A 46650-nucleotide genomic window follows, 5' to 3' on the forward strand; every position below is an offset into this window, starting at 1 on the left:
TCCAACTTTGCCGTCGAAGGCGCTGGCTGCACGGTCCAGCCAGAGCTCCTGGCACTGACCGAGGCCTTTGCCGAGGCCGGCAAACCGGTCGGGCTGATCTGCATCTCCCCGGCCCTGGCGGCGAAAATCTACGGCCCGGGTGTGGTCTGCACCATCGGCAACGATGTCGACACGGCCGCCGCCGTGACCAAAATGGGGGGTACTCACGAGGACTGCGCCGTCACCGACATCGTCGAAGACCGCGCGCGCAAACTGGTCAGTACCCCGGCCTACATGCTGGCGCAGAACATCAGCGAAGCAGCTGCGGGTATCAACAAGCTGGTGGACCGGGTGTTGGAGCTAACTCACGAGAACGACGCCTGACCCCACCACCACTACCCCTGTGGGAGCGAGCTTGCTCGCGATAGCGGTGTATCAGCCACTCGATGGGCCAACTGAACCGACGCCTTCGCGAGCAAGCCCGCTCCCACGAGGGGATTGAGGCAAGACTCAGGAAATCCGGGCCAGGCGCGTCAGGATCCGATCCAGCGCATTGGCAAACCCCTGCTTGTCCCGCTCGCTGTACGCCGCCGGGCCGCCGCCCATATGGCCCTGTTCGCGCAAATCGGTGAACAGGTTGCGCACCGCCAGCCGATCGCCCATGTTCTGCGCATCGAATTCCTTGCCCCGCGGATCCAGCGCGGCAACGCCTTTCTTCACCAACCTGTCGGCCAAGGGCACGTCGCTGCAGATCACCAGTTCACCCGGTTCGGCGTGCTCCACCAGGTAGTCGTCCGCCGCGTCAGGGCCACTGGGCACCACGATCAGCTTCACACAGGCCAGTCCAGGCTTGATCTGCGGTTGACCGGCCACCAGCACCACCTCGAACCGGCGCTTCAAGGCGAACTTGACCACCAGTTCCTTCGCCGCCTTGGGGCAGGCATCGGCGTCGATCCATACGCGCATTGAATGGTTTCCTCTAGATTAAAAGCATCGCGGGCAAGCCTTGCTCCCACACAAGCCTTGCTCCCACAAGTCTTGCTCCCATAGCCTGTGGGAGAAAAGCTTGTGTGGGAGCAAGGCTTGCCCGCGATTATGAGCGCAGCGAATGCTTTTCAGGAAACCTGGACACGACGCTTATCCGCCACCCAACTGCGCCCATACAGCACCACAATCGCCAGGATCGCCACCACTTGAGCGGCCAGCGAATAGGCATCGGCATGAATGCCCAGCCAGTCGAAGTCGAAGAACGCCACCGGATGGGTGCCGAAAATCCCGGCTTCCTGCAACGCCTTCACGCCATGACCGGCGAATACCACCGACAGCGCGCACAGCAACGCGGCATTGATGCTGAAGAACAGCGCCAGCGGCAGTTTCGCCGAGCCGCGCAGGATCACCCAGGCCAGCCCCACCAGCAACACCAGCGCCGTCGCGCCACCGGCCAGTACCGCGTTGTGCCCGGCGGGCCCCGCTTGCAGCCACAGGGTTTCGTAGAACAGGATCACTTCGAACAGTTCGCGATAGACCGAGAAGAACGCCAGGATCGCAAAACCAAAACGCCCACCGCCGCCCACCAGGCTGCTCTTGATGTAGTCCTGCCAGGCCGCTGCGTGGCGACGGTCGTGCATCCACACACCCAGCCACAGCACCATCACACTGGCGAACAACGCCGTCGCGCCTTCAAGCAGCTCGCGCTGGGCGCCGCTGACGTCGATCACATACGCCGCCAGCCCCCAGGTCGCCAGGCCAGCCAACAGCGCCAGGCCCCAACCGACGTTAACGCTGCGCACCGCCGACTGCTGGCCGGTGTTACGCAGGAACGCCAGGATCGCCGCCAGCACCAGGATCGCTTCCAGCCCTTCGCGAAGCAGAATCAGCAACCCGGAGATGTAGCTCAGCGACCAGCTCAAGCCATCACCGCCCAGCAGGCCGGCTGACTCCTTCAACTTGGCCTTGGCCGCGTCCAGGCGCTGTACCGCCTGTTCCACCGGCAAACCATCCTGCAACGACTGACGATAGGCCATCAGGGCCTTTTCGGTGTCCTTGCGCACGCTGGCGTCGACGTTATCCAGCGAGCTTTCCACCAGCTCGAAACCTTCCAGGTAAGCGGCTACCGACAGATCGTAGGCCTGGTCGTGGTCACCGGCACGGTACGCCGCGATGCTTTTATCCAGGGTGGCCGCCGTGTAGTCGAGCAACTGCGCCGGGCCACGTTGCACCTGCGGCGGCTGGGCACGCTGGGCACGGAATGTCGCCGCCGCTGCGGGGCCTTGCGCGGCGAGGACTTCGGCCGGGGTCTGGCGCGCCAGGTCAGCGAGGTTGAAGACCTGTTCACTTTTGGCGGCGGCCGGGTCGGCGCTGAAACTGGCGATATAGGTCGCCAGGTCCCAGCGTTGACGGTCGTCGAGCTGATCGGCGAAGGCCGGCATGTCGGTGCCTTCAATGCCCATACCGAGGGTGTTGTAGATCGCATAGAGACTCAGGCGATCCAGGCGCTGGGCGTCTCGCAAGTTGGACGGCGGCGGTTCCAGGCCAACACCGGCAGGACCGTCGCCGGCACCGCTGGCACCGTGACACACCGAGCAATTCTGTGCATACAGCGGCGCGCCACGGGTGGGATCAGGGGTGATAACCGGCGCCTGGCTGACTTCATACGCCACCGCCAGCTTGGCCCCCAGTTGCCGCGTCAGACGCGCGACGTCGCCGCCCTCCTGGCGCTGGGTGATCGCACTGCGCAAGGTGCCGATGCCTTGGACCAGCTCAGTCTTTTCCGGCTTGGCCGGTAGCCCGGCGACCAACCCCTCCAGCACCTGGGTAAATTCCAGCTGCTCGCGATATTCCCCGTCGTCGATGACCTTGCCCGCCTCGACCGTTGCCGGATAATCCGCCCCGATGTAATCCAGCAAATGCAGCGCCTGGGGGGCACTCTCGACGGTATCGGCCAGCAGCGACGTGCTGCATAGCGCAAGCAATGGCAGCACAAGCCAGGCCAGGAAACGGAACGGCACAGTCATGAATGACTCTCGGTTGGTAATAAGAAGTAACACATTGTTCACTTCCAATGGCTTTGGCTCAAGGGCCGATGTGTTTCGGGGGCCGATTTTCATCGGATTTTCATGCTTTGGAGGTGATGTCACAAAAAAGGCATTTCGAGATTGAAAAGCCATTACATAGCCAAGCGCCATGTTTATAATCCCGCCGCCTTCTTATTATTAGACGGCATAAAAGCTCCTCTTTTTATGAGGAACCGGCAGCGTCCCGACGCTTGTCCGTGGGATCGCTCCAGCCCGACCCGCACACCCCGGCTGTTACTCAGGGAAGAAATGTTCATGGCATCCCGTGCCGTTTTTTCGGTCGCCCTCGGCGCGATCACCTTGTTGTCCGGCTGCTCGGCCTTTCGCAACTACGACAGCGAATTGGCCCAGACCAACCAGCAGCTGGCTTCCGGCAACGTCGACGGCGCATTGACCCTGCTGGAAAAGAACAACACCAGCCAGGACAAGGACCTGCTGTATTACTTCGAGAAAGGTGAGTTGCTGCGCGCCAAGGGTGACTTGTCTGGCAGCCAGACGGCCTGGACCAGCGCCGATCAGCAGGTTGGTCAGTGGGAAGACGCGGTCAAGCTCGACACGGCCAAGTACCTGGCCCAGTTCGGCAGCTTCCTGGTCAACGATAAAGTCCGCCGCTACGAAGGCTACGATTACGAAAAGGTCATGCTGACCACGCAGATGGCCCTGAACCTGTTGGCAGTGAATGACTTCGACGGGGCGCGGACCCAGATCAAGAAGACCCACGAACGCGAAGCGGTGATCGCCGACCTGCGGGACAAGGAATACCTCAAGCGCGAGGAAGACGCCGAGAAGCAAGGGGTCAAGACCGAATACAAGGATCTCCAGGGTTACCCGGTGGCCAGCCTCGACGCCCCGGAAGTGGTCGGCCTCAAGAACAGTTACCAGAGCGCGTTCAGCCACTACCTGGCCGGCTTCGTCTATGAAGCCCTGGGTGAAAAAGACCTCGCCGCACCGGGTTACCGCAAGGCCGCCGAACTGCGCCCCAACACGCCGCTGCTGGAGCAGGCCCTGCTCAACCTCGACAAGCCTGCCGCCAAAAACGATGACAGCGACATCCTGATCGTGGTGCAGAGTGGCCTGGCACCATCCCGGGATTCGATCCGCATTCCCCTGCCTTTGCCGATCAGCGGCAACCTGGTCATCACGCCATTGTCGTTCCCGCTGATCAAGCCTGATACCTCCACGGCCACTTTCGGCCAGATCGGTGTGGACGGTCGTCAGTTGGACCTGACCCAGCTCAACAGCACCACCGCCATGTCCCGCCGGGCCCTGCGCGACGACATGCCGGGCATCATCCTGCGCACCACCGTGCGCGCCGTCAGCCGTGGCGTGGCGCAAAAGCAGATCAACGAAACCAACCCCCTGGCCGGCCTGGCCGTGGGTCTTACCTCGGCGGTACTCGAAGGAGCCGACACCCGGACCTGGCGCACCCTGCCCGACTACACCCAGGTGGTGCGCCTGCGCCTGAAGAAAGGAGAGCATCAGGTCACCTTGCCAAGCTCGGTGGGCGGCTCGGTGGTCAAGGTCACCGTCGACCAGCGCTACCAGGTCATCACCCTGCGGGCGGTGGGTAACCAAGTGTTCGCCGGTGGCCTGGCTGCCCAGGTGATGCCAAGCGCCAACCCGACCGCCATTGCCCTCAAGCAACCTTAAGAACGGAGTCTTGTTCACATGCGTTTAAAACTGATCGCCGTCGGCGCCCTGGCCTTGCTGGCCGGTTGCGCCACCCCGCCGCCACCGCAGCCGGGCAGCGCCGCCAGCAAGGTCGTGGCGATGGGCAAGACCAAGAACATCGTGGTCGGCGCCATGCGCGTGGCCAGGGAAAACGGCTACATGACCGTCAACGTGCAGCTGAGCAACACCAGCTACAACAACAAGACGATGTATTACCGCTTTGCCTGGCTGGGGCCGGAAGGCTTTCCGATCGCCGAGGAAGAAACCTGGAAAAGCCTGACGCTGTACGGCGAACAGACCAGCTTCCTGCCGGCCATCGCACCGACCCCCAAGGCGGTGGATTTCCGTTTGGAAATCAATACCCCTTGAGCCTGATCCCGGTCGGTCAAGCCAACACCAGACCTGTGGCGAGGGGATTTATCCCCGCTGGGCTGCGCAGCAGCCCTCAAACCGACGGACTCGGTATGTCAGGTAGATTTCATTCAGTTTTTTGGGGCTGCTACGCAGCCCAACGGGGATAAATCCCCTCGCCACAAAAACCCTTTATGCAGCAATTTGAGAGCACCCACATGTTCGTACGCATTTCATCCCTCGCCCTCGCCGCCCTGCTGGTCAGCGGCTGTGCCAACAACTCGCCGGTCCTGGGCAACAAGAACATCAGCTACGGCGACACCAAGGCCGTGGAAACCGTGACCAACGAGTTCGGCTCCACCGACCTGCAAATGATCGCCGAGTCCATGACTCGCTCCCTGGCCCAGTCCGGCATCCTGCAGGGTCGCCCGGTGGTCCAGGTCTATGACGTGAAGAACAAGACCAGCGAATACATCGACACCCGCGAAATCACCACCAGCATCAAGACCCAGCTGATGAAGACCGGGGCTGCCCGTTTTGCCAGCGACAACACCGCCATGGACAGCCAGGTCGACCAGCTCAAGCTGCAGAACCAGAGCGGCCTGTACAAGAAAAGCACCGTGGCCAAGACCGGCAACATGATCGCTGCCAAGTACCGTCTCGAAGGCTCCATCAGCTCGATCGTCAAGCGCAGCAGCGACTACAAGGACGTCTTCTACAAATTCAGCCTGCAATTGATCGACGTCGAAAGCGGTCTGGCCGAGTGGATGGACGAAAAAGAAATCCGCAAGACCACGGAGCGTTAAGCCATGCGCACATGGATAGGCATCATGGCCCTGGCCTGCGCATTTGGCGCGCAGGCGGCCCCGAAAGTCGCAGTCACCGACCTTGCGTACCAGGAGCGGGTGGAGGAGTACATCCACACCGTTTCAGCGCAGAGCAACTTCCAGGCGAACCCTTACAGCGCCAGCGCCTCCTCGAGCTACGACGAGATGGAAGCCACCAGCAGCTACATCGAGCAGGGCGAACTGCGCAAGTTCACCGGCGACATCAAGGGCGAGATCCTGCGCAGCGGGATGTTCCAGCTGACCCAGGGCACGCCCTACACGGCGGCGTCCAAGGGCGACGTCTATGACGTGATCAAGCGCATCAAGGCCGGTAACTTCAAGGGTGCCGACTACGTGCTGTTCGGCACGGTCTCGGACATCGACTTCACCCGCGACATCAACGAGCTGGCCAATACCGACAGCTACTCGGCTGTGTTGGCGTTGACCCTGGTGGCGGACTTCAGCCTGATCAACACCAAGACCTACGAAATCACCTCGGCCTTTACGGCCATGGGCGAAGGCCAGGACACCAAGTTGTTGAACCACCGGGACGCGCGCATCAGCCTCAATCGTCCACGGGTGGTGCGCGAAGTGTCCAAGGCTTTAGGTGAAGACGTGGCGCGGCAACTGAGCGAACAGCTCGGCGGCCCGAGCTACCAACAACCCAGCGAACCGGTACAGCGCAATAACCTGCCTCGGGATACGGCGCCGGTGATTTTGCGTTGAGTCATACCGTCGGGTAGATGTTCAGCTGCTTCTGTGGCGAGTTGGATACTTTTGCTTTTGTAATGAGCTGAGTGCTTTTGCTTTTGTGATGAGCTGGATGCTTTTGCTTTTGTGGCGAGGGAGCTTGCTCCCGCTGGGCTGCGAAGCGGCCCTAAGATCTTGCGGTCGCTGCGCAACCGAGCGGGAGCAAGCTCCCTCGCCACAAAAGCCACCTACAAAAGCTACCTCGCCGCAGGCCGTGCTTTATGCAGCGGCCTTTCTGATCGTCGCGAGCAAACCCGCCGCGCCAATGAACATACCCGCGAAGGCACGGTTCATTCGCCGTTGCTGTTTCGGGGTGCGCAACAGCCGCAGGACTTTGGACGCCAGCCCGGTGTACCCGGCCATGACGATGAGATCGACGACGATCATGGTCACGCCCAGGATCAGGTATTGCTGGATCAACGGCGCATGGGGATTGATGAACTGCGGCAACACCGCCAGCATGAACACCAGCGCCTTGGGGTTGCTGACATTGACCAGAAAGCCGCGAAACACCAGCGCCAAGGGCTTGCCGATGGGCCGCGGGCCCGCATCGTCGGTCATGTCAGCGGGAATGGCTCGCCACTGTTTGACACCCAGGTAGACCAGGTAGGCCACGCCGAACCATTTGATCGCATAGAACGCGGTGGCCGAGGCCGTGAGAATCGCGCCAACCCCGGCGGCGACAATCACGATTTGCAACGCCAGGCCCAATTGCAAGCCCAAGGCGTTCCAGTAACCGCGCCAGAAGCCGTAGCGCAGCCCGCTGGACATCGATGCAATAGCGCCGGCGCCCGGCGAAAGACTGATCACCCAGCACGCAGCGAAAAACGCCAGCCATGTTTCCAGCACCATTGCACTCCCCGGCTCGAATTCGTCTAAACGACTAAGCTAATGCGCCGCCAGGCCGTTGACCACCGTTTTTTTGCACAAGCACATAAGCCGGTATGAACACCGTGGCGAGGGAGCTTGCTCCCGCTGGGCCGCGCAGCGGCCCTTGGCGTTACTCGACGAAACCACCCACCGGAAACGCCTCGCTGCCGCGCCAGCGCCGCACCGAACGCTGGAAGAACAGGCTGTTGGGCACCTGCACCATGGCGCTGCCGGTGCCGAGTTCCTCGGGTTCGATCAGGGTGGTGTACAGCAGGTTGATCGCTACCACGCGTCCCTTGATGCCGGGCTTGTCGGTGGTGTCCACCAACTCGACCACATCACCCAGGCGAAACGGTCCGACGGTGTAGATCAAAACGGCGCAGAGCAGGTTCGACAGCACGCTCCAGATGGCAAAGAACGCCACCGCTGCCACCGCGACGAAACCCGACAATGCCGTCCACAGCACCGTGGCCGAAACGCCCAGGCGTTCGAGCACCACCAGCACGGCGCTGCCCATGATCAGCCAGCGCAGAACGCCCCGCAGGATAATGATCAACTGGGGTGGGAACGGGTAACGCTCACCCAGGCCGGTAAGGGTCCGCGCCACGACACGTTGCGCGACATAACCGGCCAGCAGGATCAGCAGGATTTGCACGCCCAGCCAGATCGGCTCGATCCACATGACGGGTATAGGCAACGCCAACGCTTCCATCAGGACAACGCCTCCAGCTCCGCTTGCAGGTTTTCCAGCAGTTCCAGCGCTTGCATCCACGCCTCCTCGAGTTCCGCTTCCCGAACCTTCAGCTTGGCCTGCTCGGCCAGCAGGTCGCGCAACTCATCCTTGCGCGCTGCCTCGTAGAGACCACTGTCGCCAAGGCTGGTTTCGATCTTTCGCAGTTTTTCATGCAGCTTGCCCAGCTCGGCTTCGAGCTTGTCGGCCTCACGCTTGTGCGGCGCCAGTTGCTGGCGCAATGCGGCGGCGGCCTGGCGCTGGGCTTTCTTGTCGGTCTTGTCCGGGTTGACCGGCGTGCTGCTGACCGGCGCGTTGCGCTGACGGTATTCCACCAGCCAACGGGCGTAGTCTTCCAGGTCGCCGTCGAATTCCTCGACCTTGCCGTCAGCCACCAGGAAGAAATTATCCGTGGTGCTCTTGAGCAAATGCCGATCGTGGGACACCACCAGCACCGCACCGCTGAATTCCTGCAAGGCCATGGTCAGGGCCAGGCGCATCTCCAGGTCCAGGTGGTTGGTCGGTTCGTCGAGCAGCAACAGGTTCGGCCGGCCCCAAGCGATCAACGCCAGCGCCAGGCGCGCCTTTTCGCCACCGGAGAAATTCAACACCGGCTCGTCGATGCGCGCCCCGCGGAAATCGAAACCGCCGAGGAAATCGCGCAGGACCTGCTCACGCTCGGTCGGTGCCAGGCGCTGCAGGTGCAACAGCGGGCTGGCCTTGGAATCCAGGGAGTCGAGCTGATGCTGGGCGAAATAGCCGACGACAGTGTTCTCGCCTCGGGTCAGGCGCCCGGCCAGAGGCTCGAGTTCGCCGGAAAGGTTCTTGATCAGGGTCGACTTGCCGGCACCGTTGGGGCCCAGCAGACCGATCCGCGCACCCGGGGTCAGTTGCAGCTTGACCTTCTCCAGCACGGTCTTGTCGCCGTAGCCCAGGCGCGCGTCGGACAGGTCGATCAACGGGCTGGAAATCTTGGTCGATTCACGGAAAACAAAATCGAACGGCGAATCGACGTGGGCCGCCGACAACTCTTCCATCCGCTCCAGCGCCTTGATCCGGCTCTGAGCCTGGCGGGCCTTGGTGGCCTGGGCCTTGAAGCGGGCGATGTAGCTTTCCATGTGCGCACGTTGCGCCTGTTGCTTCTCGTAGGCCTGCTGTTGCTGGGCCAGGCGTTCGGCACGCGCGCGCTCGAAGGCGCTGTAGCCGCCGCGATACAAGGTGAGCTTGCGCTGATCGACATGGGCCACGTGATCCACCACCGCGTCGAGGAAATCACGGTCGTGGGAAATCAGCAGCAGCGTGCCCGGGTAGCTCTTGAGCCAGTCTTCGAGCCAGATGATGGCGTCGAGGTCCAAGTGGTTGGTCGGCTCATCGAGCAACAGCAGATCCGAAGGACACATCAAGGCCTGGGCCAAGTTCAGGCGCATCCGCCAGCCACCGGAGAAGTCCCCGACCTGGCGATCCATCTGCTCATTGGTAAAGCCCAGGCCGGCGAGCAATTTGCGCGCACGGGCATCGGCGGTGTAGCCATCGGCACTGTCGAGTTCCGCATGCAGGCGGGCCTGTGCGGCACCGTCATGGGCCGCTTCGGCCGCAGCCAGGTCACGTTGCACCTGGCGCAGGCGCAGGTCGCCATCGAGCACGTAGTCCACCGCCAGGCGCTCGAGGGTGTCGACCTCCTGGCGCATGTGGGCGATGCGCCAATCAGCCGGCAACAGGCAATCACCCGAGTCCGGGTGCAGCTCGCCTCGCAGCAAGGCGAACAGGCTCGATTTGCCGGCGCCGTTGGCACCGATGAGGCCGGCTTTGTGGCCGGCGTGCAGGGTCAGCTCGGCGTCTTCTAGCAGACGTTGCGGGCCACGCTGTAAAGTCAGGTTCTGAAGTCGGATCATAATGGCGGCGGAGTCTACCAGCTTCGCTCGCAACTGGCGCGAGTAGCACGATGTCCCCAGACCTGTGGAGCTTTTCCCTCGACCTCTATGCCAAGCCTGGCGTAGAGCCTGCCTGCCTGGCGTCACAAGACGCCGGCGCCAATGTCTGCCTGCTGCTTTGTGGCCTGTGGCTGGCGCAGCGCGGCGTGGCCTGCAATGAACACAGGCTGCAGCAGCTTCGACGATTGGCCGAGCCTTGGGATGCCGAGGTGGTGCGACCACTGCGCACGCTACGCAGCCAATGGAAAACCAGCGCCCTCCAGGACACGGCACTCGATAGCCTGCGCGAGCAGGTCAAGCAACTGGAGTTGGCAGCCGAACGGCAATTGCTGGAGCGCTTGGAAGCGCTGGCCAAGGATTGGCCCGGGGCACAACAGAACGATTCAGCGCAATGGCTGCAAGGGCTGGCGGCGAATGCCGGACCAGCGAGCCGCGACGCGCTGCATCAGCTGCGCGTCGCGGTGTCCGGCACTTAGGAAGCGCTGGTTGGGGTGCTGCTGGTGCTCGGCGCAACGGCGGCGGATGGGCTGGTCGCCGCGGCCGGAGTGCTGGCGGTTGGAGCCGGTGCCGCAGTCGGAGCCGGTGTCGCTGGCTTGGCAGCTGGTGCAGTCGCAGGTTTTGCGGCGGCTGGCTTTTTCACGGCCGGTTTCGCTGCGGGCTTGGCGGCTGGTTTGGCGGCAGCGGGCTTCGCGGCGGCTGGTTTGGCAGCCGTTGGTTTGGCAGCCGTTGGCTTCGCAGCAGCAGGCTTGGCCACAGCCGGTTTGGCAGCGGGTTTAGCCGCCGCTTTGGCGGGGGCTTTGGCAGCCACTGGCTTGGCAGCCGTTTTCGCAGCGGGCTTGGCCGCAGCCGTTTTGGTTGCCGCAGGCTTCGCTGCTGGTTTGGCGGCAGCAGGTTTTGCAGTGGCTTTTACCGTCGCTTTGGCAGCCGGTTTAGCGGCAGCGGTTTTCGTCGCGGCAGGTTTTGCAGCGGCGGTTTTAGCGGCAGGTTTGGCGACAGCTTTTGCCGCAGGTTTAGCGGCTGGTTTAGCAGCAGCTTTTACAGCGGGCTTGGCGGCAGCAGGTTTAGCGGCCGCCGTTTTTGCGGCAGGCTTGGCCGCCGCTTTGACGACTGGTTTTTTTGCCGCAGGTTTTGCAGCACTGGCAGCGACCGGTTTGGCAGCAGGCTTGGCAGCGACTTTGGCCGGAGCTTTTGCCGCTACGGGTTTAGCCGCCGGCTTCTTGGCCGATACAGCGGCAGGCTTGGCAGCACGAAGCGTCAGCGCCTTGCCAGCAGCTTCTTGCACGCGACCGACACCCTGGGCCAGTTTCAGGCTTTCCTGGGCATCACGCTTGAGTTGCAGAATGTAGGTGCGGGTCTCGGACTGACGATCCTTCAAGGCGTCGAGCAGGTCTTCGAGTTCTTTCACGACCTCTTTGGCCTTGGCTTGTGCCTTGGCCTTGCCAGCGGTGGCTGCGTCTTGCAATTTGGTGCGCGACTTGTGCAGTTTTTCCTGCGCTTTGCCGCGTTGCTTTTCCAGTTTGGCGAGCAGTTTTTCAGCATCAGCCAGGGCTTGGGAGCAGGCATTTTCCAGATGTTCGAGCAGGCTGCCCGAGAGTTGTTGGAGCAAGTGCAACGGAGTGTTTACAGGCTTCTTGGTGGCCGACATGGTTTACCTCCTGACTGACGTGAGTGCGGCTCATACTAGACCTCTGCTTCAACCGCCGCTAGGGCATGTTGACAGTACACAAGACGTTGCGTTGCAAGGGACGAAAAATCTTCTGCGCCAGTGCCTTGGCAATCCACCTCTACAGATATCGGCACTGGCATAATTCCTCGATTCGAGGCCGGAGAGCACACATGTCGCGTCACCTGTTTTTATTCCTGTGCCTGGCTTGCTCCACGGTCCAGGCCGCTGAAAAAACCAGCGCAAACGAGGCCCACGATTTGGCGTATAGCCTGGGCGCCAGCCTCGGCGAACGCCTGCGCCAGGACGTGCCGGACCTGCAGATCAAAGCCTTGGTCGAAGGCTTGCAACAGGCCTATCTGGGCAAGCCGCTGGCCCTCAAGGATGAACGCATCGAACAGATCCTCGCCGAGCACCAGGCGCAACTGAACTCGCCATCGACAACGCCGCAGATCGAAGCCGCGTTGAAAACGGAGCAGACATTTCTCAACGAAGAAAAGAACCGGCCCGGTGTCCAGCAACTCGCAGACGGCATCCTGCTGACCGAAATCAAGCCAGGCCACGGCGCGAAGGCCGGTCCTCACGGCAAGGTCCAGGTGCTGTACATCGGTCGCTTGCCGGACGGCACCGTATTCGATTCCAACCGTCAGGCGCAGTGGTTCAACCTCGACAGCGTGATTGACGGCTGGCGCAGTGCATTGCCGCAAATGCCGGTAGGCGCAAAATGGCGGCTGGTGATTCCATCGACCCTGGCCTATGGCGCCGAAGGGGCGGGAGATGTGATCCCGCCGTTCACGCCACTGGTGTTTGAAATCGAGTTGCTGGGCGCGACGACCTGACGCTGGCCCAATAAAAAACGGTGCGCAATGCGCACCGTTTTTTCATGACCGCGAAACCCTCAGGCCTGGACCGCGGCTTCTTCCTTGTGAGCGTTGTGCAGCACTTCGATCAGGCAGTCTTCCAGTTCGAAACGTTCGTGCAGCAAGCCGCCCAGTTCCTTGAATTTTTCCGCTACGCACTTGCCTTCATCGCACAGGTCGTTGAACGCCAGCAGCTTTTCGGTGATGACATCGATGCGTGGGTAGATCTGCTCGGCGAGTTCCAGGCCGCGCTTGTCGTTGAAGGCCTTGGCCTCGCCCGTCAGTTGTTCGTAGATCTCGAAATGACCGGCAGACACATAGTCGACCAGCACACCGCAGAACTCCTGCAGGGGTTTGCGGCTTTCGCTCAGAGCTTCAGGCTTATCGCCGAGGGCATCATAGGCCCGAACCAGTTCGTGACGCTCCTGCAACCAGCGATCGATCAGCAGATGCACCCCACCCCAGCGTTCCTGAGCATTCTGACAACTTTCGAGCATGGTGATTTCTTCCCTTGTGAGTCATGCCACTCGCAGCCTGTGCACGCCTGATGACCAGGGACAAGCCAGACACAACATGATCGAGCGGCACAATTCCAATAACACGTGCGGGCCAGATTATGCCCGCACGACAATGGCTTCAAGGTACGCAGGAGATAAAGTTCATACAAGTGTTTAATCCACGGCCCGGACCATCTGCGACGTATCGCCGCTGAGCGGTCGTACCAGAGCACTCCAGGCAAGGCGCAGTAGCAGATAGGTCATCGCGCTGGACACCGCGAGAAAAAACAACAGGCTCCATTCGGGGATACTCAGGTCGAACAGTGTCCAGGTGATATTCGCGCAATCGATGGCGCCGTCGAGGACACGATGCAACGCGCACCACCACGAATCCATCAGCTTGGGCTGGGCAATACAATCAGGAAACGGCTCGAACGAATGGCTTTGCATCAAGACCTGACGCCATGCCAGGGTCATTCCCCCCGCCGCAAAAACCAACCCTGTCGCACCATAGAAGAGACTGCCTCTTTGGCCTGGACCGTGTACGCATGCCACAAGGCTGTTCGCCAGGAACAGCATCAGGCACAACCGCTGCAAGACACACAGGCTGCAAGGTGTCAGGCCGACCGAATATTCCAGATAAGTGCTGATGCCCAAAGCCAGGGCTGCGGCGATGGAAGCCATGAGAAACAAGAAGCGTGAGCTGGCCAAAGACATGGCGGTTCCGTAACAGAAGAGACAAGCAGTTACGGTAGAGGAAAGCCCTCGGGCCTTTCAAGGCGGGCCAGCGCAGACACTTCACCAGGGATGTAGGGAATTCCCGACAGGCCAAAGAGGATTCAGCGCGATGGGCTGTAGGACTTTACTGAAGCCATGACCAAAGCCCCAAAACCGGAGCTGTATTTCCCCCCTTATTCAAGGACAGCACTTAACTGTGGCGAGGGGATTTATCCCCTCGCCACAGCAAGCTCCCTCGCCACAATGATTCATACCATTTTCAAGAATGAGTCATGCCCCTCTCAAGTGGACAACACCTGAGCCGGAACCGGCAACGGCGCGGCCAGCAAACGCTCATCCAACAGCCCCAGCCCCTCCTGGAACAACTGGTTGCTGCGCTCGGCATCTCCCAGTTGCGCCAGCAATCGCGCCAGTTCAGCACAGGCTTCGGGGTTGCGTTGGACGCGCAAGCTGCTTTCCAGATAGTCCCGCGCCTTGCCCCACAAACTGTTCTGCAGGCATAGGCGCCCCAGGGTCAGCAGCAGGCTTGGATCGGCCGGGTGGTCCTTGAGCCAACCTTCGGCCGCTTGCAACTGGCGGATCGGATCATTGCCACGCACCAACCCGTACAGGCGCGCCAGATGGCTGTCATAGTGACGCTTGAGCGCACTTCGCAGTACCTCTTCGGCTTCGACCTGGGCCCCCAACTGACGCAATTGCTCGGCATAGGCCAGCACCAGCGCCGGTTCCTGGCGTTGCGCGGAGGTTAGTTGTTGCCAGGCGCGATTGAGCGACTGCAACCCGACGCTGCCGTCCTCCTCACGGTGGGCTGCCAGGCTGAGGTTTTCGCCCCAGGCGCGACGTTCCAGTTCAGCCAGCTCAGCCGGCGGCAGGACCTTGTCCTTGCGCAGCTCCGGCAACAGCCGGATCACCGCCGACCAGTCGCCACGCTGCTGATGCAGTCGTTGCAGTTGGCGCAGGACCTGGACGTTATGGGGATGACGCTCATGCATGGCCTGCAGCGTGGTCAATGCGCCGTCGGTGTCACCGCGATCGGTCTGCAGTTGCGCGTGCGTCAGGGCAATGGCCAGTTCCGCCTGGGGCTGACGCTCCAGGGCGCGCTCGAGCAAACTGTCGCTCTGTTCGTAGAGACCTTGTTCGTTGGCCGCACGGGCGGCACCGAGGTAATACAGCAGCGGCTGGCGCTCGGCTTCGGCGGCACGATGCAGGTGTCGTTGGGCACTGGCCCAGCGACCTTCGGCCAGGTCCAACTGGCCGTGCTCGATCGCCACTTGCACCCGCCGGCTGCGGTTGCGCCGCGACCACGGGTTGACCACGCCGCTGGACGTGGTCACCAGCCCGATCAGCGCTCGCAGGCCTCGCCACACCAGCCAGAGCACCGCCACCAGGGCCAGGGTGACCCACAGGCCCGCTTCATAACGGAAGTTCTTGTACGCCACCAGCACGTAACCCGAATGCTCGGCAATCGCCACGCCCAGCAAGGCAGCGGCAGCGATGACCACGAACAGAATCACGTAGAGACGCTTCATGGCGTGGCCTCCTGTGCGCCAGGCGCGGGCAGCGGCTTGACCGATTCCTGGGCATTGAGGTTGCGGCGCTCAAGGTAAGCCTGGACGCTGTTCAGCGTGCCCGTCAGGTCCGGGGTGACCACCGTCACCGGCTGCTTGGACAGCTCACCCACGCGTTCGAGCATGATCTTGCTTTGCGGGTTGTCCTGGTTGAAGTTGTTCTTCAACACGTCCCGGGCTTCAGTCAGCGCCTGGGTGTACACCGGCGCCTGGCCATTGAGGGCGGCCCATTGCGCCTGCTCCAGCGCCAGGCTCAAGGCCAGGCGCACTTGCACAAGGCTTTGCCCGGCCAGCAGCGGACGAACATTCTCATCGGCGTTGAAGTCGATACGGATATAGCGCGAGATCTGGTCCCACCACTGTGCCCAACGACTGGCACCATCGCCATCGGCGGTCAGGCCCAAAAGCGACTCACCACGGTCCTTGTACTCGGGCGCCAGCTCGGTCAGGTCCAGGACCTGGTCACGCAAGGCGCCCAGTTGCAGGAACAGCCCGGTGCGATCCGGTTGTTCGGTGCTGCGCAATGCGGCGAGGGTCTTGGCCAGTTGCTCGCGGGCGGCGAACGAACCGGGGTCGTTCTGCTCGCGCAGGATTTCGTCAGCGCCCTGCACCAGCGCCTGGGCACTGTTGATGTCTTGCAGGGCGGAAAGACGCAGGCTGGCCAGGCGCAACAAGTGCTCGGCCTCCGCCAGGCGCCAATCCTTGCGGCTGGCACCGAGCACGGTCTCCAGGCGCTGGTTCAGGTGCTGCTGGTCACTTTGCAACTGGGCTACCAGGCGCCGCCGCTCCTCCAGCTCTCCGGCCGGGGGCAATTGCGCCAGGCGCTCGCTCAGGCGTTGCTCGTTGAGCTTGAGGCTCTGGGCCTGATCATTCAGCGCCTGGACCTGGGCGGATTGCTGCTGGTTATTGGTTTGCAGGTGACGCACCTGCCACACGCCCCAACCGCCCACGGCCACGCCAGCGGCGCCGAGCAGCAAGGCAACAACGGCCAGCCCGTTGCCGCGGCGCGGCGCCACTGGGGGCGGGGTTTCAACCGGCGCATCGATCGCTGGCTGGTCTAGATCTTCTTTTGGCAAGGCTGTTTCGCTCACGTATCCATCCTTTGCATTAGAAAACGGCACGGAGTGTTCCCGTAACGCCGCCAGCAAAGCCGCAGCATTGGCACCACGGCAATCCACAACTGTTCGGGCCCCGGCGGCACGCGCCATCTCGGCAACCCTTGGGCTTGGAACAAACAACGGTAACCGCGCCAGGGCCGGCCACGAATCGCCGGCCAGCCGTTGCAGATGCTCGAAGCCCTGCCCACTGCTGACCACCAGTGCGTTCAAGCGTTCCGCTTCGACTTTCGCCGGCAACGCCCCTTCGCCGTAATCAGGCAAGTGGCGGCGGTACAATTCCAGATAATCGACACTAGCACCTTGCTCGCGCAAACGCTCTGCCAGCAAGCCACGCCCGCCTTCACCCCGAACGATCAACACCTTGGGGTCGGGCCGCGCAACAGCCTGGCGCAAGACCAAGTGCTCCAGCAAGGCTTCGCTGTCATCGCCGTTATCGGGATAAAACACCGTGAGGCCGGCATCGCTGAGAATCTGTCCGGTGGCCGCACCCACGCTGAACCAGGGTTGGTCTGGAGGCTGGGGCCAGTATTGGCGCAACAACTCGACGCACAGGCGTGCGGCAGGTTTGCTGACGACGATCACGGCAGAGTATTGGTCCAGCGCCTGGAATATCGCCCGCCCGGCATCGGACAGCGGGATCGGCTCGATATCCAGCAAGGGCAGGCTGCTGCTGTAGACCCCCGCTTCTGCCAGGACAGCCGCCAGCGCCGAGGACTCGTCCGCCGGCCGGGTGAGCAGCAGCCGCCAGCCCGTCACGCGTGGCCGGCCTCGCCGTAGACGGCCTTGAGGATGTCGGCAGCGCCCTGGCTCAGCAGGTCCTCGGCCACCCGCACGCCCAACGCCTCGGCATCGTGGCGCGGTGCCCGGGCTTCGGCGCTGAGCAGCCGGCCACCGTTGGGATCCCCCACCAGGCCGCGCAACCAGACCTGTTCGCCTTCCAGCACGGCGTAACAGGCGATCGGCACTTGGCAACCGCCATTGAGATGTTTGTTGAGGGCACGTTCGGCGAACACCCGCGTGGCGGTGTCTTCATGATGCAGCGGCGCCAGCAGGGCGTGGATGTCGCTGTCGGCGCTGCGGCACTCGATGCCCACCGCCCCTTGCCCACCGGCCGGCAGGCTGTCGTCGACGCTGATGGCCGAGGTGATGCGATCTTCGAAGCCCAGGCGGATCAGGCCGGCGGCGGCGAGGATGATCGCGTCGTACTCACCGGCATCGAGCTTGGCCAGGCGCGTATTGACGTTACCGCGCAGGAAACGGATTTGCAGGTCCGGGCGGCGAGTCAGCAACTGTGCCTGGCGACGCAGGCTGGAAGTGCCGACCACGCTCCCGGCAGGCAGTGCTTCAAGACTGGAAAACGTGTTGGAGACGAACGCATCGCGTGGGTCTTCCCGCTCGCAGATGCAAAACAGGCCCAGGCCTTCGGGGAAGTCCATGGGCACGTCTTTCATCGAATGCACGGCGATGTCGGCTTCGTTGTCCAGCAACGCGGTTTCCAGTTCCTTGACGAACAGGCCCTTGCCGCCGATCTTCGACAGCGGCGAGTCCAGCAGCTTGTCCCCACGACTGACCATGGGCACCAGGGTCACGATCAGGCCGGGATGGGCCGCTTCCAGGCGGGCTTTGACGTATTCGGCCTGCCAGAGGGCCAGGGCACTTTTACGGGTGGCGATGCGGATCTCGCGAGGGGACATGGATCAATCCGTACTTAAAAGATACGGCAGATAATAACAGCTCAGCCAAAACCGCTTTGATTTGAATCACGACCCCAAGGCCTCCCTGGCCGCCAACTCCTCGAAATGAAACGTATGGAACGCCTTGGACCCGCCGCGCTAAAGCTGCTGCATCATCTTGCGCACGCCGGCCACGTGCCGCCGGCTGACAATCAGCGCATCGCCATTGAGGCCCTTGAGGAACAGTTGGAAATGCCCAAGGGGCGTACGCTGCAAACGCTCGATGCGCTCGCGAGCCACGAGGGCGTTGCGGTGGATGCGTACGAAACGCTCGCCGAACTCGTCTTCGAGAGCCTTGAGTGGCTCATCCAACAACACCTCGCCACTCTCATGGCGCAGGGTCACGTATTTATGGTCGGCTATAAAGTAGACCACCTGGTTCAACGGGATCAGCTCGATGCCTTTGCGGGTACGCGCACTGATATGGCTGCGCGGGCCGCTACCGCTTTCGGCGGCCGGACGGGTCAACGCCGCCAGTTGCACACGGTTGGGCCGCTCAGCCTTGCGCAAGGCTTCGAGCAACGCCTCGGCCGCCACTGGCTTGACCAGGTAGCCCACGTCACCGGCCTGCAACACCTCGGGTGGGAAGTCGTCCCGGGTGGTACAGAACACCACGGCGGGTGGCGACTCTCGTTCGCACAACTTCGCCGCCACTTGCAGGCCGTCCAGCCCTGGCATGCGAATGTCGAGCAGCACGATATCCGGCTTGTGGCTGTCAATAAGGGCCAATGCCTCTTCGCCATTGGTGGCGCTCGGCTCCAGGACACTGTAACCCTCGAGCTCGCCAACCATTCGGCTCAGGCGCTCGCGGGCCAGTGGTTCGTCATCAACGATCAGGACATTCATATTGCGCTGGATTCCTGCGTGAGTCTCGCACAAGGATAGCGTAGACAGGGGAAGTGACATCCGTCACCGCGATCCACGCTAAGACTCGTTCGAGGGCCAAAAAGTGCCGCGAGGCGGTTGCCTATCTTTACCAGCGCTTGCCGACCGATGCCCGAGGCCCGTTGTCGCACGGCGTCGCCGTAGGGATTGTTAACTGTCGATCTGACCAATATGAGCACCCCCTTCTTATCTGTATCCGCTGCGCCATGGGTGGAAAAAGCAAAAGTCCTACAGTCCACTGTAGACGGTTGCCACGACGATATTGCTCAATCGAAAAATATCGTTGCGGGAAAACCCGGTTGGATCCCAGGGTTCTATCGAAAAAACCTGCCGACCAGTGCCAGCGCCAGTCCCGGCAACCCTGCTATCATCCGCCGCAGCCTTTAACCGCTACTTTTTCCACAGCCGATCACGAGCGAATTCATGAGCACTGACAAGACCAATCAGTCCTGGGGCGGCCGCTTCAGTGAACCCGTCGACGCCTTCGTCGCCCGCTTCACCGCCTCCGTCAACTTTGACCAGCGCCTGTATCGCCACGACATCATGGGCTCGATCGCCCACGCCACCATGCTGGCCAAGGTCGGCGTGCTGACCGATGCCGAGCGCGACAGCATCATCGACGGCCTGAAGACCATCGAGACTGAAATCGAGGCCGGCCAGTTCGACTGGCGCGTCGACCTTGAAGACGTGCACATGAACATCGAAGCGCGCCTGACCGACCGCATCGGCGTGACGGGCAAGAAACTGCACACCGGCCGCAGCCGCAACGACCAGGTCGCCACCGACATCCGCCTGTGGTTGCGCGATGAGATCGACCTGATCCTGGCCGAAATCACTCGCCTGCAAAAAGGCCTGCTGGAGCAAGCCGAGCGCGAAGCCGAGAGCATCATGCCGGGCTTCACGCACCTGCAAACCGCCCAACCTGTAACGTTTGGGCATCACATGCTGGCCTGGTTCGAAATGCTCAGCCGCGACTACGAGCGCCTGGTGGACTGCCGCAAGCGCACCAACCGCATGCCCCTGGGCAGCGCCGCGCTGGCCGGCACCACGTACCCGATCGACCGTGAATACACCGCGCAGTTGCTGGGTTTCGACGCCGTGGGCGGCAACTCGCTGGATAACGTCTCGGACCGCGATTTCGCCATCGAATTCTGCGCCGCCGCGAGCATCGCGATGATGCACCTGTCGCGCTTTTCCGAAGAGCTGGTGCTGTGGACCAGTGCGCAATTCCAGTTCATTGACCTGCCGGACCGCTTCTGCACCGGCAGTTCGATCATGCCGCAAAAGAAAAACCCCGACGTGCCGGAACTGGTGCGGGGCAAGAGTGGCCGGGTGTTCGGCGCACTGATGGGCCTGCTGACCCTGATGAAAGGCCAGCCGCTGGCCTACAACAAGGACAACCAGGAAGACAAGGAACCGCTGTTCGACGCCGCCGACACCTTGCGCGACTCGCTGCGAGCCTTTGCCGACATGATCCCGGCCATCAAGCCCAAGCACGCAGTGATGCGCGAAGCGGCCCTGCGCGGTTTTTCCACCGCCACGGACCTGGCCGATTACCTGGTGCGCCGTGGCCTGCCGTTCCGCGACTGCCATGAGATCGTCGGCCATGCCGTGAAGTACGGCGTGGACAGTGGCAAGGACCTGGCGGAAATGAGCCTGGACGAACTGCGCCAGTTCAGCGACCAGATCGAGCAGGACGTGTTTGCCGTGCTGACCCTCGAAGGCTCGGTCAATGCCCGTAACCACATCGGCGGCACCGCGCCGGCGCAGGTCAAGGCAGCCGTAGTGCGCGGCCAGGCGTTGCTCGCCAGCCGCTAAAAGCATCGCGAGCAAGCTCGCTCCCACACTGGATCTCCATGTTCACAGAATATGTGCTCACTGAAGATCCACTGTGGGAGTGAGCCTGCTCGCGATGACTCACTTTAAAACACCACAAAACTCACTTCTTGGCAGCGATCATCGCCAAAAACGCCGGCATCGCTGCATCCCTATCCGCCGCAATCCGCTGCACATTTGGATTCTGCTCCAAGCGCTCCATCAGCGCCTTGGCTGCCGGCATGCCTTCCAACAGGTCGATATCGAACAACTTCCTGCCCACTTGGCAGGCCGGCGAGACGCTGTAGAAGAAATACAGATCGGCAATGGTCAGGCTATCGCCCGCCACGTAGGGCGCGAATTTGCCGTGCCGACCGAGCGAGGCGAACCCCAGCCGCAATTCGTCTTTGCTCTTTTCCTTGATGACATCGGGCACCGTCATGCCGAAAAAAGCCTCGGCAAAGCAAGCCCGCGCCGGCAGTTCGATGTACAACTCGATCTCCCTGCACAAGGCCAATACCTGGGCCCGCTCGAACGGGTCACTAGGCAGCAGGGCCTTGCCTGGCTGGGTTTGCTCGATGTACTCGAGGATCACGCTGGTTTCGTTGATGAACCCCTGCTCGGTTTTCAACACCGGCACCTTCCCGCGCGGGCTGATGGCCCACGCTTCGGGAGTCTTGTTGGGGTAGAACGGCACTTCTTCGAAGGGCAGGCCCTTCTCCAACAGCGCCAGTTTGACCATGTTGTAATAGTTACTGACAGAGAAACCATAAAGCTCGAGCATTACAAAGCCTCCAGGCCGTGCGGGGTTGGCAGCCTTGGGTTATAGACCGTCGGGGCATTTCGTGCCAGGCGCATCACGCCGCTGAATGCAGGTAAACTGGCGACCTTTCTCCCAGGAGCCTGCCATGAGCGAGCCAACCGACATCGACAACGACGAAGAAGAATTCGTCGAGAACACGCTGATCCAGGCCATCGAAAACCAGATCGAAAGTGACAATCCGCCTGCGGCCAAGGCCACTTTCAACAAGTTGACCCTGGTCGGTTATGAGCGCGAAGAAATCCTCAACCTGATGGCCCACGTGCTGGCGGTGGAGATCGATGCGATCCTGGAAGAAGATCGCCCGTTCAATACCCAGTGGTACGAAGCCGCCTTGCGCGCCTTGCCCGAGTTGCCGCCGGAAAAGAACTGAACCGACACGCAAAGTTGCTTCTGTGGCGAGGGAGCTTGCTCCCGCTGGGGCGCGAAGCGGCCCTAAAAAAGTGGACTCATTACGATTTTGGGCCTGCTGCGCAGTCCAGCGGGGATAAATCCCCTCGCCACAAGGGACCTGCCTGGACTCGCTACAAAAAAACAAAAAAAGCATGACACTGAGACTGGACAGCTCGGCCGAGTGCGCTCACCTTAGTGACGCTGTCGACCAATTCCTAGAAAGTCTGGAGTCCTTATGTCGCTTACCCCTGAGCTGGTTGCCGAACTGGAAATCCTTGCACTCTTCAACCTGGACAGTTCCCAGGAAGGCCTGAAAATTCATCAGACCGCTGCCCCTAAAGCGATTGCCGCTGCCCAACGCCTGTTCGAAAAAGAACTGATCACCCAGCCCGACGGTGGTTACCTGACAAGCCTGGGCCGAGATGCCGCCCAAAACGTACAAACCGTCCTGACGATACTCAGCGTGCAAGAAGCCGCCTGATCCCCCCTGTCGCCCACGGAAATCTCCTTTACGGGATTTCCGCAGGCGCACGGGTGCCTTGCGTAAAAAACCGGCATCCGGATTCTGTTTTCAGCTTAAGAATTCCCAAGATCGGGCGCTAACCTGCCATCACCCCCCACGTTCGACGCCGCGAGCCGGTTTGAGCTGACATGACCCGCAATCACGAAATACGCCCCGATCTGGACGAGGGAATCGACCGCAAGGTCCTGAGCCAGTTGCGCGCACGTTTTCTCAAGCTCAACACCGTGCGGATGGAGCGCGCCCTCGAAGGCCTGTCGCCCCGCCAGCAAGGCGTGCTGACGTTGCTGCCGCTGTTCTTCCACGTCAACCATCCGCTGCTGCCCGGCTACGTTTCCGGCAGCACGCCTGCCGGGCTGTCGAACTACGAGCCTGACGCCAATATCCTTGCCGAAGCCCAGCGGCTGACCCGTTCGTTTTCCTACAAGCCCCGGCACGGCAGCAACCCGCCACGGCCGATCCTTGGCCTGTTCCTGATGGGCAGCCTCGGCACCCTGGCCCAAGCCGACCAGAGCGACATGGACGTGTGGGTGTGCCACGGGCCGGACCTGAGCGACGATGAACTGGCCGAGCTGCGCAAGAAATGCCAGTTGCTGGAGATCTGGGCCGCGACCCAGGGCGCCGAAGCCCACTTTTTCCTGATCGACCCGGCGCGCTTCATAAGGGGTGACCGTGACAACCAGCTCAGTTCCGACGATTGCGGCACGACCCAGCATTACCTGCTGCTGGACGAGTTCTACCGCACCGCGATCTGGCTGGCCGGACGCACGCCGATCTGGTGGCTGGTGCCGGTCTATGAAGAAGAGAACTATGAGCAGTACACCCATACACTGATGTCCAAGCGTTTCATTCGCGCCGATGAAACCCTGGACCTGGGGCACCTGGCCTACATTCCGCCAGGCGAATTCGTCGGTGCCGGGCTCTGGCAGTTGTTCAAAGGTATCGAGTCGCCCTACAAGTCCGTGCTCAAGCTGCTGCTGACCGAGGTCTATGCCAGCGAACACCCGAATGTCCGCTGCCTGAGCCTACGCTTCAAACAGGCCGTGTTTGCCAATCGCCTGGACCTCGAAGAGCTGGACCCGTACATGCTGGTCTACCGCCGCATCGAGGAATACCTCAATGCCCGCGGCGAATCCGAACGCCTGGAGTTGATCCGCCGCGCGCTGTACCTGAAGGTCAATCGCAAGCTCACCGGCCAGACGCGCAGCAGCGGCTGGCAACGGGTACTGCTCGAGCGACTGGCTCGGGAATGGGGCTGGGACCAGCGCCAACTGGCGCTGCTGGACAGCCGCAGCCAATGGAAAGTCCGCCAGGTCAGCCACGAGCGACGGGCCCTGGTCAACGAGCTCACCCACAGCTACCGCTTCCTGACCCAGTTCGCCCGCACCGAGAAAACCGTCAGCCTGATCAACAAGCGCGATCTCAACGTGCTTGGCCGGCGGTTGTATGCAGCCTTCGAGCGCAAGGCCGACAAGGTCGAGTTCATCAACCCTGGCATCGCGCCGGACCTGGCCGAAGACACCCTGACGCTGGTCCAGTCACCCAACAAGAAAGAACCGGGGCAGAACCAGTGGGCGCTGTACAACGGCAGCCTCAACGCCCTGGAGTGGGAGAACTTCGCGCCGATCAAGCGCTGCCGCGAACTGCTGGAACTGCTGACCTGGTGCCATCGCAACGGCGTGATCGACAGCAGCACGCGCCTGGCGCTGCACCCAGGCGACAGCGACCTGAGCGAGTTCGAACTGTTCAACCTGCTGGGCAGCCTGCAGCAGTCCATTGCCCTGCCCTTGACCACGGTGGATGAAGCACAGTTGCTGCGCGCCAGCGTGCCCAGCGAAGTGCTGATTCTGGTGAACGTCGGCGTCGACCCGCTCAAGCACCACCGCGACCTGAATATCCTGATGACCACCGAGCGCACCGACTCCCTGAGTTATGCCGGGGTCCGGGAGAACCTGGTGCTGACCCTCGACCAGGTCATGCTCAACAGTTGGAATGAGGTGCTGGTCAACCGTTTTGACGGCGAACACGCCCTGCTCGACTGCCTGCGCGATTACCTCAACGACCTGCCCGTCATCCAGCACCAGCCACGCTTGCAGGTGCGCTGCTTCTGCCACAACCGCGCCCAATTCATTGCGCGGCGCGTCGAAGAAGTCATCGAAACGGCGCAGACCCTGCTGCTGAGCAGGCTCAATCACCGCTATCTGCTTCAGGTCCAGCAGCACTATCACGTGTTGGAGCTGGTGCCCGGCCAGGTCAATCACGTGGCGCTGGGCAGCCTGTCGGCGCTGATGGATTACCTGGGCGAGGAACTGACGGCCTACAGCCCCTTGCACTTGGACCCCATGGCCCTGGAAGACCACGACCTGGCGCTGATCCTGCCCATGGGCCAGCCCGAGTGCATCCAGGTGTTCTATCGCGTCGACGAAGACGAGGCCGATCTTTACGTGCTCGATGAGTTCGACGCACTGTGGCAACAACACGTGCCTTATCACGACGAACAAAGCCTGCTGGTGCCGCTGCAGCGCTTCTTGCAATCGGTGCTGTACCGTCGCGACGCCCTGCTGCCGCTGGATGCCGCCCAGCCGCTGACCCTGGAAACCCTGTACTACCAGTTATTGCCCTCAGGCAGCGGTCGGGCGCGCCGGATCGAAGCGCGGCAAGCCCCGCAGATGCTGGTCAACAAGCCGTTCTATGACGTGCAGGCGATCATCGGCAAAGCGACGCACGGACAGGTGCATGTCACCCTGTACTGCGATCAGCAGGAGTTTTCCGAACTGGAGCATGGCGACCAACTGTTCCGCGTGGTCGCCAGGGAGATCGTCGAACAGCGCCGCGAAGCCCAGCGCTATCGCTGCTACATCACCGACCTGGACCTCTCGGGCCTGGTGGGCGACGGCGCCTGTTCAAGCAATTTGTACCTGCGCTACAAGGCCGATCTGGAACGCGCCCTGAACGAGGCACTGAACCAGGTCTGAGACGGGTTCAGAACGCGCAGTCGCCGCCATTGATCGGCTGCGACTCGACCTCCAGCAACGTCAGCTTCAGCGTCTTGCCACCCGGGGCCGGCCAGTCGATGTGCTGGCCGACCTTCAGGCCCAGCAACGCACTGCCCACTGGCGCCAGGATCGAGATCCGGCCTTCGTCGGCATTTGCGTCCTGTGGATAAACCAGCGTCAGGTGATAGTCCTTGCCGCTGCTTTCTTCGCGGCAGTGCACGCGCGAGTTCATGGTCACGACATCGGCAGGCACTTCTTCGTGGCCCACCACGTTCTCGGCGCGATCCAGTTCGGTTTGCAGCGCAATCACGCCCGGCAGCGTTTCATCAAGGCTGTCGATCAGGCGTTCCAGACGCTGTACGTCCAGACGGGTAAGGGTGATGGAAGGTGCGGTCATGATCCTGGCAGACTCCTTTCTTCTGCACAAAAAAAGCAAAACCCCGCCACAAAAAGGCGGGGTTTTCACGGGCCTCGATGGATTGAGGCGTAACCGGACACTATCACAGCTCAATAAATAAACAAGTCAGGCAGGACCTGCCCTATCTATGGACAGTGAATCCCTGTGGCGAGGGAGCTTGCTCCCGTTGGGTCGCGAAGCGACCCCAAAAAATGCGACTGCTGCGCAGCCGAGCGGGAGCAAGCTCCCTCGCCACAAAAAGCCTGGCCATCAGGTGTTGGCTACTTCAGGAGCCTGCGCTTAAGCGCCTCGGCACAGATGACCCGCCGACGTTCGTCATCGGCCGAGCGCCATTCGCGGATATGTTCCACGTGGCGCAAACAACCGAGGCAGACCTTCTGTTCATCCAGCTTGCACACGCCGGTGCAGGGCGACGGCACGGCGGGGCTGACGTTGCTGTAGAGCGGCTTGGGAGGCCGTGTCGCGGCTGTCTGGCTCACGCCGTCACAGGCCTTCGAAATCGAGTTCCACGCCAGCCTGCTGCTTGACGATGCGCTCGAGCATCTCGCCCAGCTGCTCTTCGCTCTTGTCGCACATCCAGCGTTCGCTTTCTTCGTCGTAGTCGAAATGAAAGCCACCGGAGACCGCCGCCAGCCACAATTGCCGCAACGGCTCCTGGCGACTGAAAATCAATTGGCTGCCGTTTTCGAACTTGACGGTGAGCACACCGGCGGAGACTTCCAGGTCAATGTCCAGGCCACTGTCATCGAACACATCCTCCAGCGTTTGCTGGGTCGCATCGACCAGATCGTGGAAACGGGCTTCAGTCAAACTCATTGCGGCAACCTCGAAAATGTCTGCTCATGCTCAAGCGCCGCAAGATACGGACGCTTCCCGGCGATTGCAAAGGATATACCCACTGACGACAACCAGCGCCGCCGGACGGGCGCCCCGTTGCATAGGCAAGCTGCCGGGTGGCCGGTATACTCCGGCGCAATTAAAGCATTTTCAAGGATTTCGCCATGAAGCGCCTGATCTCTTCCCTTGCTGCGCTCGTCGCGGTTGCCTGCCTCGTGACAGCCTGTGGTCAAAAAGGTCCGCTGTACCTGCCTGATGACAGCAAGTCTCCCGAAGAACAAGCAGAACAGGCCAAGTCGTCGCAAGCCAAATCGCACTCGCACGACACTCACACCACTTACTAAGGGAACGCCATGGACGCTTTTAACTACCGTGGCGGGGAGCTGTTCGCGGAAGGGGTTGCCCTGTCCGCGATCGCCGAACGTTTCGGCACGCCGACCTATGTCTACTCCCGAGCCCACATCGAAGCCCAGTACCGGACGTTCGCCGATGCCCTCGAGGGCATGCCGCACCTGGTATGTTTCGCTGTAAAAGCCAACTCCAACCTGGGTGTGCTCAATGTCCTGGCGCGCCTGGGTGCCGGTTTCGACATCGTCTCCGGTGGCGAGCTGGAGCGTGTGCTGGCCGCCGGCGGCAGCGCCGACAAGATCGTGTTCTCCGGCGTCGGCAAGACCCGTGAAGACATGCGTCGCGCCCTGGAAGTTGGCGTGCACTGCTTCAACATCGAGTCCACCGACGAGCTGGAGCGCCTGCAAATCGTCGCTGCCGAGCTGGGCGTCCGCGCGCCGATTTCGCTGCGCGTGAACCCGGACGTCGATGCAGGCACCCACCCGTACATTTCCACCGGTCTCAAGGAAAACAAGTTCGGCATTGCCATTGCCGACGCCGAAGACGTGTACGTGCGCGCCGCCCAACTGCCGAACCTGGAAGTGCTGGGCGTCGATTGCCACATCGGCTCGCAACTGACCACCCTGGAACCCTTCATCGATGCCCTCGACCGCCTGCTCGCGCTGGTCGATCGCCTCGGCGATTGCGGCATCTACCTGCGCCACATCGACCTCGGTGGCGGTGTCGGCGTGCGCTACCGCGACGAAGAGCCGCCGCTGGTGGCCGACTACATCAAGGCCGTGCGTGAGCGCCTCGACGGGCGTGACCTGGCGCTGATGTTCGAACCGGGCCGCTACATCGTCGCCAACGCCGGCGTGCTGCTGACCCAGGTCGAGTACCTCAAGCACACCGAGCACAAGGATTTCGCCATCGTCGACGCGGCGATGAACGACCTGATCCGCCCGGCGCTGTACCAGGCGTGGATGGACGTCACCGCCGTGCGCCCTCGCGACACCACGGCCCGCAACTACGACATCGTCGGGCCGATCTGCGAAACCGGGGACTTCCTGGCCAAGGGTCGGGAGCTGGCGCTGGAAGAAGGCGACCTGCTGGCCGTGCATTCGGCCGGTGCCTACGGGTTTGTCATGAGTTCCAACTACAACACCCGCGGCCGCTGCGCCGAGGTGCTGGTGGACGGTGATCAGGCATTTGAAGTGCGTCGCCGCGAGACGGTAGCCGAGTTGTTTGCCGGCGAAAGCCTGCTGCCGGAGTAAAACCATGCTGCTGCGTTTTACCAAGATGCACGGCCTGGGCAATGACTTCATGGTCCTCGACCTGGTCAGCCAGCACGCGCACATCCTGCCCAAGCACGCCAAGCAATGGGGGGACCGGCACACCGGTATCGGTTTCGACCAATTATTGATCGTCGAGGCACCCAATAACCCGGACGTGGATTTCCGTTATCGGATCTTCAACGCCGACGGTTCGGAAGTGGAGCAATGCGGCAACGGCGCGCGCTGCTTCGCCCGCTTCGTGCTGGACAAGCGCCTGACCGCCAAGCGGCAGATTCGCGTCGAGACCAAGAGCGGCATCATCGAACTGGATGTGCGCAGCGACGGCCAGATAGGCGTCAACATGGGCGCTCCGCGCCTGGTGCCAGCGGACATTCCCTTCCAGGCACCGAGCCAGGCCCTGAGTTATCAGGTGGACGTCGACGGCGCCACGGTGGAACTGGCGGCAGTCTCCATGGGCAACCCCCATGCCGTGCTGCGCGTGGCCGATATCAACAGTGCCCCGGTGCATGAGCTGGGGCCGAAAATCGAGCATCATCCGCGCTTCCCCGCGCGGGTAAACGTCGGTTTCCTGCAAGTCATCGACCGCCACCGCGCACAATTGCGCGTCTGGGAACGCGGTGCCGGGGAAACCCAGGCCTGCGGTACCGGCGCCTGTGCCGCCGCAGTCGCTGCGATCAGCCAGGGGTGGATGGATTCGCCGTTGTTGATCGACCTGCCCGGCGGGCGCCTGTCCATCGAATGGGCAGGCCCTGGCCAACCGGTGATGATGACCGGCCCGGCAGTGCGCGTATACGAAGGACAAGTTCGTCTTTGAGTGAGCCAAACCCATGACCGACCAGCCACAGGTTCCAGCCCCACAGCCCGACGAATCCCCCAGCCTTCCAGAAGCGGCAGCCGTGGCTGCTTACCTGGAGGCTCATCCGGACTTCTTCGTCGAGCATGAAGAACTGCTTGCGACGATGCGCATCCCCCACCGACGCGGCGATACCGTGTCGCTGGTGGAACACCAGATGAAAATCCTGCGCGAGCGCAACATCGAAATGCGTCATCGTCTTTCGCACCTGATGGACGTGGCCCGGGACAACGACCGACTCTTCGACAAGACCCGTCGACTGATCCTGGCCCTGATGGACGCCAGCACCCTCGAAGACCTGGTCATGAGCGTCGAAGACAGCCTGCGCCAGGATTTCCAGGTGCCCTTTGTCAGCCTGATCCTGTTTGGCGACAACGCCATGCCGGTAGGCCGTTGGGTGACCCACGCCGAAGCGCAGACGGCCATTGGCGGCCTGCTCACGGAAGACAAAAGCGTCAGCGGCAGCCTACGCGAACATGAGCTGGACTTCCTGTTCGGCGAGGAACAACGCAAGCAGATCGGCTCCACCGCCGTCGTCGCCATCGCCCACCAGGGCGTGCACGGCGTGCTGGCCATCGCCAGCCGCGATCCGCAGCACTACAAGAGTTCGGTGGGCACGCTGTTTTTGAGCTACATCGCCGAAGTTACTGGCCGGGTGCTGCCAAGGGTCGCCGGTTCGCTGCGCTCGGTACGCGGATGATGGAACGGCAACTGGACGCCTACTGCGAACACCTGCGCAGTGAGCGCCAGGTGTCGCCCCACACGTTGTCGGCCTATCGCCGCGACCTGGAAAAAGTGCTGGGCTGGTGCCAGAAGCAGAACATCGGCAGTTGGGCGGCCCTGGACATCCAGCGCTTGCGCAGCCTGATCGCCCGCCTGCATCAACAGGGGCAATCCTCCCGCAGCCTGGCGCGCCTGTTGTCGGCGGTACGCGGCCTGTATCACTACCTCAATCGCGAAGGCCTGTGCGATCACGACCCGGCCACCGGCCTGGCGCCGCCCAAGGGCGAACGCCGGTTGCCGAAGACCCTCGACACCGACCGCGCCCTGCAATTGCTTGAAGGTGCCGTCGAGGATGACTTCCTGGCACGGCGCGACCAGGCAATTCTCGAGCTGTTCTATTCTTCCGGCCTGCGGCTTTCAGAGCTGACGGGGCTTAACCTGGATCAACTGGACCTGGCCGATGGCATGGTCCAGGTGCTCGGCAAGGGCAGCAAGACCCGCCTGTTGCCCGTTGGCCGCAAGGCCCGTGAAGCCCTGGAGCAATGGCTGGCGCTGCGGGCGCTGACCAACCCTGCCGACGACGCGGTCTTCGTCAGCCAACAGGGGCGACGTCTCGGCCCGCGGGCGATTCAGCTGCGGGTCAAGGCTGCCGGCGAACGGGAGCTGGGACAGAACCTGCACCCGCACATGCTCCGGCACTCCTTCGCCAGCCATCTGCTGGAGTCCTCCCAGGACCTGCGCGCCGTTCAAGAGCTGCTGGGGCACTCGGACATCAAGACCACACAGATCTACACCCACCTGGACTTCCAGCACCTGGCGACGGTCTATGACAGTGCCCACCCCAGGGCCAAACGCATCAAGAGCGACGAATCATGACCATCGAGCTGATCACTTTCGACCTGGACGACACCCTGTGGGACACCGCCCCGGTGATCGCCAGCGCCGAAGCCATACTCCGCCAATGGCTCACCGACAACGCACCAAACCTGGGCGGTGTGCCGGTGGAGCATCTTTTTTCGATTCGCGAGCAGGTGTTGCGCGAAGAGCCCGGCCTGAAGCATCGCATCAGTGCGTTGCGCCGGCGGGTACTGTTCCGTGCCTTGCAGGAAGCCGGCTACGACCAGTGGCAAGCGTCTGAGCTGGCGGACCAAGCCTTCGAGACGTTCCTGCACGCCCGTCATCAACTCGAAGTTTTTCCCGAGGTGCAGCCCACCCTGGAGATCCTGGCCAACCATTTCGCCCTCGGTGTGGTCACCAATGGCAACGCCGACGTGCGACGCCTGGGGTTGGCGGACTATTTCAAGTTCGCCTTGTGCGCCGAAGACATCGGCATCGCCAAGCCTGACGCCCGGCTGTTCCACGAAGCCCTGCAACGCGGCGGCGCCACGGCGCAGACCGCCGTGCACATTGGCGATCACCCAGGCGACGACATCGCCGGCGCCCAACAGGCCGGCCTGCGGGCGGTGTGGTTCAACCCGACGGGTAAACCCTGGGATGCCGACCACGCGCCGGATGCCGAAATCCGCAGCCTGACCGAACTGCCGGGGTTATTGGCAGGGTGGCATCGCCAGCACTGAACCCCGCCCTGTAGCCCTACAACCTCCGTGGGAGCGGGCCTGCCCGCGAAGGCGGCGGCACATCCAGCATTGATGTGACAGATAGACCGCTATCGCGAGCAAGCTCGCTCCCACAGGGACTGCGCCTGGCCTGGGAATGGAATCGCACCCATGAAAAAGCCCGCAGCGACGGCGGGCTTTTTCAGCAAGCAATGAAGCCGATACTCAGATAGGGCGGCTACCGTACTTGTTGTCAGGCTTCTTGGGCGGATCAGCGACCACGTTGGCCTCCACTTCCTGCACCTTACCGCCCCTGGCCAGGAATTCCTCCATGGCCTTGGCGAGCGCATCACGCTCCTTGTTCTTGGCCTCTACGCTCGGCAACTCGTCAACCGATACGGCTGCCTTGGCCTTGCCTTTGGCGGTAGGCGCCGGAACATCGGCCCCATCGTCGTCGGCAACGTCTTCCGCTGCCGCTTCAAGGCCTTCTTCGGTCTCGTCTTCGTCGCCTACTTCGAGGTCGTCGTTTTCCAGATCATCGTCGCTCATGTTCTACCTCATGACTTGCGAAAAGCAGATTAGTTATAGCCCAGCTTCGCCATCTGTTCGAAGGCTGCCAGAAAAAATTCAACATCCGCCGGCAATCAGCGGTTATGCCCCTTCACCGTACAAGGTGGCGAGGACTTTACGAGCACCGCCGTGATCACGGTGCTCGCCCAGATAAACACCTTGCCAGGTACCCAATGCCAGCCGTCCTGCCGTGACCGGCAGGTTGACCTGGCAACCGAGCACGCTGGCCTTGAAGTGCGCCGGGAGGTCGTCCAGGCCTTCGTCGTTGTGCTCATAGTCGGCGGTTCCTTGTGGGATCAGCCGATTGAAAAATCGTTCGAAGTCTCGACGTACCGCCGGATCGGCGTTCTCGTTGATGGTCAACGAAGCCGAGGTATGCTGCAGCCACAGATGCAACAGACCGACACGACACGCCTGGAGTTCAGGCAGGCCGGCAAGCAACTCGTCCGTCACCAGATGAAAGCCCCGGGGCCTTGCCCGCAGGGTTATCAGCGTCTGTTGCCACATACAGATCTCCGCACGTTCGGCGCGCATTCTAGCGCGCTCTGGGAAAAAACAAAGGGCCTAATATTCTTGCTTCGGTGTAAGCCTTTGGCGGTAGAAAAAACCATGTCGCATCCACAACAAAAGGCGTCGGGAAAACCCCTGCACCTTGTGAGCAATGACAAATTCCAGGCAAAAAAATGCCCGGCGAACCGGGCATTTTTTATTGGGCGTGCTTACAGGTTGTAACCACGCTCGTTGTGCTGGGCCAGGTCCAGGCCCACGGCTTCTTCTTCCTCGGTGACACGCAGACCCATGACGGCGTCCAGAACCTTGAGGATGATGAAGGTGACGATCGCGGTGTAGACCACCGTGAACGCCACGCCTTTGAACTGAATCCACACTTGCGCGCCGATATCGGTCACGGTGCCGAAGCCACCCAGTGCCGGTGCTGCGAACACACCGGTCAGGATCGCGCCGAGGATACCGCCGATGCCGTGTACGCCGAAGGCGTCCAGGGAGTCGTCATAACCGAGTTTGCGCTTGAGGGTGGTGGCGCAGAAGAAGCACACCACGCCCGCCGCCAGACCGATGACCAGGGCGCCCATCGGGCCCACGGTGCCGGCAGCCGGGGTGATTGCAACCAGGCCAGCGACCACGCCCGAAGCAATGCCCAGTGCGCTTGGCTTGCCGTGGGTGATCCACTCGGCAAACATCCAGCCCAGCGCCGCCGCAGCGGTAGCGATCTGGGTCACCAGCATCGCCATGCCGGCGGTGCCGTTGGCGGCGACAGCGGAACCGGCGTTGAAGCCGAACCAGCCGACCCACAGCATGGCCGCGCCCATCAGGGTGTAACCGAGGTTATGCGGCGCCATTGGCGTGGTCGGGAAGCCTTTGCGCTTGCCCAATACCAGGCACGCCACCAGGCCTGCGATACCGGCGTTGATGTGCACCACGGTGCCGCCGGCGAAGTCCAGCACGCCCCAGTCCCACATCAGGCCGCCGTTGCCGGACCAGACCATGTGGGCAATCGGTGCATACACCAGGGTGAACCACACGCCCATGAAGATCAGCATGGCGGAGAACTTCATCCGCTCGGCAAATGCACCGACGATCAGGGCCGGGGTAATGATGGCGAAGGTCATCTGGAAGGTGATGAACACCGCTTCAGGGAACAGCGCCGCCGGGCCGGTCAGGCTGGCTGGCGTGACGCCCGCCAGGAAGGCCTTGCCCAAGCCGCCGACGAAGGAGTTGAAGTTGACGACGCCCTGCTCCATGCCGGTGGTGTCGAACGCGATGCTGTAGCCATAGATGACCCACAGGACGCTGATCAGACCGGTAATGGCAAAGCACTGCATCATCACGGAAAGAAGGTTTTTCGACCGAACCATGCCACCGTAGAACAGTGCCAGGCCGGGAATGGTCATGAACAGTACAAGAATCGTTGCCGTGAGCATCCAGGCGGTGTCGCCGGAGTTCAGGACTGGGGCTGCCGCTTCTTCTGCCATGGCCAGGCCAGGCATTGCGAAGGACAACAGGGCTCCTAGCCCTGCGAATTTACGCAGAGTCATATTGTTTTCTCCTGGGGCGTTGGGTTTGGCGGCTTAGATGGCGTCGGTATCGGTTTCGCCGGTACGGATGCGGATAGCCTGTTCCAGATTGACCACAAAGATCTTCCCGTCACCGATCTTGCCGGTGTTGGCGGCCTTGGTGATTGCCTCGATCACCCGATCAAGATCCTTGTCGTCAATGGCGACATCGATCTTCACCTTGGGCAGGAAATCGACCACGTACTCCGCGCCGCGATACAGCTCGGTGTGACCTTTCTGCCGACCGAAGCCTTTGACCTCAGTAACGGTAATGCCCTGCACGCCGATCTCGGACAACGACTCGCGCACGTCGTCCAACTTGAACGGCTTGATGATGGCAGTGACTAGCTTCATGAAACTTTCTCCCGAATTGGTGGACTTGCCCCAGGAAAACAAACCCGACTCAAGTCTAAGCGCAGTGCCTGGCTTTGTAACGCGTCGTCGGCCCAAGTTGCCCGACAGGTGCCAGTTAACCGATCCTGACGAAACTCCCCGTTCCGCCTGCTGCACTGCATTCGTCACAGCGACTGCATCAGTGCATGGGTCATCAGCCTCTAAGCAGAAACCTTGCCATCTGCACCCAAACCCTCTGATTTCAGTCTCTTGGCCACCTGCTCGACGTGCACTGCGCCATGAACCGCAGCGATACGCACAACAACAGTGCAGCGACGCCCGGCCTCATGCGCGAAAAGCGTGCATCCCTTGCTTGCGAATTGACTATAGACACTGCGTGATACACTGCCCGCCATTGTTTCCAGGACACCTGCACATGCTTGCGCCCAAAGACCTCCTCGACGCCCTGAGCGGCCACGCCTCCCGTATCTTGAGCGGTGACACACCGCTGCCCAAAAGCGAAATCGAAAGCCAGTTCAAAGCCCTGCTGCAAAGCGGCTTCAGCAAGCTGGACCTGGTAAGCCGGGAAGAATTCGACAGCCAGATGGTTGTGCTGGCCCGAACCCGGGCGCGGCTCGAAAGCCTGGAGGCCAAGGTTGCCGAGCTGGAAGCGCGACTGGCTCCGGCCCAGCAATAAGCAGCCCCTGCGGGCCACTCAACCACTTGCAGCGTGTTGAGACGGGTCCCAGGCCAGTGTCAGCGGCAGCTCCAGGATAAACAGCGCGCCCCTGCCCGGCCCGGCGCTCTGCACGGTCAGATCGCCGCCCATCTCGTGCGCAGCCAGGATGCAGCTGTGCAGGCCAAAGCCGTGACCGTCGACACGCGTGGTGAAGCCGTGCTCGAACACCCGCGCAAGATTGTCCTGCGAAATCCCCTCGCCATTGTCCTCGACCTCGACCCGCACGCGCTCATCGTCAACGGCCTTCAGGCGCAGGATGATCTGCGGCGGCCGGTTCGTACCCGCGTCCAGCGCCTGCTTGGCGTTGTTGATCAGATTGACCAGGATCTGCAGCACTCGGTGCTTGTCCAACGGCATTTGCGGGATATCACTGAATTCCTTGATCAGCGTGATGTGGTGGCGGGCCAGGGACACATCACAAATGCGCACGACATCCTCGACCAGCTCTCGCAACGAGCCCGGCTCCAGCACGCTGGCGTTGCCGGCATAGGATTGCTGGGTGGCGACGATTTCCTTGATGTGGTCGATTCGGCGGGTCAACTGCGCCAACTCGGCGATCATGCCCTGCTGCTCGACGGCCAGCGCGTCGGCCAGCTTGTCGAGATAGTCCGGTAGCGCGCGCCCTTTCGGATCGCTGCTGATGAAGTCACCGAGGTCATCGGGATGTTCCTTCATCAACTGAGCGACCTTGGCCACCCCTGGTCCCTTGGACGTATGCACCTTTTCGTAGAGGACCTGGGCTGACACATTCACGCTATTGAGCACATTGCCCACGTTGTGCAGCACATTCGTGGCGATCTCCGCCATGCCGGCCCGGCGCGCGGTGGTGACCAGTTCGGCCTGCGCCTCGCGCAACTCGTCGTTGACCTTGGCCAATTGCTGCGGGCTGGGAATCTTCAGGGCCGCCGGCACCAGCCGGACCAGCAGGATGGCGGTAATCACCGAAGCAATCGCGGTGATCACCTTGACCAGCGCCATCAGCCAGTAATAGGGCTGCCAGATGGTCAGGATCTCCATCACATGGCTGGTCCCGCAGGCCAGGATAAACACGCCAAAGGCCGCGAGCATCCAGTCGAACGGGACGTCCTTGCGCTTGTGGATAAAGTACAGGAGGGTGAAGGGGATGGTGACGTAGGACAGGGCGATCAAGCCATCGGCGATCACATTGGTCCATAGCAGATCCGGACGCCACATGTAGCAATGCCCGTGGGGCATGAAGCGCTTGTCGGTTAACAGCGCCAGCAGATCGTTCATGGCCACTTCCTCGTTGTGCCGTTGATACCGCCAAGTGCCGACTGGGCAAATCGCAGTCTAGCAGAGGGCCCTTCCCGGGCATTTTGCGTGGGCAGGTGCGGCGGTGATATCCGCTACCACATCACGTTTGGCGCCCTTCGGCTGCCATCCGCCGTCGAAACATCCTGCCAAATTTTCTCCCTTCAATTGCCGCGCCCAAGTTCGTCCCCACGACTAACCTTCCAGAGCCGCAGGACGCGGCGCCCCATTCACTCAAGGAACGATTCATGTCGCTTGCCATTGTCCACAGCCGCGCCCAAGTAGGGGTCGAGGCTCCTGCCGTTACCGTTGAAGTCCACCTGGCCAATGGCTTGCCGTCGCTGACGATGGTTGGCCTGCCGGAAGCGGCGGTGAAGGAAAGCAAGGATCGGGTGCGCAGCGCGATCATCAATTCGGGGCTGAACTTCCCGGCACGGCGCATCACCCTGAACCTGGCGCCGGCGGACCTGCCCAAGGACGGCGGACGCTTCGACCTGGCCATTGCCTTGGGGATCCTGTCGGCCAGCGTGCAGGTGCCCACCCTGACGCTGGACGACGTGGAATGCCTCGGTGAACTGGCCTTGTCCGGCGCGGTGCGACCGGTGCGCGGGGTATTGCCTGCGGCGCTGGCGGCGCGCAAGGCCGGGCGCATGCTGGTGGTGCCGCGGGCCAATGCCGAGGAGGCCTGCCTGGCCTCGGGGCTGAAGGTGATCGCCGTGGACCATCTGCTCGAAGCGGTGGCGCACTTCAACGGCCACACGCCGGTCGAGCCTTTCGTTTCCAACGGGCTGCTCTCGGCCAGCAAGCCCTACCCCGACCTGAACGAAGTACAAGGCCAGGCCGGGGCCAAGCGGGCCTTGCTGATTGCCGCCGCGGGGGCTCACAACCTGCTGTTCAGTGGGCCACCGGGCACTGGCAAGACCCTGCTGGCGAGCCGTTTGCCAGGGCTGTTGCCACCGCTGGCCGAAAGCGAAGCCCTGGAGGTCGCGGCCATCCAGTCGGTGGCCAGTTGCATACCGTTGAGCCACTGGCCGCAACGCCCGTTTCGCCAGCCACACCACTCGGCTTCCGGCCCGGCGCTGGTGGGTGGCGGGTCAAAGCCGCAGCCAGGGGAGATCACCCTCGCCCACCATGGCGTGCTGTTTCTCGATGAGCTGCCGGAATTCGACCGCAGGGTACTGGAAGTCTTGAGAGAGCCGCTGGAGTCCGGGCACATCGTGGTTTCTCGCGCCCGTGACCGAGTACGCTTCCCGGCGCGTTTCCAGTTGGTGGCGGCAATGAATCCCTGCCCCTGTGGATATCTTGGCGAGCCCAGCGGCCGCTGCTGCTGTACACCGGACATGGTGCAGCGCTACCGCAACAAACTCTCCGGGCCGCTGCTGGACCGTATCGACCTGCACTTGACCGTCGCCCGGGAAGCCACGGCGTTAAACCCCAAGCGCGAAACCGGGGACGATACAGCCACGGTCGCCGAGCAGGTGGCCGAGGCCCGGGAGCGTCAGCACAAGCGCCAGGGCTGCGCCAACGCCTTCCTCGATCTGCCGGGGTTGCGCCAACACTGCAAGTTATCCACAACCGATGAGACCTGGCTGGAAACCGCCTGCGAGCGGCTGACCCTGTCATTGCGCGCCGCCCACCGCTTGCTCAAGGTCGCCCGGACGCTGGCAGACCTGGAGCAAGCGGGGAGCATCCGTCGCGAACACCTGGCCGAAGCGTTGCAGTATCGGCCGACTACGGCTTGAACCCCGTCATGGTTTGCTCAGGTCAACCAACGGTGTTTCCCGGACTTCGGTTTTCTGATCGTTCTGGATGGCGTCGATGCGCTTGAGCGCCTTATCCACAGCGCCCTTGTCCGCCAACAGGCTGTAGTGGATCTGGAACTGCTTGTGCTCTTTCGGCGCGATGGTAGGAACCAGGCCCAGAGGGCGCTGATACCGGCGGTTATAGGAAAAACTGGTGCCTGGCTCCAGCCCGGTCACGTAGCCCTGCCCCTGGGTATCGGTGTTTTTCCACAGGGAGAACACCGGAAGCGTGCTGGTGTTGAAGCCTACCGACACACCGAGGCTACCGGCCTTGTTGTGCAGCACGGTGAGTGTGTCGCCCTTGGCGTCAGCGTATGGCACGACGTTGTAGACGGTTTCATCGTAATCCTTGGTCGGGCCCCGGTAGGTTTGCCAATCAGGCAAGTCGCCCTTGGCCTTGTCGTTGAACGGCGAAACCTGCTTGACCGGTGCCGCGAAACGAGCGCCCTGCTCCAGGAACGGCGTACTGAAGTTGCTGTGGTAGAGCGCTTGGTATTCCTTCGGATAATCGCCGTTGTTGGTCAGCGTATCGCTGAGCGCGAACGTCACGCTGCCGGGTTCGGTGACCAGTTCGGTCTGCACCGAGAAATCGACCTTCTTGAACGCCTGCTCCTTCAACTCGCCCCGCAGGGTGATGGCGTAGGGCGGCTTTTCGTCGATATGCAAGGTGACTTTGTTGGCCGGAATATTGGCGGCGCGACCATGCAGGGTCAGCAGCTCACCGTTGTCCATGCCGGGATGGCCGACCCACTCGTAGCCGCAACGGGTGACCAGCTCATTGAAACCTTCGAGCCAGCCCAACCCGCCTCGGCCGTTGAGTTCGATGAACGCCGGATTGACCACTTCCTTGACGGGCGAATCCCAACCCATGCGCACATTCCCGACCGAAGCCTGCAGCACGTTCATGCCACGGGTCGGGACGACCGAAAGTTTCAGGGTGCCATTGTCGATGTCGACGATGCTGACGCCTTCCTGCCGGCCGCCGTGCAGGGTGCGCATCGTCACGGAAAAGGGCTTGTCGGTTTTCACGCCCAGTTGCTGGCTGGTGATTTGCCAGGGTTGGGCGGCTTTATCCGTATCCAGCAGGACGTAATCCCAAGCCATCGCCTGGGAGGCAGCGCCCAAGGCGCCAAGGGTAACGAGGAGTTTGAGCGGAGTCATGGTCACGACCTTTTATTGGAGTTGTGCGGTTTTTATAGACTTGAAGAAACGTTTCAGCAAGCTTAAAAACAGCAATATTCCTAAAAAAGAGGTAACACCAGAGTGGCAGCTTTTGTGGGAGCGAGCTTGCTCGCGATAGCGGTGGGTCAGATTGAGATGATGTTGCCTGGGCGGCCGCCATCGCGAGCAAGCTCGCTCCCACACTGATTCCCGCTGGGCGTCAGAAGTGTGTTCCCCACAATTCCCTTGTGGGAGCGAGCTTGCTCGTGACGGGACGTTTCAGCGGAACCGATCAACCTCTTGGCGCAGGTCCTGGGCCAGTTTTTCCAGTTCCTTGGCGGTGAGTGCCAGGTTCGAGACCACTTGGCGCTGTTCGCTGTTGGCCATGGCGATGCTTTGCAGGTTGCTGCTGAGCAGGGTCGCGGTGCTGCTTTGTTCCTGGGTGGCGGTGGTGATCGCCGCAAATTGCTGGCCGGCCGAGCGGCTTTGCTCATCGATGCGGGCCAGGGCCGTGGCCACGTTGGCGTTGCGCGACAGGCCTTCCTGCATCAACAGGTTGCCCTGCTCCATCGTGCTGATGGCATTGCCGGTTTCCTGCTGGATGCTGTTGATCATGCTGGAAATTTCGTCAGTGGCCTGGCGAGTGCGGGAAGCCAGGCTGCGGACTTCATCGGCCACCACGGCGAAACCACGGCCCTGCTCGCCTGCGCGGGCAGCTTCGATGGCGGCGTTCAAGGCCAGCAGGTTGGTCTGCTCGGCGATCGAGGTGATCACACCCACGATGCCGCCGATTTCCTGGGAACGCTGGCCCAAGGTGTTGATGACCGTGGCCGTGCTGTTCAGCGCACCGGCAATTTGCTCCAGGGACGACGACGCTTCGTCCATCGAGGTACGGCCAATGCGGGTCTGCTGGGCGTTTTCCTGGGCCAGGCGCTCGGTGTTGCCCATGTTGTCGGCAATGTTCAATGAGGTCGCACTGAACTCTTCCACCGCGCCAGCCATGCTGGTGATTTCGCCGGATTGCTGCTCCATGCCTTCATACGCTCCGCTGGACAACCCGGACAGCGCCTGGGCGCGGCTGTTGACCTCCTGGGAGGCCTTGCGGATGTGCTCGACCATGGTCGACAAGGCTTGGCTCATCTGGTTGAAGGCACGGGCCAACTGACCGATTTCATCATGGCTCGACACGTTCAGGCGCACGCTCAGGTCGCCGGCGCCCAAGGCTTCGGCCTGGCGTACCAGATCGCCGAGCGGTGCCAGTTTGCTGCGCAACAACCACATTGCCGAGCCGACCGCCAACAACATCGCCAGCAGGCTGCCAATGGCCAATTGCGTACCGACGCTCCAGGTCACGGCGCGAATCTCGGTTTTCGGCATGCTCGCCACCACCGCCCACGGCCCGCCCTCGAACGGTACGGCGACGCTGTAGAACGCTTCCGCGGTGTCGTCCCAGAACGCACCCTTGCCCGGTTTTTTGATCAAGCCTGTGATGGCCGCAGTAGCGTTGTCCAGCGCCTGTACGCCCGCCGGCGGCACCAGCCATTTGTTTTGCTCATCCAACAATGCCAGCGAACCGGTCTGGCCGATGCGGAAACGCTTGAGGTTCTCGAACTGCGCGTTCTGCGCATCGGTGTAGTCGAAGCCTACATACAACACGGCAATGATCTTGCCGCCGCTGTCGCGTACAGGCGTGTACTGCGACATGTAGAAGCGTCCGAAAAGCAAGGCTCGACCGATGTAGCTCTGCCCGCTGATCACCGGACCATAGGCTGGACCGGCGCGGTCGAGCACGGTACCAATGGCCCGCGTGCCGTCCTGTTTACTGACGGAGGTACTGACGCGGATGAAATCGTCGCCGCTGCGCACGAATACCGTGGCAACCCCGGCAGTCATCGCCTTGAAGTCATCCACTTCCTTGAAGTTGTTATTCAACACTTCGCTGCCCAGGTTCAAACCTGGGGTCTGCACGCCCGCCACCGTCACCGGCTGGTCCGGATGCACGGTCAGGCCCGCGCTGAAGCGCTTTTCGAACAGACCGGCCAACCGCTGCGTACTCTCACGCAACGTGCTGTGGAACGTATTGAGCTGATCGGCCATCAGACGCGCTTCGCTGGCCAAGTGTTCTTCACGGGTGGCGAGGTTGGCAGCGTCCAGCGAACGCAGGGCGAAGACGGTACTGCCGGAGATCACGATCGCCAATATCACAGCGAGGGCAAGGCCTAGCTGTGAGGCGATCCGGGCACGGGGTTGAGACATGACGGCTCCTGGCCGAGAGACCGGATCATCCTGATCACGCTCGCACGCTCGGCATTTTTCGAGTGAGGTGTAAGTTGGCCCTTTCTGCACGAAGGTTCCATCCTCACAAATTCGGCGGCAAAGCCAAATACTTGAGCGGTTCGCAAGGATTAATGCCAAGTGGCTAGCACACCAACTGCAACGTTTCAGCCCAAACGCTGCACGTCGGGTAATTGCATGGCCTTCACCTCAGCCTGGAGGAAGTCGCTGAGCCGGCGCAAACGTTCACCTCCCGGTCGGGTTCTCGGCCAGACCAGGTAATAGTGTTCACCGCTGGCGACAGCCGTCGGCCAGGGCAGGCTCAGGCGCCCCTGGGCGACGTCCTCGGCCACCATCAGCAGGTCGCCCATGGAAACCCCATAGCCGCGTGCCGCGGCGATCATGCCCAGCTCCAGGGTATCGAACACCTGCCCCCCCTTGAGCGAAACCTTGTCGGACAGGCCCATGCGTTGCAGCCAATTGCGCCAGTCCCGGCGATCCGGCGTGGGGTGCAGCAATTCAGCGCTGGCCAACCGCGCCACATCCCAGGGCTGGTCGTTCAGCAGGTTCGGCGCGCCCACCGGGATCAGTTCCTCGGGAAACAGCAAACTGGCCTCCCAGTCCGCGGAAAAATGCCCGTTGCTCAGTAATACGGCGCAATCGAAGGGCTCGACGTTGAAGTCCACCGAGTCGATGTCCATCCAGGCACTGGTCAGCTGCACCTCGTTGCCGGGCTGCAAATGCCGGAAGCGACTCAGGCGCGCCAACAACCAGCGCATGGTCAGCGTGGAAGGCGCTTTCATGCGCAGGATGCCATCCTCGCCATGCAAGGTATGGCAGGCGCGCTCCAGCGCCATGAAGCCCTCACGTACGCCCGGCAACAACAACCGCGCCGCCTCGGTCAATTGCAGGTTACGGCCACTGCGCTGGAACAGCCGGCAGGCAAAGTGATCTTCCAGCGTGCGAATGTGCCGACTGACCGCGCTCTGGGTGATCGACAGCTCTTCAGCGGCCCGGGTGAACGAACTGTAGCGCGCCGCGGCTTCGAATGCCCGCAGCGCATAAAGAGGAGGAAGACGACGAGACATCGCAGAAGCTCCATGGCGTTGTTCGCAAACCCTACCAGAAACCCATCCAGCATGAGTTTTAATCATGCCAGCGATCTTTTTTATCCCTTTGTGCAATCCGCCGAGAGCGCCGAGAATCGTTGCTTTACTGCCTTGTTTGAACATGGAGCGTGATGATCATGCGGCATCCAGTGCGTACCGAACTCTGGGCCATCCTGCGGCTGGCGGGGCCGTTGATTGCCTCGCAGTTGGCGCACATGCTGATGGTGCTCACCGACACCGTGATGATGGCCCGCCTGAGCCCCGAAGCCCTGGCCGGCGGCGGGCTCGGGGCGGCCACTTATTCGTTCGTGTCGATCTTCTGCATCGGCGTGATCGCCGCGGTGGGCACCCTGGTCGCGATCCGCCAGGGCGCAGGCGATGTCGAAGGCGCCACCCGGTTGACCCAGGCCGGGTTATGGCTGGCCTGGCTGATGGCTTTGATGGCCGGGTTGCTGTTGTGGAACCTCAAGCCCGTACTGCTGATGTTCGGCCAGACCGAAACCAACGTGCTGTCCGCCGGACAGTTCCTGCTGGCGCTGCCGTTCGCCCTGCCCGGCTACTTGAGCTTCATGGCCCTGCGCGGCTTCACCAGTGCCATCGGCCGGGCCACACCGGTCATGGTGATCAGCCTCGGCGGCACGGTGGCCAACTTCCTGCTCAACTACGCGCTCATCACCGGCATGTTCGGCCTGCCGAAACTCGGCTTGATGGGGATCGGCCTGGTCACGGCCATCGTCGCCAACTGCATGGCCCTGGCGCTGGCCTGGCACATCCATCGGCACCCGGCCTACCGTGCCTATCCGCTGCTCGAAGGCCTGTCGCGGCCCAATCGCCAATACCTCAAGGAACTGTGGCGCCTGGGCCTGCCGATTGGCGGCACTTACGCGGTGGAGGTCGGGTTGTTTGCGTTCGCTGCGCTGTGCATGGGCACCATGGGCAGCACGCCGTTGGCAGCCCACCAGATCGCGCTGCAGATCGTCTCGGTGGCGTTCATGGTGCCGGCCGGGATGTCCTACGCCATCACCATGCGCATCGGCCAGCACTATGGCGCCGGGCAGTTGCTGATGGCGCGCCTGGCCGGTCGGGTCGGGATTGGCTTTGGCGCGGCCGCCATGCTGGCGTTCGCCATGGTGTTCTGGCTGCTGCCCCATCAATTGATCGGTTTGTTCCTGGACCACGACGACCCGGCGTTTCGCGATGTGATCAACCTGGCCGTGAGCCTGCTGGCGGTCGCGGCGTGGTTCGAGCTGTTCGACGGCACGCAAACCATCGCCATGGGCTGCATTCGCGGGCTCAAGGACGCCAAGACCACCTTCCTGGTGGGGCTGGGTTGCTATTGGCTGATCGGTGCGCCAGCGGCGTGGTGGATGGCGTTCCACCTGAACTGGGGGCCGACCGGCGTCTGGTGGGGCCTGGCCCTGGGGCTGGCCTGCGCGGCCGTGAGCCTGACAGCGGCGTTTGAATGGAAGATGAAGCGGATGATTCGCAGTGAGCCCGGACGGCAGCGTTTCGAGGCCATCCAGGTCGATTGAGATATGCCCCTGTGGGAGCAAGCCCGCTCCCACAGGGTTTTGCGTCAGCTGATTTCCAGCATCGACTGCTGATCACCCTCGAAGGTCAAGTACTCCACCAACTCCGGCAACGGCAACGGCTTGCTGATCAGGAAACCCTGCACCTGGTCGCAACCGAAGCCGCGAAGCAGGTCCAGTTGTTCCTGGGTTTCCACACCTTCGGCCACCACTTCCAGGTTGAGGTTGTGCGCCAGGTTGATCATGGCGTGTACCAGCTTGCGGTTCTCTTCGCGCTGCTCCATGCCGCCGACGAAGCTCTTGTCGATCTTGAGCAGGGCGATGGGCAGGCTGTTGAGGTGCACGAACGAGGAGAACCCGGTGCCGAAGTCGTCCAGGGAGAAGCGCACTCCCAGGCGGCCCAGGGCATCCATGGTCTGCTTGACCAGCTCGCTGCGGCGCATGACGGCGGTTTCGGTGAGTTCGAACTCCAGCCATTGCGCCTCGACACCCCGCTCGGCAATCAACCGGCTCAGGGTCGGCAGCAACTGGCTGTCCTGGAACTGCCGGAACGACAGGTTGACCGCCATGTGCAACGGTGCCAGCCCCCGCTCGCGCAGGGCCTGCATGTCCCGCAGCGCCCGGGAAATCACCCAGTAGCCCAACGGCACGATCAGGCCGCTCTGTTCCGCCAGCGGCACGAACTCACTGGGTGGCAGCAAGCCACGTTCGCCGTGACGCCAGCGCACCAGGGCTTCGAGACCGACAATGTGGCCGCCATCGAGGTTCAGCCGTGGCTGGTAATGCAGTTCCAACTCGTCACGGCGCAGTGCCCGGCGCAGCTCGCTTTCCAGGTCGGCGAGGCTGCGGGCATTGCGATTGATGCGCTCGTTGAAGATATGAAAGGTGCAGCCCTGGGTGCTCTTGGCCTGCTGCATGGCGATGTGGGCGTGCCACATCAGCGGATCGGCGCCGGCCTGGGCGCGGGCGTGGGCAACGCCCAGGCTGCAGCCGATCAGCAGGCTTTCACCGTCCACCCAGTAGGGCTCGGCCAAAGCTTCGGTAATACGCTCGGCCATCCACTCGGCCCGCTGTGGCGCGCGGCGGGTGTCGATCAACAGGGCGAATTCATCACTGCCCAATCGCGCCAATTGATCGCCGGCCTCGAGCGAGCTCTTGAGCCGCGACACCACTTGCAGGATCAAGCGGTCACCGGCCTGGTGGCCGAGGGCGTCGTTGGCGTGACGAAAGTTGTCCAGGTCCAGGTGACCGAGCGCCAGGCCACGGCCGTCGTTTTCCGCCAGGCGCGCCGCCAGCAGCGTCTGGAAACCCTGGCGATTGGCAATGCCCGTCAACGGGTCCTGTTCGGCAAGGCGCTGCAAGGTGTTTTCCAGCACGCCGCGCTCGCGCACATGGCGCAGGCAACGACGCAGGGTCGCGCTGTCGAGGACATCACGCACCAACCAGTCGCTGACGCCATCGGGGGCAATCGCTGGCTCGTGCTCGAGCAACAGGATCGTCGGCAGGCTGCAACGGCCCGGCGCCGGTTGCAGCGCCGCAATGGTCAGCAACACCGCGTTGCGATTATCTTCGAACAGGCTGCTGACAGACTCCCAGTTCGGGGCGCTGATCAACACGACCGAGGCCCCCAAGGGCGCCAGGCACTCGCGTAATATTGCTGACCACACAGGCTCTTGGGCCAATAACAGCAAACGCAAGGGTTCGACAGGCGTTGACAAGCTGACTCCCTAGACTCTGCAAGGTGGTAGGCGCCGGGCATTATGACCTGCCCATTGGCAATGACCAATGCCAATGGTTCTCAAACACGCGGTTTAGGTGGTTTTTTTCCACTCCAAATCCTGCGCGGGACGCGATTGGCCCCACATCCTGCGTGAAAGTAACAGAAGCGGCAAATGACAATGCGCTGTGCGTCACAAGTCGGACAGAGCAGCACAATTCTCAGAGCCTGTTAAAATGCCGGCCCATTTCGCAAACGACTCCCTGACTCTGTC

At 62.1% G+C, this 46650-nt stretch carries 46 protein-coding genes and 2 pseudogenes (1 of these 48 running past the window's edge); 21 read left to right on the forward strand and 27 right to left on the reverse strand.

Annotation, left to right across the window (positions count from 1 at the left end; genetic code table 11):
- Window positions 1-363 carry the 3' portion of an isoprenoid biosynthesis glyoxalase ElbB gene (elbB, locus tag HU749_RS28900; protein WP_014340799.1) on the forward strand. The gene continues 306 nt to the left of window position 1, outside the view, so 363 of the gene's 669 nt are visible here — the last part of the coding sequence; the start codon falls outside the window, past its left edge; its stop codon occupies window positions 361-363.
- Window positions 364-489: 126 nt separating this feature from the next.
- On the opposite strand, the gene HU749_RS28905 is transcribed toward elbB, so the two are convergent.
- Window positions 490-945, reverse strand: coding sequence for a YaiI/YqxD family protein (locus HU749_RS28905; protein ID WP_079303032.1), 456 nt, complete (start codon window positions 943-945; stop codon window positions 490-492).
- A gap of 149 nt (window positions 946-1094) precedes the next feature.
- Window positions 1095-2993, reverse strand: coding sequence for a cytochrome c/FTR1 family iron permease (locus HU749_RS28910; protein WP_186649340.1), 1899 nt, complete (start codon window positions 2991-2993; stop codon window positions 1095-1097).
- A 315-nt stretch (window positions 2994-3308) separates the two neighbouring features.
- On the opposite strand from HU749_RS28910, the gene HU749_RS28915 reads away from it, so the two are divergent.
- From HU749_RS28915 to HU749_RS28930, 4 genes are all read left to right on the forward strand, one after another.
- The gene (locus HU749_RS28915) at window positions 3309-4703 is read left to right on the forward strand and encodes a COG3014 family protein (protein ID WP_046065762.1); all 1395 of its coding nucleotides are present in this window, start codon (window positions 3309-3311) and stop codon (window positions 4701-4703) included.
- Window positions 4704-4721: 18 nt separating this feature from the next.
- The gene (locus HU749_RS28920; RefSeq protein ID WP_046065750.1) at window positions 4722-5093 is read left to right on the forward strand and encodes a YcfL family putative periplasmic lipoprotein; all 372 of its coding nucleotides are present in this window, start codon (window positions 4722-4724) and stop codon (window positions 5091-5093) included.
- A 200-nt stretch (window positions 5094-5293) separates the two neighbouring features.
- Window positions 5294-5881 (forward strand): penicillin-binding protein activator LpoB, encoded by a 588-nt coding sequence (lpoB, locus tag HU749_RS28925; RefSeq protein WP_003177333.1) that lies wholly within the window; start codon window positions 5294-5296, stop codon window positions 5879-5881.
- 3 nt (window positions 5882-5884) lie between these two features.
- The gene (locus HU749_RS28930) at window positions 5885-6628 is read left to right on the forward strand and encodes a penicillin-binding protein activator LpoB (protein ID WP_186649342.1); all 744 of its coding nucleotides are present in this window, start codon (window positions 5885-5887) and stop codon (window positions 6626-6628) included.
- Between the two features lie 243 nt (window positions 6629-6871).
- Here HU749_RS28930 and rhtB read toward each other — a convergent pair whose 3' ends face one another.
- The 3 genes from rhtB to HU749_RS28945 form a co-directional block, all read right to left on the reverse strand.
- Window positions 6872-7504, reverse strand: coding sequence for a homoserine/homoserine lactone efflux protein (rhtB, locus tag HU749_RS28935; protein ID WP_046065751.1), 633 nt, complete (start codon window positions 7502-7504; stop codon window positions 6872-6874).
- Window positions 7505-7652: 148 nt separating this feature from the next.
- Complete coding sequence (locus HU749_RS28940; RefSeq protein WP_079303034.1) at window positions 7653-8234, reverse strand: mechanosensitive ion channel family protein; 582 nt, start codon at window positions 8232-8234, stop codon at window positions 7653-7655.
- Window positions 8234-10144, reverse strand: coding sequence for an ATP-binding cassette domain-containing protein (locus tag HU749_RS28945; RefSeq protein WP_186649344.1), 1911 nt, complete (start codon window positions 10142-10144; stop codon window positions 8234-8236). The genes HU749_RS28940 and HU749_RS28945 overlap by 1 nt, the downstream gene beginning before the upstream one ends.
- Before the next feature lie 50 nt (window positions 10145-10194).
- On the opposite strand from HU749_RS28945, the gene HU749_RS28950 reads away from it, so the two are divergent.
- Window positions 10195-10659, forward strand: coding sequence for a TIGR02444 family protein (locus HU749_RS28950; RefSeq protein WP_046065753.1), 465 nt, complete (start codon window positions 10195-10197; stop codon window positions 10657-10659).
- On the opposite strand, the gene HU749_RS28955 is transcribed toward HU749_RS28950, so the two are convergent.
- Complete coding sequence (locus HU749_RS28955) at window positions 10656-11828, reverse strand: AlgP family protein (protein ID WP_095974007.1); 1173 nt, start codon at window positions 11826-11828, stop codon at window positions 10656-10658. The two genes, HU749_RS28950 and HU749_RS28955, sit on opposite strands and share 4 nt — an antisense overlap.
- A gap of 191 nt (window positions 11829-12019) precedes the next feature.
- On the opposite strand from HU749_RS28955, the gene HU749_RS28960 reads away from it, so the two are divergent.
- Window positions 12020-12685, forward strand: a complete 666-nt coding sequence (locus HU749_RS28960) for an FKBP-type peptidyl-prolyl cis-trans isomerase (protein ID WP_095961899.1) — start codon at window positions 12020-12022, stop codon at window positions 12683-12685.
- Between the two features lie 59 nt (window positions 12686-12744).
- On the opposite strand, the gene HU749_RS28965 is transcribed toward HU749_RS28960, so the two are convergent.
- The 8 genes and pseudogenes from HU749_RS28965 to HU749_RS29745 form a co-directional block, all read right to left on the reverse strand.
- Window positions 12745-13203 (reverse strand): Rsd/AlgQ family anti-sigma factor, encoded by a 459-nt coding sequence (locus HU749_RS28965; RefSeq protein ID WP_003206770.1) that lies wholly within the window; start codon window positions 13201-13203, stop codon window positions 12745-12747.
- A 174-nt stretch (window positions 13204-13377) separates the two neighbouring features.
- Entirely contained in the window at window positions 13378-13920 is a 543-nt protein-coding gene (locus HU749_RS28970; RefSeq protein ID WP_079303038.1) for a disulfide bond formation protein B, read from the reverse strand.
- A gap of 302 nt (window positions 13921-14222) precedes the next feature.
- Window positions 14223-15470: a heme biosynthesis protein HemY gene (locus HU749_RS28975; RefSeq protein WP_079303039.1), complete on the reverse strand. Its 1248-nt coding sequence runs from the start codon at window positions 15468-15470 to the stop codon at window positions 14223-14225.
- Window positions 15467-16600 carry a uroporphyrinogen-III C-methyltransferase gene (locus HU749_RS29340; RefSeq protein ID WP_225919190.1) on the reverse strand — a complete coding sequence of 378 codons (1134 nt, stop codon included), beginning with the start codon at window positions 16598-16600 and terminating at the stop codon, window positions 15467-15469. Before HU749_RS29340 ends, HU749_RS28975 begins: the two co-directional genes overlap by 4 nt.
- Window positions 16601-16636: 36 nt before the next feature.
- Window positions 16637-17383, reverse strand: a pseudogene (locus HU749_RS29345) (uroporphyrinogen-III synthase); the annotation flags it as partial.
- Entirely contained in the window at window positions 17380-18321 is a 942-nt protein-coding gene (hemC, locus tag HU749_RS28985) for a hydroxymethylbilane synthase (protein WP_046065757.1), read from the reverse strand. The pseudogene HU749_RS29345 and the gene hemC, both read right to left, overlap by 4 nt.
- 138 nt (window positions 18322-18459) lie before the next feature.
- Window positions 18460-19206: a LytR/AlgR family response regulator transcription factor gene (locus tag HU749_RS28990; protein WP_014340814.1), complete on the reverse strand. Its 747-nt coding sequence runs from the start codon at window positions 19204-19206 to the stop codon at window positions 18460-18462.
- Window positions 19203-19352, reverse strand: a pseudogene (locus HU749_RS29745) (sensor histidine kinase); the annotation flags it as partial. The pseudogene HU749_RS29745 and the gene HU749_RS28990, both read right to left, overlap by 4 nt.
- Window positions 19353-19416: 64 nt before the next feature.
- Between HU749_RS29745 and HU749_RS28995 the strand changes: the two are divergent.
- Both HU749_RS28995 and argH read left to right on the forward strand, forming a co-directional pair.
- On the forward strand, window positions 19417-19632 hold the full coding sequence (locus HU749_RS28995; protein WP_139381097.1) for a hypothetical protein: 216 nt from the start codon (window positions 19417-19419) through the stop codon (window positions 19630-19632).
- Between the two features lie 36 nt (window positions 19633-19668).
- Complete coding sequence (gene argH / locus HU749_RS29000) at window positions 19669-21063, forward strand: argininosuccinate lyase (RefSeq protein ID WP_186649348.1); 1395 nt, start codon at window positions 19669-19671, stop codon at window positions 21061-21063.
- A gap of 121 nt (window positions 21064-21184) precedes the next feature.
- On the opposite strand, the gene HU749_RS29005 is transcribed toward argH, so the two are convergent.
- Window positions 21185-21844 (reverse strand): glutathione S-transferase family protein, encoded by a 660-nt coding sequence (locus HU749_RS29005; protein ID WP_186649350.1) that lies wholly within the window; start codon window positions 21842-21844, stop codon window positions 21185-21187.
- A 124-nt stretch (window positions 21845-21968) separates the two neighbouring features.
- Here HU749_RS29005 and HU749_RS29010 point away from each other — a divergent pair, with 124 nt between their 5' ends.
- The 3 genes from HU749_RS29010 to HU749_RS29020 all read left to right on the forward strand — a co-directional run bounded on the left by HU749_RS29010 (window position 21969) and on the right by HU749_RS29020 (window position 25768).
- Window positions 21969-22253, forward strand: a complete 285-nt coding sequence (locus HU749_RS29010) for a hypothetical protein (protein ID WP_046065760.1) — start codon at window positions 21969-21971, stop codon at window positions 22251-22253.
- Window positions 22254-22508: 255 nt separating this feature from the next.
- On the forward strand, window positions 22509-22754 hold the full coding sequence (locus HU749_RS29015; RefSeq protein ID WP_003206789.1) for a TIGR02647 family protein: 246 nt from the start codon (window positions 22509-22511) through the stop codon (window positions 22752-22754).
- A gap of 170 nt (window positions 22755-22924) precedes the next feature.
- Complete coding sequence (locus HU749_RS29020; RefSeq protein ID WP_186649352.1) at window positions 22925-25768, forward strand: class I adenylate cyclase; 2844 nt, start codon at window positions 22925-22927, stop codon at window positions 25766-25768.
- Between the two features lie 7 nt (window positions 25769-25775).
- Here HU749_RS29020 and rnk read toward each other — a convergent pair whose 3' ends face one another.
- From rnk to cyaY, 3 genes are all read right to left on the reverse strand, one after another.
- Window positions 25776-26186 carry a nucleoside diphosphate kinase regulator gene (gene rnk, locus HU749_RS29025; protein ID WP_186649354.1) on the reverse strand — a complete coding sequence of 137 codons (411 nt, stop codon included), beginning with the start codon at window positions 26184-26186 and terminating at the stop codon, window positions 25776-25778.
- Between the two features lie 281 nt (window positions 26187-26467).
- A complete protein-coding gene (locus HU749_RS29030) occupies window positions 26468-26686 on the reverse strand; it encodes a DUF1289 domain-containing protein (RefSeq protein WP_079303043.1) in 219 nt (72 codons plus the stop codon).
- Window positions 26687-26690: 4 nt separating this feature from the next.
- Entirely contained in the window at window positions 26691-27023 is a 333-nt protein-coding gene (cyaY, locus tag HU749_RS29035; protein WP_003206795.1) for an iron donor protein CyaY, read from the reverse strand.
- A gap of 185 nt (window positions 27024-27208) precedes the next feature.
- On the opposite strand from cyaY, the gene lptM reads away from it, so the two are divergent.
- From lptM to HU749_RS29065, 6 genes are read left to right on the forward strand one after another with little or no spacing between them, the layout of a single operon-like run.
- Window positions 27209-27388, forward strand: coding sequence for an LPS translocon maturation chaperone LptM (gene lptM, locus HU749_RS29040; protein ID WP_041476199.1), 180 nt, complete (start codon window positions 27209-27211; stop codon window positions 27386-27388).
- Window positions 27389-27397: 9 nt separating this feature from the next.
- Window positions 27398-28645: a diaminopimelate decarboxylase gene (lysA, locus tag HU749_RS29045; RefSeq protein WP_186649357.1), complete on the forward strand. Its 1248-nt coding sequence runs from the start codon at window positions 27398-27400 to the stop codon at window positions 28643-28645.
- 4 nt (window positions 28646-28649) lie between these two features.
- A complete protein-coding gene (gene dapF, locus HU749_RS29050) occupies window positions 28650-29480 on the forward strand; it encodes a diaminopimelate epimerase (protein WP_079303044.1) in 831 nt (276 codons plus the stop codon).
- A 13-nt stretch (window positions 29481-29493) separates the two neighbouring features.
- Window positions 29494-30219 carry a DUF484 family protein gene (locus tag HU749_RS29055; protein ID WP_014340824.1) on the forward strand — a complete coding sequence of 242 codons (726 nt, stop codon included), beginning with the start codon at window positions 29494-29496 and terminating at the stop codon, window positions 30217-30219.
- Window positions 30219-31118 carry a tyrosine recombinase XerC gene (xerC, locus tag HU749_RS29060; RefSeq protein WP_079303045.1) on the forward strand — a complete coding sequence of 300 codons (900 nt, stop codon included), beginning with the start codon at window positions 30219-30221 and terminating at the stop codon, window positions 31116-31118. Before HU749_RS29055 ends, xerC begins: the two co-directional genes overlap by 1 nt.
- Window positions 31115-31819: an HAD family hydrolase gene (locus HU749_RS29065; protein ID WP_014340826.1), complete on the forward strand. Its 705-nt coding sequence runs from the start codon at window positions 31115-31117 to the stop codon at window positions 31817-31819. Before xerC ends, HU749_RS29065 begins: the two co-directional genes overlap by 4 nt.
- Before the next feature lie 204 nt (window positions 31820-32023).
- Here HU749_RS29065 and sutA read toward each other — a convergent pair whose 3' ends face one another.
- From sutA to glnK, 4 genes are all read right to left on the reverse strand, one after another.
- The gene (gene sutA / locus HU749_RS29070) at window positions 32024-32347 is read right to left on the reverse strand and encodes a dormancy-specific transcriptional regulator SutA (RefSeq protein WP_014340827.1); all 324 of its coding nucleotides are present in this window, start codon (window positions 32345-32347) and stop codon (window positions 32024-32026) included.
- Between the two features lie 102 nt (window positions 32348-32449).
- Window positions 32450-32875, reverse strand: a complete 426-nt coding sequence (locus tag HU749_RS29075; protein WP_186649360.1) for a secondary thiamine-phosphate synthase enzyme YjbQ — start codon at window positions 32873-32875, stop codon at window positions 32450-32452.
- Window positions 32876-33087: 212 nt separating this feature from the next.
- A complete protein-coding gene (locus HU749_RS29080; protein WP_046064432.1) occupies window positions 33088-34422 on the reverse strand; it encodes an ammonium transporter in 1335 nt (444 codons plus the stop codon).
- Between the two features lie 33 nt (window positions 34423-34455).
- On the reverse strand, window positions 34456-34794 hold the full coding sequence (gene glnK / locus HU749_RS29085; protein ID WP_002555808.1) for a P-II family nitrogen regulator: 339 nt from the start codon (window positions 34792-34794) through the stop codon (window positions 34456-34458).
- A gap of 415 nt (window positions 34795-35209) precedes the next feature.
- On the opposite strand from glnK, the gene HU749_RS29090 reads away from it, so the two are divergent.
- On the forward strand, window positions 35210-35470 hold the full coding sequence (locus HU749_RS29090; protein ID WP_018605561.1) for an accessory factor UbiK family protein: 261 nt from the start codon (window positions 35210-35212) through the stop codon (window positions 35468-35470).
- An 18-nt stretch (window positions 35471-35488) separates the two neighbouring features.
- Here HU749_RS29090 and HU749_RS29095 read toward each other — a convergent pair whose 3' ends face one another.
- Window positions 35489-36766: a sensor histidine kinase gene (locus tag HU749_RS29095; protein ID WP_046064433.1), complete on the reverse strand. Its 1278-nt coding sequence runs from the start codon at window positions 36764-36766 to the stop codon at window positions 35489-35491.
- A gap of 266 nt (window positions 36767-37032) precedes the next feature.
- Between HU749_RS29095 and HU749_RS29100 the strand changes: the two genes are divergently transcribed.
- The gene (locus HU749_RS29100) at window positions 37033-38526 is read left to right on the forward strand and encodes a YifB family Mg chelatase-like AAA ATPase (RefSeq protein WP_014340837.1); all 1494 of its coding nucleotides are present in this window, start codon (window positions 37033-37035) and stop codon (window positions 38524-38526) included.
- Between the two features lie 6 nt (window positions 38527-38532).
- On the opposite strand, the gene HU749_RS29105 is transcribed toward HU749_RS29100, so the two are convergent.
- The 3 genes from HU749_RS29105 to HU749_RS29115 all read right to left on the reverse strand — a co-directional run bounded on the left by HU749_RS29105 (window position 38533) and on the right by HU749_RS29115 (window position 43109).
- Window positions 38533-39747 (reverse strand): aldose 1-epimerase family protein, encoded by a 1215-nt coding sequence (locus tag HU749_RS29105; protein ID WP_014340838.1) that lies wholly within the window; start codon window positions 39745-39747, stop codon window positions 38533-38535.
- Between the two features lie 279 nt (window positions 39748-40026).
- Complete coding sequence (locus HU749_RS29110) at window positions 40027-42003, reverse strand: methyl-accepting chemotaxis protein (RefSeq protein WP_014340839.1); 1977 nt, start codon at window positions 42001-42003, stop codon at window positions 40027-40029.
- Window positions 42004-42188: 185 nt separating this feature from the next.
- Window positions 42189-43109 carry a LysR substrate-binding domain-containing protein gene (locus tag HU749_RS29115; RefSeq protein ID WP_046064453.1) on the reverse strand — a complete coding sequence of 307 codons (921 nt, stop codon included), beginning with the start codon at window positions 43107-43109 and terminating at the stop codon, window positions 42189-42191.
- 158 nt (window positions 43110-43267) lie between these two features.
- On the opposite strand from HU749_RS29115, the gene HU749_RS29120 reads away from it, so the two are divergent.
- Window positions 43268-44662, forward strand: coding sequence for a NorM family multidrug efflux MATE transporter (locus tag HU749_RS29120; RefSeq protein WP_079303459.1), 1395 nt, complete (start codon window positions 43268-43270; stop codon window positions 44660-44662).
- Window positions 44663-44706: 44 nt separating this feature from the next.
- Here HU749_RS29120 and HU749_RS29125 read toward each other — a convergent pair whose 3' ends face one another.
- Complete coding sequence (locus HU749_RS29125; protein ID WP_186649362.1) at window positions 44707-46377, reverse strand: putative bifunctional diguanylate cyclase/phosphodiesterase; 1671 nt, start codon at window positions 46375-46377, stop codon at window positions 44707-44709.
- Window positions 46378-46650: the final 273 nt, after the last annotated feature.

Source organism: Pseudomonas ogarae (genome assembly GCF_014268695.2).
In the GTDB taxonomy this organism is placed as follows: Bacteria; Pseudomonadota; Gammaproteobacteria; order Pseudomonadales; family Pseudomonadaceae; genus Aquipseudomonas; species Aquipseudomonas kilonensis.

Coding starts and splice junctions, on each gene's coding strand:
- HU749_RS28905 (WP_079303032.1), bottom strand. CDS start 945: ATGCGCGTATGGATCGACGCCGATGCCTGCCCCAAGGCGGCGAAGGAA.
- HU749_RS28910 (WP_186649340.1), bottom strand. CDS start 2,993: ATGACTGTGCCGTTCCGTTTCCTGGCCTGGCTTGTGCTGCCATTGCTT.
- HU749_RS28915 (WP_046065762.1), top strand. CDS start 3,309: ATGGCATCCCGTGCCGTTTTTTCGGTCGCCCTCGGCGCGATCACCTTG.
- HU749_RS28920 (WP_046065750.1), top strand. CDS start 4,722: ATGCGTTTAAAACTGATCGCCGTCGGCGCCCTGGCCTTGCTGGCCGGT.
- lpoB (WP_003177333.1), top strand. CDS start 5,294: ATGTTCGTACGCATTTCATCCCTCGCCCTCGCCGCCCTGCTGGTCAGC.
- HU749_RS28930 (WP_186649342.1), top strand. CDS start 5,885: ATGCGCACATGGATAGGCATCATGGCCCTGGCCTGCGCATTTGGCGCG.
- rhtB (WP_046065751.1), bottom strand. CDS start 7,504: ATGGTGCTGGAAACATGGCTGGCGTTTTTCGCTGCGTGCTGGGTGATC.
- HU749_RS28940 (WP_079303034.1), bottom strand. CDS start 8,234: ATGGAAGCGTTGGCGTTGCCTATACCCGTCATGTGGATCGAGCCGATC.
- HU749_RS28945 (WP_186649344.1), bottom strand. CDS start 10,144: ATGATCCGACTTCAGAACCTGACTTTACAGCGTGGCCCGCAACGTCTG.
- HU749_RS28950 (WP_046065753.1), top strand. CDS start 10,195: ATGTCCCCAGACCTGTGGAGCTTTTCCCTCGACCTCTATGCCAAGCCT.
- HU749_RS28955 (WP_095974007.1), bottom strand. CDS start 11,828: ATGTCGGCCACCAAGAAGCCTGTAAACACTCCGTTGCACTTGCTCCAA.
- HU749_RS28960 (WP_095961899.1), top strand. CDS start 12,020: ATGTCGCGTCACCTGTTTTTATTCCTGTGCCTGGCTTGCTCCACGGTC.
- HU749_RS28965 (WP_003206770.1), bottom strand. CDS start 13,203: ATGCTCGAAAGTTGTCAGAATGCTCAGGAACGCTGGGGTGGGGTGCAT.
- HU749_RS28970 (WP_079303038.1), bottom strand. CDS start 13,920: ATGTCTTTGGCCAGCTCACGCTTCTTGTTTCTCATGGCTTCCATCGCC.
- HU749_RS28975 (WP_079303039.1), bottom strand. CDS start 15,470: ATGAAGCGTCTCTACGTGATTCTGTTCGTGGTCATCGCTGCCGCTGCC.
- hemC (WP_046065757.1), bottom strand. CDS start 18,321: ATGTCCCCTCGCGAGATCCGCATCGCCACCCGTAAAAGTGCCCTGGCC.
- HU749_RS28990 (WP_014340814.1), bottom strand. CDS start 19,206: ATGAATGTCCTGATCGTTGATGACGAACCACTGGCCCGCGAGCGCCTG.
- HU749_RS28995 (WP_139381097.1), top strand. CDS start 19,417: ATGAGCACCCCCTTCTTATCTGTATCCGCTGCGCCATGGGTGGAAAAA.
- argH (WP_186649348.1), top strand. CDS start 19,669: ATGAGCACTGACAAGACCAATCAGTCCTGGGGCGGCCGCTTCAGTGAA.
- HU749_RS29005 (WP_186649350.1), bottom strand. CDS start 21,844: ATGCTCGAGCTTTATGGTTTCTCTGTCAGTAACTATTACAACATGGTC.
- HU749_RS29010 (WP_046065760.1), top strand. CDS start 21,969: ATGAGCGAGCCAACCGACATCGACAACGACGAAGAAGAATTCGTCGAG.
- HU749_RS29015 (WP_003206789.1), top strand. CDS start 22,509: ATGTCGCTTACCCCTGAGCTGGTTGCCGAACTGGAAATCCTTGCACTC.
- HU749_RS29020 (WP_186649352.1), top strand. CDS start 22,925: ATGACCCGCAATCACGAAATACGCCCCGATCTGGACGAGGGAATCGAC.
- rnk (WP_186649354.1), bottom strand. CDS start 26,186: ATGACCGCACCTTCCATCACCCTTACCCGTCTGGACGTACAGCGTCTG.
- cyaY (WP_003206795.1), bottom strand. CDS start 27,023: ATGAGTTTGACTGAAGCCCGTTTCCACGATCTGGTCGATGCGACCCAG.
- lptM (WP_041476199.1), top strand. CDS start 27,209: ATGAAGCGCCTGATCTCTTCCCTTGCTGCGCTCGTCGCGGTTGCCTGC.
- lysA (WP_186649357.1), top strand. CDS start 27,398: ATGGACGCTTTTAACTACCGTGGCGGGGAGCTGTTCGCGGAAGGGGTT.
- dapF (WP_079303044.1), top strand. CDS start 28,650: ATGCTGCTGCGTTTTACCAAGATGCACGGCCTGGGCAATGACTTCATG.
- HU749_RS29055 (WP_014340824.1), top strand. CDS start 29,494: ATGACCGACCAGCCACAGGTTCCAGCCCCACAGCCCGACGAATCCCCC.
- xerC (WP_079303045.1), top strand. CDS start 30,219: ATGGAACGGCAACTGGACGCCTACTGCGAACACCTGCGCAGTGAGCGC.
- HU749_RS29065 (WP_014340826.1), top strand. CDS start 31,115: ATGACCATCGAGCTGATCACTTTCGACCTGGACGACACCCTGTGGGAC.
- sutA (WP_014340827.1), bottom strand. CDS start 32,347: ATGAGCGACGATGATCTGGAAAACGACGACCTCGAAGTAGGCGACGAA.
- HU749_RS29075 (WP_186649360.1), bottom strand. CDS start 32,875: ATGTGGCAACAGACGCTGATAACCCTGCGGGCAAGGCCCCGGGGCTTT.
- HU749_RS29080 (WP_046064432.1), bottom strand. CDS start 34,422: ATGACTCTGCGTAAATTCGCAGGGCTAGGAGCCCTGTTGTCCTTCGCA.
- glnK (WP_002555808.1), bottom strand. CDS start 34,794: ATGAAGCTAGTCACTGCCATCATCAAGCCGTTCAAGTTGGACGACGTG.
- HU749_RS29090 (WP_018605561.1), top strand. CDS start 35,210: ATGCTTGCGCCCAAAGACCTCCTCGACGCCCTGAGCGGCCACGCCTCC.
- HU749_RS29095 (WP_046064433.1), bottom strand. CDS start 36,766: ATGAACGATCTGCTGGCGCTGTTAACCGACAAGCGCTTCATGCCCCAC.
- HU749_RS29100 (WP_014340837.1), top strand. CDS start 37,033: ATGTCGCTTGCCATTGTCCACAGCCGCGCCCAAGTAGGGGTCGAGGCT.
- HU749_RS29105 (WP_014340838.1), bottom strand. CDS start 39,747: ATGACTCCGCTCAAACTCCTCGTTACCCTTGGCGCCTTGGGCGCTGCC.
- HU749_RS29110 (WP_014340839.1), bottom strand. CDS start 42,003: ATGTCTCAACCCCGTGCCCGGATCGCCTCACAGCTAGGCCTTGCCCTC.
- HU749_RS29115 (WP_046064453.1), bottom strand. CDS start 43,109: ATGTCTCGTCGTCTTCCTCCTCTTTATGCGCTGCGGGCATTCGAAGCC.
- HU749_RS29120 (WP_079303459.1), top strand. CDS start 43,268: ATGCGGCATCCAGTGCGTACCGAACTCTGGGCCATCCTGCGGCTGGCG.